The sequence below is a fragment of the Caldibacillus thermoamylovorans genome, from assembly GCF_000751775.1.
In the GTDB taxonomy this organism is placed as follows: domain Bacteria; phylum Bacillota; class Bacilli; order Bacillales; family Caldibacillaceae; genus Caldifermentibacillus; species Caldifermentibacillus hisashii.
In genome coordinates this window covers 1-57671 of the sequence record NZ_CCRF01000065.1, presented here as the reverse complement: position 1 = coordinate 57671, position 57671 = coordinate 1, and the positions used below count along the sequence as shown (strand labels likewise).

General features: G+C 39.1%; 53 protein-coding genes, 1 other RNA gene, 1 pseudogene and 2 other annotated features (1 of these 57 running past the window's edge). Of the genes and pseudogenes, 50 read left to right on the top strand and 5 right to left on the bottom strand.

Annotated features, from left to right (window positions below; translation table 11 throughout):
• The 5 genes from rplU to obgE form a co-directional block, all read left to right on the top strand.
• Positions 1–151, top strand: partial view of a 50S ribosomal protein L21 gene (rplU, locus tag BT1A1_RS11490; protein ID WP_034771382.1) — the 3' end only. The gene continues 158 nt to the left of window position 1, outside the view; only the last 151 of its 309 coding nucleotides appear in the window; its start codon lies beyond the left edge, outside the window; it ends in the stop codon at positions 149–151.
• A 12-nt stretch (positions 152–163) separates the two neighbouring features.
• Positions 164–493 carry a ribosomal-processing cysteine protease Prp gene (locus tag BT1A1_RS11485; protein WP_034771381.1) on the top strand — a complete coding sequence of 110 codons (330 nt, stop codon included), beginning with the start codon at positions 164–166 and terminating at the stop codon, positions 491–493.
• Between the two features lie 15 nt (positions 494–508).
• Complete coding sequence (gene rpmA / locus BT1A1_RS11480) at positions 509–799, top strand: 50S ribosomal protein L27 (protein WP_034771380.1); 291 nt, start codon at positions 509–511, stop codon at positions 797–799.
• A gap of 341 nt (positions 800–1140) precedes the next feature.
• On the top strand, positions 1141–1674 hold the full coding sequence (locus BT1A1_RS11475; protein WP_034771379.1) for a Spo0B C-terminal domain-containing protein: 534 nt from the start codon (positions 1141–1143) through the stop codon (positions 1672–1674).
• A gap of 36 nt (positions 1675–1710) precedes the next feature.
• The gene (obgE, locus tag BT1A1_RS11470) at positions 1711–3000 is read left to right on the top strand and encodes a GTPase ObgE (RefSeq protein ID WP_034771378.1); all 1290 of its coding nucleotides are present in this window, start codon (positions 1711–1713) and stop codon (positions 2998–3000) included.
• Between the two features lie 211 nt (positions 3001–3211).
• Here obgE and BT1A1_RS11465 read toward each other — a convergent pair whose 3' ends face one another.
• A complete protein-coding gene (locus tag BT1A1_RS11465) occupies positions 3212–3742 on the bottom strand; it encodes a hypothetical protein (protein WP_034771375.1) in 531 nt (176 codons plus the stop codon).
• A gap of 331 nt (positions 3743–4073) precedes the next feature.
• On the opposite strand from BT1A1_RS11465, the gene safA reads away from it, so the two are divergent.
• From safA to yajC, 21 genes are all read left to right on the top strand, one after another.
• Positions 4074–5681, top strand: a complete 1608-nt coding sequence (gene safA, locus BT1A1_RS17440) for a SafA/ExsA family spore coat assembly protein (protein WP_051989114.1) — start codon at positions 4074–4076, stop codon at positions 5679–5681.
• Positions 5682–5833: 152 nt separating this feature from the next.
• Entirely contained in the window at positions 5834–6109 is a 276-nt protein-coding gene (locus BT1A1_RS18710) for a hypothetical protein (RefSeq protein ID WP_156103226.1), read from the top strand.
• Positions 6094–6231 carry a hypothetical protein gene (locus tag BT1A1_RS18705; RefSeq protein WP_156103225.1) on the top strand — a complete coding sequence of 46 codons (138 nt, stop codon included), beginning with the start codon at positions 6094–6096 and terminating at the stop codon, positions 6229–6231. The genes BT1A1_RS18710 and BT1A1_RS18705 overlap by 16 nt, the downstream gene beginning before the upstream one ends.
• 18 nt (positions 6232–6249) lie before the next feature.
• Complete coding sequence (locus BT1A1_RS18700) at positions 6250–6387, top strand: hypothetical protein (protein WP_156103224.1); 138 nt, start codon at positions 6250–6252, stop codon at positions 6385–6387.
• An 18-nt stretch (positions 6388–6405) separates the two neighbouring features.
• Entirely contained in the window at positions 6406–6699 is a 294-nt protein-coding gene (locus BT1A1_RS18695) for a hypothetical protein (protein WP_156103223.1), read from the top strand.
• A gap of 18 nt (positions 6700–6717) precedes the next feature.
• A complete protein-coding gene (locus BT1A1_RS18690) occupies positions 6718–6855 on the top strand; it encodes a hypothetical protein (RefSeq protein ID WP_156103222.1) in 138 nt (45 codons plus the stop codon).
• A gap of 18 nt (positions 6856–6873) precedes the next feature.
• On the top strand, positions 6874–7074 hold the full coding sequence (locus BT1A1_RS18685; protein WP_156103221.1) for a hypothetical protein: 201 nt from the start codon (positions 6874–6876) through the stop codon (positions 7072–7074).
• A 113-nt stretch (positions 7075–7187) separates the two neighbouring features.
• The gene (locus BT1A1_RS11450; RefSeq protein ID WP_034771373.1) at positions 7188–8978 is read left to right on the top strand and encodes a S9 family peptidase; all 1791 of its coding nucleotides are present in this window, start codon (positions 7188–7190) and stop codon (positions 8976–8978) included.
• 691 nt (positions 8979–9669) lie between these two features.
• Entirely contained in the window at positions 9670–10410 is a 741-nt protein-coding gene (gene nadE, locus BT1A1_RS11440; RefSeq protein WP_034771366.1) for an NAD(+) synthase, read from the top strand.
• 161 nt (positions 10411–10571) lie between these two features.
• On the top strand, positions 10572–11084 hold the full coding sequence (locus BT1A1_RS11435) for a BofC C-terminal domain-containing protein (protein ID WP_051989113.1): 513 nt from the start codon (positions 10572–10574) through the stop codon (positions 11082–11084).
• 323 nt (positions 11085–11407) lie between these two features.
• Positions 11408–12559 carry an iron-containing alcohol dehydrogenase gene (locus BT1A1_RS11430; RefSeq protein ID WP_034771364.1) on the top strand — a complete coding sequence of 384 codons (1152 nt, stop codon included), beginning with the start codon at positions 11408–11410 and terminating at the stop codon, positions 12557–12559.
• 176 nt (positions 12560–12735) lie between these two features.
• Positions 12736–13482 (top strand): SDR family NAD(P)-dependent oxidoreductase, encoded by a 747-nt coding sequence (locus tag BT1A1_RS11425; protein WP_034771363.1) that lies wholly within the window; start codon positions 12736–12738, stop codon positions 13480–13482.
• Between the two features lie 408 nt (positions 13483–13890).
• Positions 13891–14931: a zinc-dependent alcohol dehydrogenase family protein gene (locus BT1A1_RS11420; RefSeq protein WP_034771354.1), complete on the top strand. Its 1041-nt coding sequence runs from the start codon at positions 13891–13893 to the stop codon at positions 14929–14931.
• 203 nt (positions 14932–15134) lie between these two features.
• Complete coding sequence (gene hprK, locus BT1A1_RS11415; protein WP_034771352.1) at positions 15135–16064, top strand: HPr(Ser) kinase/phosphatase; 930 nt, start codon at positions 15135–15137, stop codon at positions 16062–16064.
• Between the two features lie 899 nt (positions 16065–16963).
• On the top strand, positions 16964–19570 hold the full coding sequence (adhE, locus tag BT1A1_RS11405; protein ID WP_051989112.1) for a bifunctional acetaldehyde-CoA/alcohol dehydrogenase: 2607 nt from the start codon (positions 16964–16966) through the stop codon (positions 19568–19570).
• Between the two features lie 124 nt (positions 19571–19694).
• Complete coding sequence (ruvA, locus tag BT1A1_RS11400) at positions 19695–20297, top strand: Holliday junction branch migration protein RuvA (protein ID WP_034771343.1); 603 nt, start codon at positions 19695–19697, stop codon at positions 20295–20297.
• 273 nt (positions 20298–20570) lie between these two features.
• Positions 20571–21572 carry a Holliday junction branch migration DNA helicase RuvB gene (ruvB, locus tag BT1A1_RS11395; protein ID WP_034771341.1) on the top strand — a complete coding sequence of 334 codons (1002 nt, stop codon included), beginning with the start codon at positions 20571–20573 and terminating at the stop codon, positions 21570–21572.
• Positions 21569–21775, top strand: a complete 207-nt coding sequence (locus tag BT1A1_RS11390; RefSeq protein WP_034771339.1) for a DUF2905 domain-containing protein — start codon at positions 21569–21571, stop codon at positions 21773–21775. The genes ruvB and BT1A1_RS11390 overlap by 4 nt, the downstream gene beginning before the upstream one ends.
• A 16-nt stretch (positions 21776–21791) precedes the next feature.
• Positions 21792–22820 (top strand): tRNA preQ1(34) S-adenosylmethionine ribosyltransferase-isomerase QueA, encoded by a 1029-nt coding sequence (queA, locus tag BT1A1_RS11385; protein ID WP_034771337.1) that lies wholly within the window; start codon positions 21792–21794, stop codon positions 22818–22820.
• Between the two features lie 19 nt (positions 22821–22839).
• Positions 22840–23979: a tRNA guanosine(34) transglycosylase Tgt gene (gene tgt / locus BT1A1_RS11380; RefSeq protein WP_034771336.1), complete on the top strand. Its 1140-nt coding sequence runs from the start codon at positions 22840–22842 to the stop codon at positions 23977–23979.
• A gap of 45 nt (positions 23980–24024) precedes the next feature.
• Positions 24025–24273: a preprotein translocase subunit YajC gene (gene yajC, locus BT1A1_RS11375; protein ID WP_034771409.1), complete on the top strand. Its 249-nt coding sequence runs from the start codon at positions 24025–24027 to the stop codon at positions 24271–24273.
• A 96-nt stretch (positions 24274–24369) separates the two neighbouring features.
• Here the strand turns inward: yajC and BT1A1_RS11370 are convergent, their stop codons facing one another.
• Entirely contained in the window at positions 24370–24759 is a 390-nt protein-coding gene (locus BT1A1_RS11370; RefSeq protein WP_330939316.1) for a TIGR04086 family membrane protein, read from the bottom strand.
• A gap of 163 nt (positions 24760–24922) precedes the next feature.
• Between BT1A1_RS11370 and BT1A1_RS11365 the strand changes: the two genes are divergently transcribed.
• Positions 24923–25561 (top strand): DUF421 domain-containing protein, encoded by a 639-nt coding sequence (locus tag BT1A1_RS11365; RefSeq protein ID WP_034771334.1) that lies wholly within the window; start codon positions 24923–24925, stop codon positions 25559–25561.
• A 71-nt stretch (positions 25562–25632) separates the two neighbouring features.
• On the opposite strand, the gene spoVB is transcribed toward BT1A1_RS11365, so the two are convergent.
• Positions 25633–27183 carry a stage V sporulation protein B gene (gene spoVB, locus BT1A1_RS11360; RefSeq protein ID WP_034771333.1) on the bottom strand — a complete coding sequence of 517 codons (1551 nt, stop codon included), beginning with the start codon at positions 27181–27183 and terminating at the stop codon, positions 25633–25635.
• Positions 27184–27315: 132 nt separating this feature from the next.
• Between spoVB and BT1A1_RS11355 the strand changes: the two genes are divergently transcribed.
• From BT1A1_RS11355 to BT1A1_RS11310, 11 genes are all read left to right on the top strand, one after another.
• Positions 27316–27615 (top strand): post-transcriptional regulator, encoded by a 300-nt coding sequence (locus BT1A1_RS11355; protein WP_034771331.1) that lies wholly within the window; start codon positions 27316–27318, stop codon positions 27613–27615.
• A gap of 126 nt (positions 27616–27741) precedes the next feature.
• Positions 27742–30003, top strand: a complete 2262-nt coding sequence (gene secDF, locus BT1A1_RS11350) for a protein translocase subunit SecDF (protein WP_034771330.1) — start codon at positions 27742–27744, stop codon at positions 30001–30003.
• A gap of 109 nt (positions 30004–30112) precedes the next feature.
• Positions 30113–32473: a single-stranded-DNA-specific exonuclease RecJ gene (gene recJ / locus BT1A1_RS11345; RefSeq protein WP_034771329.1), complete on the top strand. Its 2361-nt coding sequence runs from the start codon at positions 30113–30115 to the stop codon at positions 32471–32473.
• Complete coding sequence (locus BT1A1_RS11340) at positions 32464–32976, top strand: adenine phosphoribosyltransferase (RefSeq protein WP_034771317.1); 513 nt, start codon at positions 32464–32466, stop codon at positions 32974–32976. Before recJ ends, BT1A1_RS11340 begins: the two co-directional genes overlap by 10 nt.
• Before the next feature lie 477 nt (positions 32977–33453).
• Positions 33454–35646, top strand: coding sequence for a RelA/SpoT family protein (locus tag BT1A1_RS11335; RefSeq protein ID WP_034771314.1), 2193 nt, complete (start codon positions 33454–33456; stop codon positions 35644–35646).
• Positions 35647–35659: 13 nt separating this feature from the next.
• Positions 35660–36112: a D-aminoacyl-tRNA deacylase gene (dtd, locus tag BT1A1_RS11330; RefSeq protein WP_034771313.1), complete on the top strand. Its 453-nt coding sequence runs from the start codon at positions 35660–35662 to the stop codon at positions 36110–36112.
• Between the two features lie 298 nt (positions 36113–36410).
• Positions 36411–36587: a hypothetical protein gene (locus BT1A1_RS19090; protein ID WP_034771312.1), complete on the top strand. Its 177-nt coding sequence runs from the start codon at positions 36411–36413 to the stop codon at positions 36585–36587.
• A gap of 61 nt (positions 36588–36648) precedes the next feature.
• Positions 36649–36898, top strand: a binding site (T-box leader).
• A 176-nt stretch (positions 36899–37074) separates the two neighbouring features.
• Positions 37075–38346, top strand: coding sequence for a histidine--tRNA ligase (gene hisS / locus BT1A1_RS11320; protein ID WP_034771311.1), 1272 nt, complete (start codon positions 37075–37077; stop codon positions 38344–38346).
• Between the two features lie 20 nt (positions 38347–38366).
• On the top strand, positions 38367–40142 hold the full coding sequence (aspS, locus tag BT1A1_RS11315) for an aspartate--tRNA ligase (RefSeq protein WP_034771400.1): 1776 nt from the start codon (positions 38367–38369) through the stop codon (positions 40140–40142).
• Positions 40143–40415: 273 nt separating this feature from the next.
• Positions 40416–40600, top strand: a non-coding RNA gene (ssrS, locus tag BT1A1_RS17965) — 6S RNA.
• 215 nt (positions 40601–40815) lie between these two features.
• Positions 40816–41589, top strand: a complete 774-nt coding sequence (locus BT1A1_RS11310) for a tRNA threonylcarbamoyladenosine dehydratase (RefSeq protein ID WP_034771310.1) — start codon at positions 40816–40818, stop codon at positions 41587–41589.
• 124 nt (positions 41590–41713) lie between these two features.
• On the opposite strand, the pseudogene BT1A1_RS19590 reads toward BT1A1_RS11310, so the two are convergent.
• Both BT1A1_RS19590 and BT1A1_RS11300 read right to left on the bottom strand, forming a co-directional pair.
• Positions 41714–41910, bottom strand: a pseudogene (locus BT1A1_RS19590) (DUF4083 domain-containing protein).
• 1031 nt (positions 41911–42941) lie between these two features.
• Positions 42942–44216: a replication-associated recombination protein A gene (locus tag BT1A1_RS11300; RefSeq protein WP_034771304.1), complete on the bottom strand. Its 1275-nt coding sequence runs from the start codon at positions 44214–44216 to the stop codon at positions 42942–42944.
• Positions 44217–44436: 220 nt separating this feature from the next.
• Here BT1A1_RS11300 and BT1A1_RS11295 point away from each other — a divergent pair, with 220 nt between their 5' ends.
• From BT1A1_RS11295 to mltG, 12 genes are all read left to right on the top strand, one after another.
• Entirely contained in the window at positions 44437–45087 is a 651-nt protein-coding gene (locus BT1A1_RS11295) for a YczE/YyaS/YitT family protein (RefSeq protein ID WP_034771299.1), read from the top strand.
• A 138-nt stretch (positions 45088–45225) separates the two neighbouring features.
• Positions 45226–45648 carry a cysteine metabolism transcriptional regulator CymR gene (gene cymR, locus BT1A1_RS11290; RefSeq protein ID WP_034771297.1) on the top strand — a complete coding sequence of 141 codons (423 nt, stop codon included), beginning with the start codon at positions 45226–45228 and terminating at the stop codon, positions 45646–45648.
• A 66-nt stretch (positions 45649–45714) separates the two neighbouring features.
• Positions 45715–46860 carry a cysteine desulfurase family protein gene (locus BT1A1_RS11285; protein ID WP_034771291.1) on the top strand — a complete coding sequence of 382 codons (1146 nt, stop codon included), beginning with the start codon at positions 45715–45717 and terminating at the stop codon, positions 46858–46860.
• Between the two features lie 11 nt (positions 46861–46871).
• Positions 46872–47996, top strand: a complete 1125-nt coding sequence (gene mnmA / locus BT1A1_RS11280) for a tRNA 2-thiouridine(34) synthase MnmA (protein ID WP_269147496.1) — start codon at positions 46872–46874, stop codon at positions 47994–47996.
• Between the two features lie 283 nt (positions 47997–48279).
• Positions 48280–50676, top strand: a complete 2397-nt coding sequence (locus tag BT1A1_RS11275; protein ID WP_034771286.1) for an SF1B family DNA helicase RecD2 — start codon at positions 48280–48282, stop codon at positions 50674–50676.
• Between the two features lie 102 nt (positions 50677–50778).
• Positions 50779–50973: a hypothetical protein gene (locus BT1A1_RS11270; protein ID WP_034771285.1), complete on the top strand. Its 195-nt coding sequence runs from the start codon at positions 50779–50781 to the stop codon at positions 50971–50973.
• Positions 50974–51018: 45 nt separating this feature from the next.
• Positions 51019–52086, top strand: coding sequence for an AI-2E family transporter (locus tag BT1A1_RS11265; protein WP_034771282.1), 1068 nt, complete (start codon positions 51019–51021; stop codon positions 52084–52086).
• Positions 52087–52182: 96 nt separating this feature from the next.
• Positions 52183–52397: a binding site (T-box leader), on the top strand.
• 62 nt (positions 52398–52459) lie between these two features.
• Positions 52460–55090: an alanine--tRNA ligase gene (gene alaS, locus BT1A1_RS11260; protein WP_034771281.1), complete on the top strand. Its 2631-nt coding sequence runs from the start codon at positions 52460–52462 to the stop codon at positions 55088–55090.
• Positions 55091–55313: 223 nt separating this feature from the next.
• Entirely contained in the window at positions 55314–55583 is a 270-nt protein-coding gene (locus BT1A1_RS11255; protein ID WP_034771279.1) for an IreB family regulatory phosphoprotein, read from the top strand.
• On the top strand, positions 55583–56005 hold the full coding sequence (gene ruvX, locus BT1A1_RS11250; RefSeq protein ID WP_034771278.1) for a Holliday junction resolvase RuvX: 423 nt from the start codon (positions 55583–55585) through the stop codon (positions 56003–56005). The genes BT1A1_RS11255 and ruvX overlap by 1 nt, the downstream gene beginning before the upstream one ends.
• Positions 56006–56052: 47 nt before the next feature.
• Positions 56053–56331 carry a DUF1292 domain-containing protein gene (locus BT1A1_RS11245; protein ID WP_034771277.1) on the top strand — a complete coding sequence of 93 codons (279 nt, stop codon included), beginning with the start codon at positions 56053–56055 and terminating at the stop codon, positions 56329–56331.
• Positions 56332–56519: 188 nt separating this feature from the next.
• Positions 56520–57662, top strand: coding sequence for an endolytic transglycosylase MltG (gene mltG / locus BT1A1_RS11240; RefSeq protein ID WP_051989111.1), 1143 nt, complete (start codon positions 56520–56522; stop codon positions 57660–57662).
• Positions 57663–57671 lie beyond the last annotated feature (9 nt).

Genomic DNA, 57671 nt, shown 5'->3' with positions numbered 1-57671 from the left:
CGAAGGTGCTACGGTTACTGGTAAAGTAGAAAAACACGGTCGTCAAAAGAAAATTATTGTTTTCAAATATAAAGCGAAGAAAAACTATCGTAAAAAACAAGGTCATCGTCAACCTTATACAAAAGTTACGATTGAAAAAATTCAAGGCTAGGGCGACTGACAAATGATAAAAGTCACCATCAATCTAACGTCCGATCACAAAATTGCAGCCTTTACTGTTGAAGGTCATGCGAATTTTGATAAATACGGATCAGATGTTGTTTGTGCAGGGGTTTCTGCGGTGACAATCGGTACACTAAATGCAGTGGAATCCTTGGCAGGTGTTGTTCCGGATGTCGAACAAGGCGGTAAAGGAGGCTATCTCCATTGGCAAGTGCCGGAATTACCGAAAGAAACCGATGATAAAGTACAGCTTTTCCTTCAAGGAATGGTTGTCGCTTTACAATCAATTAAGGATAGTTACAGTGATTATATAAAAATTTCTTTCAAATAGTAGGAGGTGGAACAAATGCTAAGAATGGATCTTCAATTTTTTGCGTCTAAAAAAGGGGTAGGTTCGACAAAGAACGGTCGTGACTCCATTGCGAAACGTCTTGGTGCAAAACGTGCGGACGGTCAATTTGTAACGGGCGGTTCTATCCTTTATCGTCAACGCGGAACAAAAATCTATCCGGGTGAAAATGTAGGTCGCGGCGGCGATGATACATTATTTGCAAAAGTTGACGGTGTTGTCCGTTTCGAACGTATGGGACGCGACAAGAAAAAAGTCAGTGTATACCCGGTAGCAAAAGAAGCGTAAGTGGTAGCGGACTTCTAAAAAGGTCAGACAGCTGCAAACAATCTGCCAAGACTGTTTGTTTCGCGTGTCTGGCCTTTTGTATTTTGTCCTTCCTTTAGCATATTCACCGGAAAAATTTGTTTATGTTATACTTATGGTTAGCACCAAAACATATTTTCTAATAAACGCTAATGACCATTAGACTTACATATAGAGGGAAATTTTAGCCAAAACTAGGCGGAAATTTTTGGAGATAGTAACTAGGGACAAAGAAAAGTACAACCGCAAAAGCATCCAACAAGGACGAGCTTAATAGGACCAAACATACATAGAAACAGAGTGAAGGAAGGTTGAGGGGAAGTATGCGGGAATGGAATGTGATAGAGGTTTTACGGCATGCACGACATGATTGGTTGAACAGACTACAATTAATAAAAGGTTATATTGCCCTGGGAAATCTTGAAAAAGTTGATGAAATTATGAATGAAATTATCCATGCAGCCGAGCAGGAATCAAAATTATCCAATTTGACATTATCTAAATTTGTTTCTTTACTACTCACTTTTAATTGGGAACAGCATTCATTTGTTTTACATTATGAAGTATCAAGTCCTCGGAAATTAACCAATTTTAATGATGAAAAAATTTTTCAATGGTTCTCTAACTTGTTTCAGATCATTGACGACTATGCCGATCCAATTGTGCAAAATGATTTATACATAGAAATGAATTTGGAAGAAGATGTACTGTGTTTCTTTATTAAATTCTATGGAATAATAAAAGAGACAGAAGCAATAAAGCAATTTTTACATAAACAAACACCGAGCTTTTCAATAAACAGCGTAAATATCAATCCAGAAGCTTTGTCTTTTGAAATAAAAATTCATGGTGAATAACGTTAAGCATATGTTTTTCATGGAAGGAGATATTCAATGTTTGTCGATCAAGTAAAAATTTATGTTAAAGGTGGCGACGGAGGAAACGGGATGGTTGCTTTCCGTCGCGAAAAATATGTTCCAAAAGGTGGTCCGGCCGGTGGAGATGGCGGGAAAGGCGGCGATGTTATCTTTATTGTTGATGAAGGACTGCGCACATTAATGGATTTTCGTTATCAACGCCATTTCAAAGCGACAAAAGGAGAAAATGGTCGCTCAAAAAGTCAGCACGGAAAAAATGCCGAAGATTTGGTTGTAAAAGTTCCCCCGGGTACTGTTGTAAAAGATGATGATACGGGTGAGGTAATTGCTGACCTCGTTCGTCATGGCGAGCGGGCAGTCATTGCAAAAGGCGGTCGGGGCGGCAGAGGGAATATCCGATTTGCTACGTCAAGAAACCCCGCTCCGGAAATTGCGGAAAATGGAGAACCGGGGCAAGAACGGTATATTGTTTTGGAATTAAAAGTATTAGCAGATGTTGGTCTCGTTGGATTTCCCAGTGTCGGAAAGTCAACGCTTTTATCGATTGTATCTTCGGCAAGACCAAAAATTGCCGAATACCATTTTACGACGATTGTGCCGAATTTAGGTGTCGTTGAAACAGAAGATGGAAGAAGTTTTGTTATGGCTGATTTGCCGGGATTGATTGAAGGGGCGCATCAAGGTGCAGGGCTAGGACTTCAATTTTTACGCCATATTGAACGGACAAGGGTCATTGTCCACGTCATTGATATGGGTGCTGTGGAAGGGCGCGATCCATACCAAGATTTTTTAACGATTAATAAGGAATTAAAGGAATATAATTTGCGTTTAACCGAACGTCCTATGATGATTGCGGCCAATAAAATGGACATGCCCGGTGCGGAAGAAAATCTGGAAAAATTTAAGGAACAATTACAGGAAGATATTCCGATTTTCCCAATTTCGGCAGTTACCCAAAGCGGGATTCGTGATTTGCTTTTTGCGATTGCCGATACGTTGGAGAACACACCTGAATTCCCGCTCCACCATGTAGAAGAAGATGAAACGATAAACCGTGTTGTTTATAAACATGAAAAAGCTGAACAAGATTTTATCATTACCAGGGATCCGGATGGGGTATTTGTTTTAAGTGGAGAAAAAATTGAAAAGTTGTTCAAGATGACTGATTTTACCCATGATGAATCGGTTCGGCGATTTTCCAGACAATTGCGCGGCATGGGTGTAGATGATGCACTTCGGGAGCGCGGGGCAAAGGATGGCGATATCGTCCGTTTGCTTGATTTTGAGTTTGAGTTTATCGAATAGCTGAAAAACTGTCTTCATTTTGGGCAATTAATCCAGATTGAAGGCAGTTTTTTATTTTGGTAAAATCAATGGGACATTTTCGGGCAAAAGTTACTTAGTTTTTGTAAAAACCTCCACAAATTAACGACAACACGTCCTCGCTGTCCGAGTTAGCTTTTGATGAAAATCTGCACAAATCAACAGCAACACGTCTTCGTTGTCCGGGCAATACTTACTTAGCTTTTGATGAAAACCCGGTAAACAGAAAACAGGTAATTGCTGCAACGGTAGTCACCAAAATGGCCATCATTAAACCTAGTGCAGCCATAAACAGATCTTGTCCGGGATAATCAGGTTTCAGCGTGATGAACCAATAAACAAATACGATGGTTAAAAGAATATAAAAACTACTGCCAACAGCTCCCATAATCAACTGATCTCGTTTTGTTCCGCTCCATGCTTTGTTAAATAAAATCCATGCATATAAACTTATTAAGACAGCGGAAACCATCACAAAAAAATGTAAATAGGGAATCAAGAAATACATCAAGAGAAAAAGTATGAAAACGGTTATGGAAAAGAAAACCGCATTGACGGCAAATATAAACAGGCCGGCAAGCCACGGATTTTGATACCAAGCCCAATGGCTAAGAGTCCGGATAATTTTATTCTTATCATTAACCATTGCCAATATCGGTCTTTTTAAAAATTGAACAAGCAGTATCCCTATGAACCCCAATATAAATAGAAAAGTAAAACTCATATTTTAATCCTCCTGACAACCTTAAAATGGGGGGTCAATCTCATTTCCCACCTCTGAAAAATTTTTTCTTAATTATATTATAGATGCCTATTTATTGAATAACAATAAATTTTTATTGAATTGAGTTATATTTTTTCTGTTCCATAGACTTGTTTGATGATAAAGGTATTCAAGAGGTCTTGTAACGTAGAATCATTTTCAAACAATCTTTAAATATCCGCCCTTGCGACATAAATATTTCGGTATATTCATAAGTTTATACGAGAATGAATGGCAATTTGCCTATTGTTTCATACAATATATAGCGAGTTTAGATTAGGAGGGGAAATGAGTGAGGATTCACATTGTCCAAAAAGGAGATACACTGTGGAAGATTGCCCAAAAATATGGCGTCGACTTCAATCAGCTAAAAAGTATGAACACCCATTTATCGAATCCGGACCAAATAATGCCCGGAATGAAAATTAAAGTTCCCACCAATAGTGGAATGGTAAAAAAAGAAATGCCGGTTAAAGAGGTGCCAATTAATAAAGAAGCTCCAATTACTGAACACCCTTTCGCCCAAATTAAACCACCAACAATTCCTGTTGATGAACCGGTGAAAATGTTCGAACAACCAAAGGAAATTATTAAAGAAGTTCCCAAGCCGATTTATATGCCGAAACCGCCACAACCGATTATTCCGGAAATAGATATTAATAATTATTATATGGTCAACATGGCAAAAATGAACATCGAACAGCAACAACCGGTCCAGCAAGTTGAGATTCCTGTTTTTGAAAAAGAAGGACCGATCAAGGAAATGCCGGAACCGCCAAAAATGGAAGAACCGATTAAAGAAGCTCCGGAAATGATTCATCCTAAAATTGCTCAACCACCAATGATGATGCAACCAATGTATCCATGTTCGCCGTGTATACCGATGACACCTGTTTTACCCGGGTCAGGATTGCCATGTATGCCGCTAACTCCGGTTGTTTATTCACCATGCCAACAACCTATTCATCATGGTTTCCCATTTGCTAATCAACCTATGATGCAAGGAAGCGATCCGCAGATGGGGATGGGTGGTTTCGATCCGGGTATGATGCATGGAAGCGATCCTCAAATGATGATGCCTCCCCATGGGATGAGCGGTATCGACCCGAACGTGATGCAAGGGGCGGATTCACAAATGATGATGCCGATGCAGCCAAGTGGCCAGCAAATGATGGGAAGTTTTGACCCATCCACGATGCAACCGATGGCACAAGGGATGGACCAGCAAATGATGATGGACTCAATGAATCAAAGTGGATTCCAACCGATGATGTCACCGGGTATGGGAACTTACCAACATTCAACCGGAATGCCAATGGGAACCGGACAAATAAATTGGGATGATGATGGAATGGACTTGGATGATAATCAAGATGGTTCAACACTTTATCAAACCCCTATGACTGAGCATATGAAAAATCCAATGAGTATTCCTGACCAAGCTCCGTATTCGATGCCATTAACGACAAATCCAATGATGCAACCTTCTTTCACCCCGATGATGCAGCCAGCTTTCCCAATGACACAACAACAAACAAGTCCAATGATGCAACAAACGTATCCTATGGGTCAACAACCATATCCAATGATGCAACCGATGTTTGACATGCCGGGACAGGATGATTGCGGCTGTGGTGCACCACCTTTTGCCTTACCTCAAACCGGACCAATGGCAGGAGCAATGCCTTATCAAGCACCAATCGGATACACAGAACCAATGCAGTCGGGACATCCGTTTGGTCAAGGGTTTGGTAATATGCCCGGAATGGATATGGCAAACATGTATCAAACCATGCCGATGGGAATGGGATTTCCCGCAACTGGTGATATGACAGGTCAAATGTCCTATGATGAAATGGGAACCAATCAAAGAGACGAATTCGATGAAGACGATGAATAAAATTAATGCAAAAATCAGTGAGACCCAAACCCTCACTGATTTTTTACAATTATAAAACTTTCCAATAATAAGCTTAAGTTTTGCACCTTAGAAAACCAATCAATCGGCGAACACCAATTTCGTCACCATTTTGAGGTGAAAAACGCCTTATTTTGACGACGAGACCAATTTTCGTCGTCGTTTTTGGACGGAAAGCTTCATTTTTTGGCGACGAGGCCCGTTCTCGTCGTCGTTTTTGGACGGAAAGCTTCATTTTTTGGCGACGAGGCCCGTTCTCGTCGTCGTTTTTGGACGGAAAGCTTCATTTTTTGGCGACGAGATCCATTCTCGTCACTGTTTTGAGTCGAAAAACACCAACTTTTGGCGACGAAACCAATTCTCGTCGCCGTTTTGAAGTCGAAAACGCCCTTTTTTGGCGACGAGAGTAAATCTCGTCACCATTTGGAGCCGAAAAACTCCCTATTTTGGCGACGAAACCAATTCTCGTCGTCGTTTTGAAGTGAGAAACGCCCTATTTTGGCGACGAGATCGAATCTCGTCACCATTTTGAGGTGAGAAACGCTTCTTTTTGGCGACGAGACCAAATCTCGTCACCGTTTTGAAGTCGAAAACGCCCTTTTTTGGCGACGAGAGTAAATCTCGTCACCATTTGGAGCCGAAAAACGCCCTATTTTGGCGACAAAACCAAATCTCGTCACCATTTTGAGGTGAGAAACGCTTCTTTTTGGCGACGAGACCAAATCTCGTCACCATTTTGAGTCGAAAAACTCCCTATTTTGGCGACGAAACCAAATCTCGTCACCATTTTGAGGTGAGAAACGCTTCTTTTTGGCGACGAGGCCAATTTTCGTCGTCGTTTTTGGACAGAAAGCTTCATTTTTTGGCGACGAGGCCAATTTTCGTCGTCGTTTTTGGACGGAAAGCTTCATTTTTTGGCGACGAGATCCATTCTCGTCACTGTTTTGAGTCGAAAAACACCAACTTTTGGCGACGAAACCAATTCTCGTCGCCGTTTTGAAGTCGAAAACGCCCTTTTTTGGCGACGAGAGTAAATCTCGTCACCATTTGGAGCCGAAAAACGCCCTTTTTTGACGACGAGATCCATTCTCGTCACTGTTTTGAGTCGAAAAACACCAACTTTTGGCGACGAGATCCATTCTCGTCACTGATTTGAGTCGAAAAACATCAACTTTTGGCGACGAAACCAAATCTCGTCGCCGTTTTGAAGTCGAAAACGCCCTTTTTTGGCGACGAGAGTAAATCTCGTCACCATTTGGAGCCGAAAAACTCCCTATTTTGGCGACGAAACCAATTCTCATCACCATTTGTGGCGGAAAACCCTCTTTTTAGCTACGAAACATCCGCCCGTCTTTGGGATACGAAATTCAAATAACAAATCACATATTATCCCAAAATTGTTCAAGCAAAATTTCAAGAATATTTTTAGCAAGTATAACCGAAATTGTGCTATTATACTTATATATTTAAAAAAGGAAGTGTTTTCCAATGATTCAATTTCCAAAACCGGACGTGGAGAAATTTTTCAGGACATTAACAGTACAAAATTTCATTGTCAGCCCTGATGAAAAACAGCTCGTGATCAGTACAAATTTAAATGGTCACTTCAATTTATGGGCAATGGATCTGCCAAACCAGTTTCCTTATCCACTCACTTTCAAAAATCAAAACGTTCAAGATCTTCATTATGCAAAAACTGGTGAATTTATTATTGCCGGGTTTGATAATGATGGCGATGAAAATACACAGCTTTATGCATTGGCTCCAAATGGCGGCGAACTTGTTCCGCTTAGGGTCAGTGATGGCAACCGACACTTTTTCTCTCATTTAACAAAAGACGGTACCCGACTTTACTATGTTACTACCAGAAATAACGCAACCTACTTAAATACGTACCTATATAACATAGTGACAGGTGAGGAAGAACTTCTTCTTGAAGGAAAAGAGGCTCCGACCTTTTTAGAAGCAGTCAGTCCTGAAGAAAAAAGTTATGTTTACTATAGGCAATATGGAAATACATATGTACTGGCTTTTGTTCATATAGATGGTATGGATTTTTCACTAACGCCGAAAACACCGGATCAACATACTGTCTCCGATTTAGTCTACACATCCGAAACTGAAGTTTATTTTTTAACAGATTATAATGCGGACCTTTCCTATTTAGCAAAATTTGATTTAACAACAAAAGAATTTTCAAAGGTTTTACAAATTGAAAATGAAGATTTCTCGTCAGTGAAGTTTTCTAAGAAGGATCATCTTCTCTATTTACTTGGTTCATACGGGGTAGAAGACCGACTTTATGTGTACGACTTGACAAATGGTGAGCTGAAACAAGTCACAATTCCAACTAGTGTGGTTGAAAAAATTGTGGTCATGGATAGCGGCAAAGTTTATGTGCAAGGTCGATCTTCTACACTGCCTACTAATATATTTATATCCACTGATCAAGGGAAAACTTGGAAAGAATTAACGAAATTCCGGGTACCCGGTGTGGCAGAAGAGGATCTTGTTGAACCTGAGGTAATAAAATATCCTTCCTTCGATGGTTTGGAAATTGAAGCATTATTTTTCCGTGTCAAAAATGAAAATAATAACGGTCATGTTATTTTATGGCCACATGGCGGTCCACAATCATTGGAAAGAAAATGGTTCCGTTCGATGTTCCAATTCCTGTTGAACCGTGGTTATTCAATTTTTGCACCAAATTTTCGCGGTTCCTCTAATTACGGTCTGAAATTTATGAAGATGGTTGAAGGCGACTGGGGACACGGACCTCGCCTCGATAATATTGAAGGTTTGGAATGGTTAATAAAAAACGGCTATGCAGAACGGGACAAAATTTTATTATTTGGCGGCAGTTACGGTGGTTATATGTCTCTCCTTTTGCATGGTCGTCATGCAGAATACTTTAAAGCCGTTGTTGAACTGTTCGGACCGTCTAATCTCTTCTCCTTTATTGAATCGGTTCCGAATTTCTGGAAGCCTTTCATGGAACAATGGGTGGGCGATCCGGTTAAGGATAAAGAAAGATTGATTGCCGACTCGCCGATTACTTATTTAGACGGCATGACCAAACCAATGCTTGTCATTCAAGGCGCCAATGATCCGCGGGTTGTCAAGGCGGAATCAGATCAGGTAGTTGAAGCATTGCGCGAAAAAGGTCGTGACGTCGAATACATTGTTATTCCTGATGAAGGTCATGGCTTTTCGAAAAAGGAAAATGAAGTGAAGGTATATGCAAAAATACTTGAGTTCTTTGATCGATTTACAAATTAATCTTCTATAGCTCACGTCTGGCATTTTGCTCAGGCGTTTTTTTATAGCGGTGAAGGACCGAAAATTTCCCCGAGACCGATTCTCGAGACCAAATTTTGGGGTGAAGGACCGAAAATTTCCCCAAGACCGATTCCCGAGACCAAATTTTGGGGTGAAGGACCGAGAATTCCCCCGAGATCGATTCCCGAGACCAAATTTTGCGGTGAAGGAACGGAAATTTCCCTGAGATCGTTTCTCGAGACCAAATTCAGGAGTGAAAAACGTCCCCGAGCCAAGTTCTCGATGCCAAATGAATCCTTGTAATTTTGCATATCAAACGACATTTGTTACATGCTAATACTAACAAATCACTTGAATTGAATGAACATGCACGGTTGTATTTTTTTAAAATTGCTCCACAAATGAAATGATTAATGCTCAAAAAATTTTGCGGTCATATGATGTGCCTCTTTTATCGCCACTCGCTGATAAAATAATTAATGCCTAAAAAATTGCGTATATTCAGATAATATATGCTTGCATCTATATAAGCGCAAAATATTGTACTTTTTGCATTACCTTTTTAGAAATACGGACATATGAAGCGAACCATTAGGTACAAATAATATCATAATCATTTATGTTAGAAAACTTAACACAAGAATGTTTCTATGATAAAATAGAAATAATTTAATGGAAAGGATGACCAAAATTGGAAGAAAAGATTGAAAAACTGATCCTATGGCTGCAAGAACAAGTAAAAAATGCAAATTTGAACGGTTTGGTTGTAGGAATTAGCGGTGGCATCGATTCAGCCGTCGTTGCCCATTTAATCAAACGTGCATTTCCGAATAATTCATTAGGTGTTATTATGCCATGTAAAAGCAATCCAAAAGACGTGGAAGATGCAATGAAAGTTGTAGAAAGCTCCGGTATAAATTATGTAAAAATCGATTTAACCGAAACACATAATGTCTTATTCACTTCAATTGAAAAAGAATTAAAAGATAAGGGTGAGTGGGATAAAGAAAAAGCCCGTTTAGGCGACGCAAATATGAGAGCTCGTTTGCGTATGACTACTTTATACGCGGTCGCCAACAATTTTGGTTACCTCGTTACAGGTACAGATAATGCTGCGGAATGGTATACCGGTTATTTTACAAAATATGGCGATGGTGGCGTTGACCTTGTTCCACTTGTCAACTTTACAAAGGGAGAAGTTCGTGAAATGGCCAAAGTTCTCGGTGTGCCAAAAGAGATTATCGAAAAAGCTCCGAGCGCCGGACTTTGGGAAGGTCAAACAGATGAAAATGAAATGGGAACAACCTACGAAATGATCGATAAATATTTAAAAGGGGAAGCTGTCCCTGATAAGGATAAACAAGTAATTGAAAGAATGCATCGAATTTCTGAACATAAAAGAAATTTAGCAGCAAAACCACCAAAATTTTGATAATTGATCAGGAAAACTCGGTCCTGCCTTCGCTAAAAAGCTTGGTTGCCCGAGTTTTCTTTATTAATCATAATATTTTTCAACTTCCGGGTTATTATTTTTTGTCTATGGTCAAAATAATAATAGTATCCAAAGATTTTATTTGAATCGGAGTGAGGATGTTGGGTATCTATCGTATTTTCTTTGTAGGTATAATTTTAACCGGAATTTTTATGGCCAATTCGTCATTTTTAAAACAGGTCGATGCAGAAGACGGTGCAATTAATCAAGATACAATGGTAGTTGTATTAGAACGTCATTATCTTGATGGCGACAAAAGTGAAGAGATTATCATTGAAAATTTGTCCGCATCTGAGATCCAAGAAAAATACGCGGATTGGGTATTGGTACATGTGGATGGAAATCGAATCGTATTTAAAAAGTATGTTGACGATATTTCTCCATTATTGAAATCGAACGGTTTTTTCGGTGTAACTGACGATGGAACTTTATCGATTTTTAATGGAAAACCCGATGTGAACAATGTCATTCACTCATTCTTTCAAATCGATATGGGAAAACTGGAAACAAAAACACAAAAGGAACTTGTTAAAGGGATACCAGTACGGACAAAAGAAGATTTTCTTCATGTTTTGGAGGCCTTTAAACCTTATAGTGTAACGGTTGAAGAATGAGGGGAAAGGACATTTTTTAAAAAAAGTGCAGGCAGCTAAATAGTTTTTGTGAACTATTTGTGAAATATTTCACAAATGGATTGTTTTCTTCATGAAATTCGATATAATTTATATAGAAACAAGTAAGCAAAACCAAAAAATAAAACGGTTACATATTTAATATATCTCCTTGTTTCATCCTTTTCTTCGCCTCTAAAAAGCGGGGTATGGATAGATAGATTAAGCAGCATGATTACTTTCCTTATCTTTAATTGGGACAAAAAGAGTCCTATATGGACAAAAATTTCACAAAACATTACCAAATTTTAAAGGAGGAATTGCAAATGGCAACAAGTGAATTTTATATGCCCACTGTAAACCTTTTTGGCGTAAATAAAGTGCAGGAAGTGGGATCAAGATTAAAGGGTCTCGGGTGTAAGAAGACTCTAATTGTAACAGATGAAGGAATCAAAAGTTTAGGATATGCCGACCAAGTTGCCGGAATTGTTCGGGAAGCTGGTCTGGAAGTTGTCATATATTCAGAAGTAAAACCAAATCCAACCGATAAAAATGTTGAGGCCGGTTTGAAAATATTCACGGAAGAAAATTGTGATTCAATCATTTCTTTAGGCGGCGGTAGTCCCCATGATTGTGCAAAAGGGATTGGTTTAGTTGCGGCAAATGGTGGCACGATTCATGATTATGAAGGTGTTGATCGTTCAGCAAAACCAATGGTACCACTGGCTGCCATTAACACAACTGCCGGTACTGCAAGTGAAATGACGAAATTCACAATTATTACAGATACAAGTAGAAAAGTAAAAATGGCGATTGTTGATAAACATGTAACTCCGACATTCTCTGTTAATGACCCGATGTTAATGATTGGTATGCCTCCATCCTTAACCGCTGCAACAGGTTTGGATGCGTTAACACATGCGGTAGAAGCATATGTGTCAACGGCTGCTACACCAATTACGGATGCTTGTGCATTAAAAGCAATTGAAATCATTCCTGAATTTTTGCCGCGTGCATTTGCAAATGGTCAAGATTTGGAAGCACGTGAACAAATGATTTATGCTCAATATTTAGCTGGTATGGCTTTCAACAATGCTTCTTTAGGGTATGTTCATGCCATAGCACACCAATTCGGCGGATTCTATGATTTGCCTCATGGTGTATGTAATGCCATACTATTACCACATGTATCCAGATTCAATCTTGTAGCTCGTCCGGATCGTTTCCGTAATATCGCCATTGCACTGGGTGAAAATGTGAAAGGCTTAAGCACATATGAAGCTGCAGAAAAAGCAATTGCCACAATTGAACGACTGGCAAGAGATATGAATATTCCGAATGGATTTAAAGAATTAGGTGCAAAAGAAGAAGATATTCCGGTTTTAGCTGAACATGCGATGGCAGATGCTTGTGCAGCAACAAACCCGCGTAAGGCAAAACTTGAAGAAGTTATGGAAATTATCCGTCAAGCAATGTGATATTAAATTGTGAAAACTCGCGCGCCCGAGCGTTTAGTCGATTCCAATCGGGCGCATGCGGGCTATATATTACTACTTGATTCTTCAATTTTTTGGTGGAAGTCCTAAAGCTCGTTAATAGAGGTTAAATTGTTTTGATTATAAGCAATTACCATTAAAGCAGTGGAGGGATTGTTATGAAGTTAAAAGATAAAGTAGCCATTGTCACAGGCGCAAGTGCCGGCATCGGAAAAGCAACTGCAGAACTTTTTGTAAAAGAAGGCGCGAAAGTTGTTTTAACGGATATTAAGGAAGCTGAAGGTCAAAAAGTCGCTTCTGAAATTGACAGCGAAGCCATTTTTATTAAACATGATGTAGCAAAAGAAGAAGACTGGATTCATGTAGTCAACACAACGATCGACAAGTTTGGCAAAATCGATATTTTAGTCAATAATGCCGGTGTTTACTATATTAGTCCGCTTGCAGAAATCACATTGGAAAAATGGAATTGGCTAATGTCGATTAATGTAACCGGTGTCTTCCTCGGAATGAAACATGTTTTACCTCATATGGCTAAAAATAAAACAGGCTCAGTAATCAATCTTTCTTCTATCGCCGGATTAGGTGGTGCACCGGGACATGCATTGTATGGAGCCAGTAAAGGTGCAGTACGGATCATGACAAAAGATGTGGCAACCGAATATGGTCCATTTAATGTACGTGTAAATTCAGTTCATCCTTCCTATATCAAAACAGCTATGGCTTCGTACGGGGCTGAAACGGCACAAACATCAATTGATGAACTAGGAAAAGACTATCCGTTACGAAGAATCGGTAATCCTGAAGAAGTTGCTGCTACTTGCTTATTCTTAGCTTCAGATGATTCTTCATTTATTACCGGTCAGGAAATTGTCGTTGATGGTGGAGTCACTGCAGCATTGTAAACAGTTTTTGATATAAGAACAAATATGACAACGATCGATTAGACATTACGTCAAAAGTAACATTGGATACAGCTTTTGGTAAAAGAATAAATATCAACGTTTCGCGAATTTCTAACATCCGGGCTACTAGGAATAGATGGAGCTTGCCATCCCTTTCAGCTGGAATAGGTGGGTGGCAAACTTTTCTAATTTCCAATTCATCAAATGTTTCAGTTTTGCATAAATGGCAGACTTTTTCAATACCCCATTGTTTCTATGAAAATATCAGTTATAATATTATAGAAGGCGCTTTCCAGGAGAGCATACAATTGCTATTTGGCAATTTATCTCAAGGGAAGGAGTGGTCATATGACATTCATTAATAAAGTTGTAGAAGTTTAATAAATTAAAAAAAGGAGAGGAACAGAAATGAGAGCGTTAACATACTTTGGACCGGGGAAAAAAGATATAGTGGAAAAACCAATGCCAAAAGTGGAAAATTCAACAGATGCTGTCGTAAAAATCACAAAAACAACCATTTGCGGGACAGATTTACATATATTATCCGGTGATGTTCCGGCAGTAACAGAAGGTAGAATCTTAGGACATGAAGGCGTTGGAATTATTGAAGAAGTCGGTGAAGGTGTAAAGAACTTCAAAAAAGGTGACCGTGTCATTATTTCCTGTATAACGTCATGCGGAAAATGTGAAAACTGTAAAAAAGGATTATACGCCCATTGTGAAGATGGGGGCTGGATTTTAGGTCACCTGATTGATGGTACACAAGCAGAATATGTCCGAATTCCTCATGCCGATAACAGTTTATATCATATACCGGACGGTTCTGATGAAGAAGCACTTGTTATGTTGAGTGATATTTTGCCTACCGGATTTGAAATAGGTGTGTTAAACGGAAATGTACAACCGGGTCAAACTGTAGCGATTATTGGTGCCGGACCAGTTGGAATGGCAGCACTTTTGACCGCACAATTCTATTCACCGGCAGAAATTATTATGGTCGACTTGAACGATAGCCGTTTGGACACAGCACTAAAATTCGGTGCCACAAAAGCTATCAATAGCGGAGACGGTCGGGCGATTGAAAAAATAAAAGAATACACGAATGGGAAAGGTGTCGATGTCGCTATTGAAGCAGTCGGTATTCCGGCAACTTTTGATATTTGTCAGGAGATTGTCAAACCTGGTGGATATATCGCTAACGTAGGAGTACATGGAAAACCGGTTGAATTCCATATAGAAAAACTATGGATTTCTAATATTACATTAACAACCGGACTTGTTAATACATCTACAACACCGATGCTTTTAAAAACAGTTACATCCAAAAAATTACAACCTGAACAATTAATTACCCATCGCTTTACCTTTGACCAATTTTTAGAAGCATATGATGTATTTAAACAAGCTGCTGAAAATGAAGCGATGAAGGTAATCATCTCTAACGAGTAAATAAAAGTGAAAAGACTGTAATGAAACATCAGGATATGATTCTGGCAGGTCATATTCTGATGTTTTTTTCAATTGGTTTTGATAGGAATTCAGTAGACAGAAAATTTTCGTGACGGAGTGTTATTACTGGGCAAAAAGTGATTTCTATTGTAGTATTTTTACAAGATGAATTGGAAATGTATTATGGAAGGAATGCTGAATGAGTGAAAACCATTTCGATTGAAAAATTGGTCCAAGAATTTTCTTTGGAAGTTTTGGAAGGGAAAGATTATTTAAACCGGAAAATATCACAGCCAAGAACCCATCGACCTGGACTGGAGTTTATCGGCTATTTTGATTATTTTCCAATGGAACAAATTCAAATATTAGGCAAAAAGGAGATTACTTATTTACATAAATTAACTGATGAAGAACGGAGATACCATATTGGTAATGTTGTCAAATACCATCCACCTTGCTTTATTGTCACAGCCGGCCAAGAAGGCTTAACGTATTTAAAACAATATTGTAAAGAGGAAAGAATCCCGTTATTAAGAACAAATGAGAAAAGCTCAGAGTTTATTGATAATCTGAACAATTATTTAAAAAATAAATTAGCACCTGAGATTGCCATTCATGGTGTGTGTTTAAATGTTTATGGCGTAGGAATTTTATTACGGGGAAAATCCGGAATCGGAAAAAGTGAAACAGCTCATACTCTTATTGGCCGAGGTCATCGTTTAGTTGCTGATGATATTGTTGTGTTGAAAAAAATAAGTTCCAAAACGCTTCTCGGAACCCATAATCGGACAAACAAAGAATTTTTGGCCCTCCGTAGTATTGGTCTTTTAAATATAGCCAAAATTTATGGAAGAAAAGCATTTCAGGAAGAAACTAGAATCGCTATCGATATTGAATTGTGCCGTTGGGAAGACAATGAATTAAATAATCAACTGGAACCGGAATTGACTTATAAAGACTATTTAGGTGTGAAAATTCCCCATATTGAAATCCAATTGCAACCTGGTCGGGATGTGGCTGGTTTAGTGGAGGCTGCTTGCACGAATTGGTATTTATTTCAGCAAGGGTATAATGCCGCAGAGGAGTTTTTTGAACGAATACAGAACGAATTGAAGGATCAAGAAAACGAATAGGTAATAAATGTAAAGAAAATTATGTGCTAATAAATTTCACTTGAGTTTCGCACCTTGGAAAACCAATAAATTGCCGAAACCCATTGTTATTACCATTTTGAGGCGGGAATGGTCTCGTCGGCAAATTTGAGTGCGGAGATCTTATTTTTGTCGACGATTCCTAATCCCGTCACCGATTTTGTGAGAGCCTTATTTTTGCCTACGAGTCCCAATCTCGTCACCGATTTGAGGGAAGTTCCCTTTTTGCCGACGTTTTTAAGGTTTAGCGAAAGTTCACAACCATCATAGTTGGTATCTTGAAAATAGTCGACAAAGCACTTCACTTTTCAAATAATGAAAAATCTTTAAAAACCCCCTGAAAATGTGTCCGGATTTTTACTGAATCATATTGATTATTAAGAATTTGTGAACGGAGTTGTTTCATAATAGCGCTTTCAACAAGATGTGAACGATTACAATCAATTTTACGAAAAGTCCTTGCGAATAATTTGTGAAAAACTTCACATTGATATTGATTATTATCCTTTTTGTTTATATAATGAACTTAGATAACAAGGATGTCACTAAACTTGTTATCGGTCTTCATCAAAGAAATGATGAAGATTAATTCAACTAAAAAAGTAGGAAAAGATTTTTCAACAAGTGATTTTTTGTAAAATAGGGACAAAAAATGTCTATATGGGACATAATTTGTCCTATAGGTGCACACTTTATCCCGCACAAACGGACACTAAATCTTCCTCAGTGGCTTAAGGAAAATCAAAGATGTAAAGGAGGAAGATAAGTGCCCGTAAGTGCCCGATTGGTTCAACTAACCATCAGTGGGGGGATGTTAACCCCACTGATGGAAGTTTCACTTTATCCCGCACAAAAATAAAAAATGATAGGAGGCCTTTAACATGAGTACAAAAACATTGGTAAAAGAAGAAAAAACGGTGAATCCAACCGGAAATGAAGTGGATGAGTTAGTTGCTAAAGGTCAGAAAGCGCTGGAAGCATTTATGGATTACGATCAAGAAACCATTGATAATATTGTCAAGGAAATGGCTTTGGCAGGATTAAATGAGCATATGCGACTGGCCAAATTAGCTATTGAAGAAACGAAACGCGGTGTTTATGAAGATAAAATCATCAAAAACTTGTTTGCAACGGAATATATTTACCACGGCATCAAATACGATAAAACAGTAGGTGTGATTCGGGAAGATGACAATGAAGGCATTGTAGAAATTGCTGAACCAGTCGGTGTTGTTGCCGGTGTCACTCCGGTTACAAATCCGACATCAACAACGATGTTTAAATCGCTAATTGCCATTAAAACAAGAAACCCGATTATTTTCGCATTCCATCCATCGGCGCAACAATCAAGTAAAGAAGCAGCAAAAGTGTTGTTGGAAGCAGCGATTCGTACCGGTGCACCGGAAAACTGTATTCAATGGATTGAAGCACCGTCTATGGAAAAAACTGATTACTTAATGAAACACCCTGGTATTTCCCTAATTCTTGCCACAGGTGGATCGGGAATGGTAAAAGCCGCTTACAGTTCCGGAAAACCGGCATTAGGCGTTGGACCGGGTAACGTACCTTGTTATATTGAAAAATCAGCGAAGATCAAACGGGCTGTGAACGATTTAATTTTATCAAAAACGTTCGACAACGGGATGATTTGTGCATCTGAACAAGCAGTGATTATCGATGAAGAAGTTTATGATGCCGTTAAACAAGAATTGATTGCCAACAATTGCTATTTTTTAACAGAAGAAGAAAAGAAAAAAGTTGAAAAATATGTGATGCGAGAAACCGGTGGCGTCAATCCGGCCGTCGTGGGACAATCTGCTAATAAAATCGCCGAAGCAGCCGGAGTCAGCGTACCGGAAAACACAAAAATCCTTCTTGCCGAAACGGTGAAAGTAGGACCGGAAGAACCGCTATCCGGTGAAAAATTAAGTCCGGTACTTGCTTGCTTTAAGGTTGAAAATTCAAAAGAGGGCATTCAACGGGCCTTAGAAATGTTGCATTACAACGGTATGGGTCATTCAGCGGTCATTCATTCCCAAAATGAAGAGGTTATTCGTGAATACGGCAGAAAGATGAAAGCCGGTCGTGTGATTGTGAACCAGCCATCATCCCAAGGTGCAATTGGTGATATTTATAATGCCTATATTCCATCTTTAACATTAGGTTGCGGAACATATGGCGGGAACTCCGTATCAACCAACGTTGGTACATTTCACCTAGTTAATAAAAAAATCATGGCAAAAAGGCGTGTTAACATGCAATGGTTTAAAATTCCACCAAAAATTTACTTTGAAAAAAATTCAACTCAATATTTATCGAAAATGCCGGATATTTCAAGAGCATTTATCGTGGCTGATAAAGATATGGTCCGGCTCGGTTACGTCGATAAAGTATTGTATTATTTAAGAAAAAGACCGGATTATGTCCACAGTGAAATTTTCTCGGATGTAAAAACCGAACCTTCCGTTGAAGTGGTGATGAAAGGTGTCGAAGCGATGGCTAATTTCCATCCGGATGTTATTATCGCGGTTGGTGGAGGATCTGTTCTCGATGCAGCGAAAGGGATGTGGCTATTCTATGAACATCCGGAAATTGAATTCAATGGCGCAAAACAAAAATTCATGGATATCCGGAAACGCGTTTACAAATTCCCTGAATTAGGTAAGAAATCTAAACTCGTTTGTATCCCGACAACTTCCGGTACCGGTTCTGAAGTTACTTCATTTTCGGTTATCACGGATGAAGATCTCGATATAAAATATCCGTTGGCAGACTATGAATTAACACCGGATGTGGCTATTATTGACCCGAGTTTTGTGATGACGATGCCAAAATCAATTACGGCTGACACAGGTATGGATGTTTTGACCCATGCGATTGAAGCCTATGTATCAAATATGGCCAATGATTATACAGACGGCTTAGCCATTAAAGCTATTCAACTCGTTTTTGAATATTTACCAAAAGCTTATCATAACGGGAACGATGAACTGGCAAGGGAAAAAATGCATAATGCATCGACAATTGCAGGGATGGCATTCTCAAACGCATTCCTCGGTTTAAATCATAGTATTGCCCATAAACTTGGCGGAGCGTTCGGGATTCCACACGGACGGATGAATGCGATTCTCCTGCCGCATGTCATTCGTTACAATGCACAAAAACCAACGAAATTTGCCACATTCCCGAAATATGAACATTTCATTGCCGATGAGCGTTATGCGGAAATTGCAAAGGCTCTTGGATTACCGGCTCGCACCACTGAAGAAGGGGTCGAAAGTTTAGTCAATGAAATTATTAAATTAGCAAAAGGAATCAATATCCCGATGAGTATGAAAGAAAACGGGGTAAAAGAAGAAGAATTAGAGGCACAAATTACGGAACTTGCCGACAAAGCATTTGAAGATCAATGTACAAATGCTAATCCGAAATTACCGCTAATTACAGAAATTGAAGAAATCATCCGCAAAGCCTATCAAGGGATTTAATTAAATCGCCATCTTGTAAGAGGGACATCTCTTTTGGATTCATTTTCGAAAGAGGCTGTCCCTCTTCTCTTTACTGTTATAATTGTGGTAAAATGTATGACAGTTAGGCAAGGGAGAGGATTAAGTGTACGCATATATTGTTGGAACCGTAGAATATATTAGTCCGCAATACATTGTTGTTGAAAATCATGGAATCGGTTATCAAATTTTTACACCGAATCCGTATATTTTTCGTCAAGATCAAACAAAACAGAAAATATATACATATTTTCATGTACGGGACGATGCACATATTTTATACGGTTTTCGAACATTAGAGGAAAAACAGTTCTTTACAAAATTGATTAATGTTTCCGGTATTGGACCTAAAGGGGCACTTGCCATCCTTGCAGCAGGAGAGCCGAAGCAGATTGCCCATGCTATCGAGCAAGAAAACGAGAAGTTCTTGACCACTTTTCCCGGTGTCGGTAAAAAGACGGCAAGACAAATAATATTAGATCTGAAAGGGAAACTGCAGGAATTTTTAGATGACCTTCCCGATCATACTGGAGGAGGTAGCGAGGTTATGGATGAGGAAAATCATGAACTCAAGGAGGCATTGTTGGCTCTTGAAGCGCTCGGCTATTCGAACAAGGAAATCAGGAAGGTCGCCGGAATGTTAAATACGGAAAAATTATCTACGGATCAATATATAAAATTAGCTTTGAAGAAACTGTCCCATTTATAAAAACGGACCCGTATACGAAAAGTTTCGTTACCACCTTAACGGGTAGTAGGACCTTCACCTCAAGTTTTTCGAGTTTACATAAAAGATAGGTGGGGAATGAACTAAGTCCCAAGTAGGAAGTAGTTTTTCATCACCATTTAGAGGAGTACGAATGGGTTGCCGCCATTCTACAAAAGGAAATAGTTTTCACCATATATATAGTTGAGTACGAATGAATCGCCGCCACTCCGCAAAAGGAAGTAGTTTTTCATCACCATATAGAGGGGGATTGTCATGACAGAACGAATTATATCCGATCAAGCCGATTTTGAGGATCTATCTTTGGAACAAAATTTGCGCCCCCATTCGTTTGACCAATATATCGGACAAGATCAGGTGAAAAATAACTTAAAAATTTTTATCGAAGCAGCGAAAATGAGAATGGAAACTTTAGACCATGTCCTGTTATATGGTCCCCCGGGATTAGGGAAAACAACATTGGCAGCAATCATTGCCAATGAAATGGGGGGGAACTTACGGACAACATCAGGTCCCGCCATTGAACGGCCCGGTGATCTTGCTGCCGTATTAACCGCCATTGAACCCGGCGATGTATTATTTATTGATGAAATTCACCGTCTTAATCGTGCAATAGAAGAAGTCCTTTATCCGGCAATGGAAGATTTTTGCTTGGATATTGTGATTGGGAAAGGTGCCGGTGCTCGCTCGATTCGAATCGATTTGCCTCCCTTCACTTTAGTCGGAGCAACAACCCGGGCCGGGGCATTGTCTGCACCGCTAAGGGATCGATTTGGAGTTTTAAGCAGATTAGAGTATTATAAACCTGACCAGTTAATCGAAATCGTCTTTCGAACCGCCTCAATATTGGATGCTGAAATTGATGAAGGGGCAGCGAACGAAATTGCATTACGTTCCCGGGGGACACCTCGAATAGCAAACCGGTTACTCCGCAGGGTTCGTGATTTTGCCCAAGTGAAAGGTGACGGTACGATTACACGAGCACTGGCCAATGAAGCACTTGACCTGTTGCAAGTTGACCGATTGGGTTTGGATCATATTGACCATAAATTATTGCGAGGAATCATAGAAAAATTTAACGGCGGACCGGTCGGATTGGATACAATTGCGGCAACAATCGGCGAAGAAGCTGAAACGATCGAGGATGTCTATGAGCCTTATTTATTACAAATCGGCTTCTTACAAAGGACACCGAGAGGAAGAGTCGTAACTGGAGCTGTATATGAACATTTTCACATGGAGGTTCCGAAAAAATGACAGGACTGGCAAAAATGTTGATGACCATCGGAGGCATTATCTTTCTTGTTGGTTTCTTGATGCAGTTTATTAAAATTGGTAGGCTGCCCGGTGATATTATCATTCAAAAAGGTAACACAACCTTTTATTTTCCAATTATGACCTCGATATTATTAAGTATCGTCCTTTCGCTTATCTTTTTTATTATAAACAGATTTAGATAGAAGTTGGTGGGAAACAATGAAATTAGAAGACTTTGATTATTATTTACCGGATGAATTAATTGCCCAAACACCTTTACAAGATCGGGCCGCAAGCCGTTTAATGGTATTGAATAAACAAACGGGTGAAATTGAACATAAAATTTTTTCCGACATTATTCATTATTTGAACCCGGGAGATTGTCTCGTATTAAATGATACAAAAGTGATGCCGGCACGACTTTTTGGAATGAAAGAAGACACAAATGCCCATGTAGAAGTATTGCTTCTGAAACAAATTGAAGGGGACAAATGGGAAACGCTTGTAAAGCCGGCCAAACGGATTAAACCGGGAACAGTCATCAGTTTTGGCGGGGGTAAATTACATGCCAAATGTATAGATACATTAGAATATGGGGGCAGAATATTCGAATTTCAGTATGACGGTATTTTTTACGAGATTCTTGATGAATTAGGGGAAATGCCGTTGCCTCCATATATTAAAAAACGGCTGGATGATGCCGATCGCTATCAAACCGTCTATGCCCGGGAAATCGGTTCTGCGGCAGCACCAACCGCGGGACTTCACTTTACTGAAAAATTGTTAGCGGACATTAAAAACAAAGGGGTCCATATTGCGTTTATTACGCTACATGTCGGTCTCGGGACATTTCGTCCGGTCAATGTTGAGTCTATAGAAGAACATGAAATGCATGCGGAATTTTATCATATGACTGAGGAAACAGCGAACTTGTTGAATGAAGTGAAGAAAAACGGCAGACGGATTATTTCTGTTGGTACAACGTCAACAAGAACTCTGGAAACCATTGCTGCACGCCATAATGGTTCATTTGTTGCCGAAAGTGGTTGGACGGATATTTTTATTTATCCAGGGTTTCAGTTTAAGGCAATTGATTGTTTAATTACCAATTTCCATTTACCAAAATCAACGCTCATTATGCTTGTCAGTGCGTTGGCCGGCAGAGAACATATCTTGCATGCCTACGAAACTGCGGTAAAGGAACGTTATCGTTTTTTCAGCTTTGGCGATGCGATGTTTATTCATTAAAAGAAAGGAGCAGCATGATTTGACTGCCATAAGTTATGAATTAATAAAAACCGATAAACAAACAGGTGCAAGACTTGGTATTTTGCATACACCACATGGTTCATATGAAACACCGATGTTTATGCCGGTTGGAACATTGGCCACGGTAAAAACAATGTCGCCTGAAGAATTAAAGGAAATCGGTGCCGGGGTTATTTTAAGTAATACGTATCATTTATGGTTACGGCCGGGGCATGATATTGTGAAAGAAGCGGGTGGACTTCATCAATTCATGAACTGGGATCAGGCTATTTTAACTGATTCCGGCGGTTTTCAAGTTTTTAGTTTAAGTGAATTTCGAAAAATTGAAGAAGAAGGTGTCCATTTCCGTAATCATTTGAACGGGGACAAGCTGTTTTTATCTCCGGAAATATCGATGGAAGTTCAAAATGCGCTCGGTTCCGATATTATGATGGCTTTTGACGAATGCCCACCTTATCCGGCAGAATATGATTATATGAAAAAATCGGTGGAGCGGACTTCACGATGGGCTGAGCGCTGTTTGAAAGCACATAAACGCTCGAAAGATCAAGGACTGTTTGGGATCGTTCAAGGCGGTGAGTATGAAGACCTACGAAAACAAAGTGCCGAAGATCTCGTATCCCTTGATTTCCCGGGCTATGCAGTTGGCGGGCTGTCGGTCGGGGAACCAAAAGAGACGATGAACCGGATGTTAGAATTTACGACACCGCTTTTGCCGGCTGATAAACCGCGCTATTTAATGGGTGTCGGTTCACCGGATTCCTTAATTGATGGTGCCATTCGCGGGATTGATATGTTTGACTGTGTATTGCCAACAAGGATTGCCCGTAACGGTACTGTTATGACATCAACCGGCCGACTTGTTGTGAAAAATGCCAAATATGCCCGTGACTTCGGTCCGCTTGATGATCATTGTGATTGTTATGCTTGTCGAAATTACAGTCGTGCCTATATCCGCCACTTAATTCATACAAATGAAATATTAGGATTTCGACTTTGTACTTATCATAACCTCTATTTTCTGATAAAATTAATGGAGCAAGTCCGTCAAGCAATTCGTGAAGATCGTCTTATGGACTTTCGTGAACAGTTTTTTGAACAATATGGGTTTAATAAACCTAATGCAAAAAATTTCTAATAGAGAGGAGGTAACAAATTGAGTCAAGGAACATACAGTATTCTCATGTTAGTTTTGATGTTGGTCATTTTTTATTTCCTGTTAATCAGACCTCAACAAAAGCGTCAAAAAGCAGTACAGCAAATGCAAGCAAGTCTGGAAAAAGGGGATAAAATAGTAACTATTGGCGGTCTCCATGGCTTTATCGACTCCATTGATGAAAGTACAGTCGTTATTAAATGTGGAGATGGCAGTCGTCTTACATACGAGCGTAGTGCTATTCGTGATGTGTTAGAAAAAGCAAATAAATCGTAAGAAATGTTTTCCGTGATGATTGAATACCCAGCCCGATAAAAAGAGCTGGGTTTTTTTCAAAGATAAAAAGAACGGAATTTTATTTAATCCTCAAAATCAAGCTTGACGTGAACGGTTTCCCATCATATTTACTCCGAGAATGCCCCCCATAACAGCAGTAAGCGTAAAGCAAATATAATAGATTGTTTGTTCCATATTAAATACGGAATCATATCCAAAAAAATGAAACAAGAAATTAATCACTGTATATAATATTCCTGTTAACCCTCCCAGTAGCCATCCTTTTTCCTTTCCACGGCCGCCTGCAACAAAACCCCCAATAAATAAGGAAATAAACGATATGACTGTAATTATTAAACTAAGTTGTCCCTCTTGAACCGATGAAAACTTAAGAATTAATGAGAATATCAAGCTAAATAGTGCGGCAACCACATAAACAACACCTAAACCAATAAATACAGAACTGCTTAATCTTCTTGTATCCACATATAGTCCCCCCATAGTCATGGCATTAAAACTGATATTGGTACAAGCATATTCAGAGCTTGGCAAAAATAGAATCTCTTTTATTAAATTTTCAACTCAATTAATAATGAATAAGGAATGAAAACAAAGGAAAACTAATTTGAAGAGAAACGGGGGATATGATATGGAAATATATGGAATTATCTCTTTACGAGTAGTTGTTGTTTATCTGTTAATTATCCTCATTTTTCGTTTGATGGGGAAAAGGGAAATTGGTGAGCTGGGTGTTATCGATTTAGTTGTGTTTATTATGATTGCTGATATTGCCGTCATTGCCATTGAAAGATACAATGAATCTTTTTTCAAACCAATTTTACCAATGGGAATTTTAGTTCTCATTCAAATTATTTTTTCTCATCTTTCATTAAGAAGTCGAAATTTCCGAAAGCTAGTCGATGGTGAACCTTCAATTATAATAAAAGACGGAAAAATACTCGAAAAACAAATGAAAAAACAAAGATACAATTTCGACGATCTGCTCATGCAATTGAGAGAAAATAATATTCGTTATATTTCCGATGTTGAATATGCAATTTTGGAACCAACCGGGAAACTATCTGTCATAAAAAAGGAAAAAAATAAAACCTGCTACACGGTTGGACTGATTATCGATGGAGAACTGCAAGAAGAAAAATTATCAGAGTTAAATTTGAATAAGGAATGGTTATACGATGAATTAAATAAAAGAGGAATTAAAAATCTAAAAGAAATATCTTTTTGCAGTTACGAAAACGGCAAACTTTATATTGATAAATATAACTAATAATACAAAGGTCCCTTTCGTAAAAGGACCTTACACTTTTTTAACTCTTTCTGAATGAATTGCTAAAAACATTATTTTCTGTTTGGGATGATTAAAGAGATTGCTTTTTGAATGTCTCCTTTATTAATTACTTTTAAAAATAACAAGAAGAGGAAATAAATTCCGCACATTACGATAACCGTTGCAAAAATTGCAAATAGTAAGGGCAGTTGTACGGAAAAAATAGGATATAGATACTTTCCGGCAAAACCGGTAAGTATAGTTGTAATCAAAATTTTTGCATAGTAACCGGCATAAAAAGTAAGTGGGATCACCTTTAAAATCGTTGCATAATGAAGTAAGGTTACCAGTATAAAGCCAACAACAATGCCAATAGCAACCCCATTAATACCAAAGCTTGGATTGGAAGCAAGAGTAAAAATGAGCATTAACTTTACTACAGCACCAATTAAACTGTTAATCATGGCTGCCCGAGCCAAATCTAATGCTTGAAGTGCTGATTGTAAAGGGGATTGTAAATATTGCAATATGATGAACGGAGCAATTAATTTAATAAAATATGCGCCGCTTAAAGAATTATATAACAGTTCCATTAACGGACCGGCAAGAACAAGTAAAATGATGACCGGCAACGCGCCTGTTAACACACAAAATTTCAATGCCTGTTGGATCCGCTTCTCCACCATTGCATATTGTTTTAATGAATGCGCTTCACTAATGGCAGGGACAAGGGAAGTACTTAAGGCAATCGTTACAAAAGAAGGCAGTAATAATAACGGCATGGCAAATCCGGTCAAAGCACCGTATTGTTTTGTCGCCATCACGGCACTTACACCGGCAATGGCTAACGCTTGGGTAACAACAATCGGTTCTAAAAACCAGGAAACAGAACCAATCATTCTGCTGCCGGTCGTTGGTATGCCGATACTCATTAATTCTTTAAAAATCGTTTTTGTTTTGCCCAAGCTTTTAAAAAAGTTCTTTCGTAATGGAAACGGTTTTCGAATTTTGAACATCGTTAATAAATAAAGTAAAGAAACTAGTTCTCCGATTACCGTAGCGATCATAACTGCTGATGCTGCATACTCAATTCCATAAGGTAAGAACATTTTTGCTAAAATCATAATAAATATGATTCGTACCGTTTGTTCAATCAATAGCGAATAAGCGGAAGGTTTCATATTTTGCTTCCCTTGAAAATATCCGGCAATTACCGAGCTAACGGCTATAATCGGGATGACCGGACTAATGGCAAGGATAGGATAAATAATTCTTGCATCGGTAAAAACAGTTTTCGCTAAAATAGGTGCACCAAAAAAGAGTACCGGTGTAAAAATTACCGATAAAGTCAATGTTGTCATTAACGAAACAACCAGTATTTTCTTTACCTTTGCCGAATCTCCCTTTGCGTCCGCCTCTGCAACCCGTTTGGAAATGGCAACCGGTAAGCCCACTTGTGTTAATGTTACAACCAAAGAAAATGTAGGGTAAGCCATCATATATAAACCTACACCCTCTTCACCAATCAATCTTGCTATTAAAATCCGATTAAGGAATCCGAGCATTCGGGTGATAAGACCGGCAACTAAGAGGATGATTGTTCCTTTTAGAAATTTAGACATTTTTGTTCCCTGCCTTCTCAAATGGGATTTTTTTTTATACAATGATATATATGCAAATTTGTGGACAACCTTGCTAACAATTTTAATCATTGCTTGTCAAATCGTTATATTTGGAAGAAGGTGGGGATTACTTTGACTGTTCATCTCTATGAAAAATATCGAGAAGATGTTGCAGTTGTCTTGAGTTCGAAGCTGGATGAATTTAAAGTTTTTGACTATGATCAAGTTTCTGAAGATGATTTATGGAATTTTTTACTTACAAAAAAATGGAGAAAGCCGCGGGAAGATGTACATATTTATGAAATCGTCCGCGATATTTTGAGTGTGAAGGTTAGCGATTTTATTTCCTTTCAAACCGTTGAACATTTAAAGGGAACTGATTGGTTCTCGGATGCGGGAGCGAGTGAACTAGAAGAATTATTGAAAAAATAGGAAAAATTGACAGCTTGTAACGGATGTAACATAATGTACATGGTAATAAATGATATTGAAACCTCATATAAAAACGTTTTTCATAGCTAATATGGGTGTTCTCTTTAAGGGAGGATTTTTAAACAAATGATTAAACGTAGCAGAATTATTGCTTTTTTTCTTCTTCTTATTTTATTTGCTAGCTTGCTTGGTACAACGACAAATCCCATTCTTAACCGAATCAAGCTTGGACTTGACTTGCAAGGTGGATTTGAAGTACTCTACCAGGTCAAACCTGTAAATGATGGGGATAAAATTACTCAGGCTACATTAGCCAGCACAGCAGAAGCACTGAGTAAACGGATTAATGCTTTAGGTGTCAGTGAGCCGAGAATCGATGTAGAAGAAGGAAATCGTATCAGGGTTCAACTGGCAGGGATAAAGGATCAAAAACAAGCAAGGGAAATGTTATCCACAACGGCAGAGTTATCTTTCCGTGACTCTGAAGATAATAAATTACTTGATGGTACGGATCTTGTCCAAGGAGGCGCAAAACAATCCTATGACCAAAACGGCAAGCCGAACGTCACCTTAAAATTGAAAGATGCTTCACGATTTGCCAAGGCGACAGAAAAAGCTATGGAAAAGACCCCTTCCGTTATGGTTATTTGGCTTGATTTTGATGAAGATAAAGACTCCTATGCAAAAGAGGCCGGAAAGAAAAATCCAAAATATATTTCTGCACCGATGGTTTCAAAGGTTATCAATAGTCGCGATGTGGAAATTACAGGGAATTTCACTGTAGAAGAGGCAAAAACATTGGCTGAACTATTAAATGCCGGTGCTTTACCTGTTAAGTTGAAGGAAATTTATTCTACGTCGGTCGGTGCCCAATTTGGTTCTGATGCTTTACAATCTACCGTATTAGCCGGAATTATTGGAATAGCTGCTATCTACCTCTTCTTAATTGTCTATTACCGCTTGCCGGGTCTGGTTGCTTGTATTGCCTTATCGGTTTATATTTGGCTGCTTTTAGCTGTTTATGATGGACTTAATGCGGTTTTGACATTACCGGGTATTGCAGCATTTGTATTAGGTGTTGGGATGGCGGTCGATGCAAATATTATCGCATACGAGCGACTTAAAGAGGAGATTAAAGTAGGACGCTCCCTTCAAGCTGCTTTTAAAGAATCAAATAAAACATCATTTGTCACGATCTTTGACGCCCAAATTACGACACTGATAGCAGCCGTTGTTCTATATATTTATGGACAAAGTTCTGTCAAAGGCTTCGCAACAATGCTCATTATCAGCTTGTTAATCAGCTTCATCACAGCTGTATATTTATCCCGTTTCTTATTGGGTTTGCTTGTTCACAGCAATTGGTTTAACCATAAATTAGGTTGGTTTGGTGTAAAAAAACAAGATGTTCATGATATCAAACAGGGTGTCGAAACAGTCGATCTTCCTACTCGCTTTGATAAAATTGATTTTGTAAAACGAAAAAATGTATTTTTTACGTTATCCGGTGTTTTACTTGCACTAGGTATCGTTATGTTGCTTATCTTCCGGTTAAACTTGTCCATTGACTTTACCAGTGGTACCCGGATTGAAGTATCCTCGGATAAACCTTTAACGACAGAAACAGTAAAAAGTGAATTAGCAAAATTTGATATTGAAACGGATGATATTGTTTTATCCGGTGATAATAACAACAGTGCCGTCGCTCGTTATAAAGGCAGTTTATCTCAAAATGAAATCAATGAATTAAAAGATTACTTCCATGAGAAATATGGTGCCGATCCGAATGTTAGTGTCGTTACTCCGACAGTTGGCCGGGAATTGGTAAAAAATGCCATTTATGCTGTGCTGATTTCATTAGCCGGAATCATCATTTATACTGCATTCCGCTTTGAATGGAAAATGGGGACAGCGGCGATCTTAGCATTAATCCATGACTCGTTCTTTATGGTAGCAGTCTTTAGTATTTCGAGACTTGAAGTTGATCTCAATTTCGTAGCGGCCGTTTTAACCATTATCGGGTTTTCCATTAATGATACGATTGTTACATTTGACAGGATTCGCGATCATATGAAGAAAAAGAAGAGAATCCGTACTTATCAAGAATTGGAAGAGATTGTTAATAAAAGCTTGCGTCAAGTGTTGACACGTTCCATTAATACTTCACTTTCGACATTATTGCCGATCATTTTCTTATTATTAATGGGTAGTCAAGCAATTTGGAACTTCTCCCTTGCCATGCTAGTCGGCTTAATTGTCGGGGTTTATTCCTCGGTCTTTATTGCCGCTCAATTATGGCTCGTATGGAAAGGCAAAGAATTGAAGAAAAAAGGTGTATTGATTACGTATAAAGAAAAGAAAAAATACTCCGATCAACCGGTTGTGTAAATAATGAATTTTACTCGCTCCTATCTTAGGGGCGTTTTTTTTCTAATCCTCTCATTGATTCACTTCTATTCCTCTAGTATAATAGATGAGTTGAGAGGTGAAAGGAAATATGTTGCAAGCAAAGACGCGTTGGATGGTTCGAGAAGGGAATCGTCAAAAAGCGGAACAATTAATGAATGAACTGCAGTTGACACCTCTAGTAGCAAATTTATTAGTCAATCGAGGTTTAGATACGGCTGAAAGTGTAAAGAAATTTTTAAATCCGGATGAAGAATTTCACCATCCTTTTTTGCTCAATGATATGGATATATGTGTTGAACGAATTTTTCAGGCAATTCGAAACCGCGAGCGAATGGTCGTGTACGGTGACTATGATGCGGATGGAGTAACAAGTACTTATGTATTATTGAAAACATTACGTGAACTCGGTGCCGATGCCGATTTTTATATACCAAATCGCTTCACGGAAGGATATGGTCCAAATGAACAGGCCTTTCGAACACTGAAAGAATCCGGTTACCATTTAATTATCACGGTTGATAACGGGATTGCCGGGATTCATGAAGCAAAAGTGGCAAAAGAAATTGGTATTGATTTAATCATCACCGATCATCACGAACCCGGTCCGGAACTCCCGGATTGTTTGGCTATTATTCATCCGAAGAGGGCGGATTCCAATTACCCGTTTAAAGATTTAGCCGGTGTCGGTGTCGCGTTTAAATTGGCGACGGCTCTTTTAGGGAAAGTTCCGGAAGAATTGCTTCCTTTTGCCGCAATCGGAACAATCGCTGATTTAGTACCTCTCAAAGATGAAAATCGCTTGATTGTTAAAAAAGCATTACCTCTTTTACAATCGTCGGATCATACTGGTTTAAAGGCTTTAATGCGGGTGGCCGGAATCAATCAGCAAGAATTAAATGAAGAATCCATTAGTTTTGGACTAGCCCCGCGGATAAACGCTCCCGGAAGATTATACCATGCCGGTATGGTCGTTGATTTATTCTTGGCAAATGATAAAGATGAGGCTGAACAATTGGCCTATGAAATTAATGAAATCAATAAAGAAAGACAAGAAATCGTCGATAAAATAACTGTAGAAGCGATTGAGGAAATATCCCAATCATCGAATTACATAAACGATCAGGTCATCGTGGTTGGTAAGGAAGGCTGGCATGCAGGGGTCATTGGCATTGTTGCTTCTAGATTAGTAGAAAAATTTTATCGGCCGGTTATTGTTTTTTCATTTGATCAAGCAACCGGGTTGGCTAAGGGGTCAGCAAGAAGTATTCCAAAATTTAATATGTATCAAAATTTGTTCCAATGTAAAGAACTTTTACCGCATTTTGGCGGACACCCGATGGCTGCCGGCCTGACCATGAGAACTTCAGATGTTCCGGAATTACGGGAACAGTTGAACCGGTTGGCTAGAGAACAATTAGATGAAGATGATTTTATCCCGGTTACTGAAGTCGATGGTGTAATCCCATTAGAGGATATCCATTTACAGTCTGTTAAAGAATTGCTTCAGTTTGCGCCTTTTGGAACAGAAAATCCAAAACCATTGCTTTTAATAAATGATATTCAATTGCCACAAATCAAAAAAGTCGGTGCAGAGAAAAATCATCTGAAAGCAATTATTGAAAACGACTCGGCTCAACTTGATTGTATCGGTTTTCATATGGGGGATCTTGCCGATGAAATATCACCATTATCGAAAGCTTCAGTTATTGGAGAGTTAGCGATTAATGAATGGAATCATGTTAGTAAGCCCCAGTTTATATTGAAAGATATTTGTATCGATGAATGGCAGTTGTTTGATTATCGTGGAAACCGAAGAATCGACCAGTGGATTCATCAAGTACCGGAAAAAAGCAGTAAACTAATTGTGTTTCGGGAATCAACCGTCAATCAAATGAATTTATCCGAGTTCGCTGCCGGTCTTGAAATCATCCATTCTGAAGCCTCAGCAAAAAATTGCGATATTGACGGAATGAACATTGTTCTAATTGATTTACCCCAAACAAAAAAACAATTAGAGTCATTATTGGCAGGAAAGCAGGTTGCAAGAATTTATGCTCATTTTTATCAAGACGATATCGAACTTTTAAATACGATGCCGACAAGAGAACATTTCAAATGGATGTATGCATTCTTGCGTAAAAAAGGTGTGTTTGATTTCCGGCGTTATGGCGCTGATTTGGCGAAATATAAAGGATGGTCACTTCATACACTAAAATTTATGCTGACGGTGTTTTTTGAACTGAATTTTGTTACAATGGATAATGGGATTCTTTCAGTTATAAAAGATCCGTCAAAACGAGATTTATCAGAATCGAAAACTTACCAATTAAGGCAAGAAATTATTCAATTGGAAAAAGAGTTGCTCTTTTCATCCTATAAACAATTAAAAATTAGTCTCGATAGATTTATCGGTACCGCAAATATGAAGGAGGCAAAGGCATGGATTTAGAAAAATATATTGCGATAGTTGAAGATTGGCCAAGTAAAGGAATTAGTTTTAAAGACATTACGCCGTTAATGGCCGATGGAGCTGCGTTTAAATACGCAACGGATCAAATTGTTGAGTATGCGAAAGAAAAACAAATTGACATTGTCGTCGGTCCGGAAGCTCGCGGATTCATCATTGGTTGTCCAGTTGCTTATGCTTTAGGCGTTGGGTTTGCACCGGTACGTAAAGAAGGGAAACTTCCTCGGGAAACCATTAAAGTAGAATATGGCTTGGAATATGGTAAGGATGTCCTGACCATTCATAAAGATGCGGTAAAACCCGGACAACGGGTGTTGATTATTGATGATTTATTGGCAACTGGCGGGACGATAGAAGCAACCAAAAAATTGGTTGAACAATTAGGCGGAATCGTAGTTGGTGCGGCATTTCTTATTGAATTAACGTATTTAAACGGTCGGGAAAAATTATCAGGTATCGATTTAAAAACTTTGATTCAATACTAGTTTTGTTTTTTTTTTTGAGGGGCTTGGCTTTTTCGCCAAGCTATTTTTTAACAAAATAAGAAATTATAAAATTCCTCGGTGCATCGAATTCACTTCTTTGTTGGAAAATTAAATATTAACCTACACAAAAATAAAAATGCTTTACTTTTTCGCCATAATTATCAATAATAATAACAATCAATATGAATGTGCAAACTTTCATTTGGATGAATATACCCTATTTCATCAGTCAAGGAACCCAACAAGATTTGTTTCGACACAAAAGTTAAGAGGTAGAGGGGATATGCTTCTTTAGCCGAGTGGTTTGGGTGGTACATGTTGATTAGACAAGCCCTATGCATATTCACTTTAAGTTCCTTTTACAATCCAGCGTGGGTTAGCAATTTCTGTCACTGGTTGAAGGTCCACTTTATTTGGACAGGCAATCATGACTTATTTTGATACAAATATTGATGCATTTCTATAAAGGTGATTATCATGAGTTCCGATCAAACAATGACAATTGAAGAGTGTATGGAAAAAGTAAGTAGTTATTTAAATGAAGAACATACGGAATTGGTTCGCCATGCATACGAATTTGCAGAACAGGCACACCATAATCAAATTCGAAAATCCGGTGAGCCCTATATCATCCATCCGATTCAGGTTGTCGGGATTTTGGCTGATTTAAAAATGGATCCGGCAACACTTGCGGCGGGGTTTCTTCACGATGTTGTTGAAGATACGGATATAACATTGGCGCAAATTGAAGAAGAATTTGGTCAAGAAATTGCTATGCTCGTTGATGGTGTAACGAAATTAGGGAAAATCAAGTATAAATCCCATCAGGAACAACAAGCGGAAAATCATCGGAAAATGTTTGTGGCAATGGCAAAGGATATGCGTGTTATCATCATTAAGTTTTCCGACCGATTGCATAATATGCGGACATTGAAACATCTGCCGGAAGAAAAACAACGCCGAATCGCCAATGAAACATTAGAAATTTTTGCACCGCTTGCTCACCGCCTTGGAATATCAAAAATAAAATGGGAATTGGAAGATACGGCTCTTCGCTATTTAAATCCTCAACAATATTATCGCATTGTCAATTTAATGAAAAGAAAACGTGCTGAGCGGGAAGAGTATATTCAAGAAGTGATCAATGAAGTTCAAAAGCGGGTAGATGAAGTTTCGATTAAAGCTGAAATTACCGGTCGTCCCAAACATATCTACAGCATCTACCGGAAAATGGTCCTCCAAAACAAACAATTTAATGAAATTTATGATCTGCTGGCTGTCCGAATTATTGTAAACAGTATTAAGGACTGTTATGCCGTTCTTGGAATTATTCATACATGCTGGAAACCGATGCCGGGAAGATTTAAAGATTATATTGCAATGCCGAAACAAAATTTATATCAATCCTTGCATACAACGGTTATCGGTCCAAAAGGGGATCCATTGGAAGTACAAATCCGTACGTTTGAAATGCATCAAATTGCAGAATACGGGATTGCTGCACATTGGGCCTATAAAGAAGGGAAAAAGTTTAACACACCCGATCAATTTGAAAAGAAACTAACCTGGTTTAGAGAAATTCTTGAATTTCAAAATGAATCTTCAAATGCCGAAGAATTTATGGCTTCATTAAAAGTTGACCTGTTTTCTGACATGGTGTATGTTTTTACCCCTAAAGGTGATGTCATTGAATTGCCGGCCGGGTCTGTACCAATTGATTTTGCTTATCGAATTCATTCAGAAATAGGTAATAAGACGATTGGGGCTAAAGTAAATAATAAAATGGTACCTCTTGATTACCGCCTAAAAACCGGTGATATTATCGAAATCCTTACGTCAAAACATTCATATGGACCAAGCCGAGACTGGATTAAACTCGCCCAAACATCACAGGCAAAAAACAAAATTAAACAATTCTTTAAACGCCAACTTAAGGAAGAAAATGTCAATAAAGGCAGAGAACTTGTTGAAAAAGAAATTCGAAATATGGAATTTGATATAAAAGAAGTTATGACAAGCGAGAACCTGAAACGAGTAGCGGATAAGTTTAATTTTGCCAATGAAGAAGATATGTTTGCGGCAGTCGGTTACAATGGCATTACAGCGGCTCAGATAGCCAACCGCTTAACCGAAAAATTACGGAAAAAGAAAGATATGGATGAAACACTCCTCTTTAAAGATATTTCCGAGTTAAAACCTGTTAATCACCCGAAACGCCGGGATGCAGGAGTCCGTGTCAAAGGCATCGATAATTTACTGATTCGCTTGTCTAAATGTTGCAGTCCGATTCCGGGTGATGAAATTGTCGGCTATATAACGAAGGGACGCGGTGTTTCGGTTCACAGAACGGATTGTCCGAATGTAAAGGGCGATGATGTAAAAGATCGGCTTATCCCGGTTGAGTGGGAAGGATATGCCTCGACAAATAAAGAATACAATGTTGATTTGGAAATTAACGGTTATGATCGGAGAGGGTTATTGAATGAAGTATTACAAGCAATTGCTGAGACAAAAACAAATATTACCCAGGTAACAGGAAAAACCGATCGGAACAAAATCGTTACAATCCATTTATCAATATCGATTCAAAATGTTGCCCATCTAAAAAAAGTTGTTGATCGAATTAAACAAATCCATGATATTTATACGGTCCGCCGAGTAATGAATTAAAGGGGGGTACGAAATGCGAGCTGTATTACAGCGGGCAAAAAATGCAAGTGTAACGGTGAATGGAGAAATCGTAGGGAAAATTGCAAAAGGATTTGTTTTACTCATCGGTGTGACCCATTCAGATACTGAAAAAGACGCAGAATACCTTGCTGAAAAAATTTCCGGTCTTCGCGTTTTTGAAGATGAGAACGGGAAAATGAACCTTTCCCTGTCAGACGTTGAAGGAGAGATTCTTTCCATCTCACAATTTACGTTATACGGGGATATCCGGAAAGGGAGAAGACCTAATTTTATGGAAGCGGCCAAACCGGATCAAGCCAATCGATTATATGAATATTTTAATACGCGATTACGGGAAAAAGGCTTTGTCGTTGAGACAGGTAAATTTGGTGAAATGATGGATGTAACCTTTACGAATGACGGACCGGTTACATTGATTATTGACAGTCAGTCACTGAATCACTGATAGATAAACCACAGCAGTTCTAATTAAAAGTAAGCTTGATAATTAACAGGTAAACTAATGATAGGAGCCACCTGTTCTCGTCAAAAGTACTATATTGATTATTGGCAGGCAAATCATTACATCATTGGTAGACAAGCCAGAGCTGCCTAATCATAAGTACAAATTAATTATTGACCGGACGATCATTACATCACTCGCATCGTTGGACAAACTTAACCGGAGTTTGTCTTTTTTTATGAAAAAGCAACGTTAGAATAGGACATACTATTATCGACAAAACTTTTTTAGGAGGAAAATGATGCGTGCAAGTGATAAAAATGATCAGGTAAACCTGACAGGGAAACAAGTTTTTGGCGTAGACTTCCATGACTTTATTGAAAAACAAGAAAATGCATCTTTGTTTGAACTGGCGTCTGAGTACGGACTTTCAATAGGAGAAGTAAGAAAGCTGAAAAAACATCTTTTTCGCTCATAGATACTTGACTTTTAATTAAGCTTCCCGTATGATAAAGTATCAATAACAATATTTTTAATATAATAAACTGATGACGGAGAAAAGTAGTTTCGCCCCAAATGGAAAGAGAGGGAATGTCGCGGCTGAAAGCATTCCTCCATAATGACGAAATGAAAGACACTCCTGAAGTGATTCCTGAACGATCGTTGCCGGTTTCATGGGCGGTTTAGTAAGGGCAATACGTAGGCAGGCGTTAACTGTTTAAGTGGAAGAATAATAGGTATTATTCTTCAATTAGGGTGGCACCGCGAGATCAAGCTCTCGTCCCTTGTTAATGACAAGGAACGGGGGCTTTTTTATTTTTCCCTATTTATTTTCCTTTTTAAAAGATAAGAAATTATAAAAATGCAGGCGAAAAGCTTTGGATTAGTTTTATTGTCTAACTCCGGTCGCCCAGCGCTTTTCTTATTAAAAACTAAATCGTAATACATTAAAGGAGGCTTTACATTTGAAAGTTCAAATTCCAAGAGGAACCCAGGATATTCTTCCCGGTCAGGCAAAAATTTGGCAATGGTTGGAAGAAAAAATGCGCGAGGTTACAAATAAATATCATTTTGAAGAAATAAGAACACCTATTTTTGAACATACGGAAATTTTTGCACGAGGAGTCGGTGATACGACCGATATCGTTCAAAAAGAAATGTATTCCTTCCAAGATCGTAGCGGTCGTGACTTGACACTCAGACCTGAAGGAACAGCAGCGGTTGTCCGATCCTTTGTCGAAAATAAAATGTATGGTGACCCGAATCAACCGGTAAAGCTTTTCTATATTGGTCCGATGTTTCGTTATGAACGTCCACAATCCGGGAGATACCGTCAATTTGTTCAATTTGGTGTTGAAGCATTGGGAAGTCAAGATCCGGCCATTGATGCCGAAGTAATCAGTCTTGCCATGAATATTTACAGAGAGGCCGGATTAAAAAATGTTCATTTAGTCATCAATAGTTTAGGCGATAAAGAAAGCCGGGCAAAACACCGGGAAGCGCTAATCAACCATTTTCGGCCTCGAATCGGCGAGTTTTGTGAAGATTGTCAAAACCGGTTAGAAAAAAATCCGTTGCGAATTTTGGATTGCAAGGTTGACCGGGAACATGAACTGATGAAAACCGCGCCGTCAATTTTAGAATATTTGAACGACGAATCAAAAGTTTATTTTGATAAAGTTTGTCAATATTTAACCGATTTAGGTATCGAATATACAATTGATTCGACATTGGTTCGCGGTCTTGACTATTATAATGCGACAACGTTTGAGATTATGAGTTCTGCACCGGGTTTTGGTGCCATTACAACATTATGTGGCGGCGGTCGCTATAATGGGCTTGTTGAGGAATTCGGCGGACCGGAAACACCGGGAATTGGCTTTGCATTAAGTATAGAGAGGCTGATTGCTGCATTGGAAGCAGAGCAAGTTCAACCGGATATACATAACGGTCTTGATTTTTATGTTGTTGCTTTAGGTGAACGGGCAAAAGATTACTCAGTAAAATTACTAAGTGAACTGCGGAATAACGGTTTTTCAGCTGACCGCGACTATACGGGTCGGAAGATGAAAGCTCAATTAAAATCGGCAGACAGGCTACATGCAAAGTTCGTGGTAATTATTGGTGAGGATGAACTGGATGCCGGTATTGTCCAATTGAAAAATATGGAGACCGGTGAACAAAAAGAAATTAAATTAGCAACATTTATTGAAGAGATTAAACAATTTGCTGTTTGATGGAGGATGGAAAAATGTCAATGTTTGGTAGAACCTATTATTGTGGAGAAATTTCCGAAAAAAATGAAGGGGAAACCGTTGTGTTAAAAGGATGGGTCCAAAAAAGGAGAGACCTCGGCGGACTTATTTTTATTGATTTAAGGGATCGAACCGGCATCGTTCAGGTCGTTTTCAATCCGGATGTTTCAAAAGAAGCTTTGGCCATTGCTGATGGAGTTCGCAGTGAATATGTTCTGGATGTACAAGGAAAAGTTGTTTTACGGGAAAAAGGTACAGAAAATCCAAAGTTAAAAACAGGAAAAATTGAAATTCATTGTGAAAAAGTTTCTGTTTTAAATGAATCGAAAACACCGCCGTTTATGATTGATAACAATGCCGAAATCACGGAGGAAATGCGGTTGAAATATCGCTACTTAGATTTACGTCGTCCGGTGATGTATGAGACATTAAAATTACGGCATAAAACGGTAAGAGCGATTCGTGACTTTTTAGACAGTGAAGCCTTTATAGAAGTGGAAACCCCGATATTGACAAAAAGTACGCCTGAGGGAGCGCGGGACTATCTTGTTCCCAGCCGCGTCCATCCGGGAGAATTTTATGCGTTGCCGCAGAGCCCGCAACTTTTTAAACAGTTGCTGATGGTTGGTGGCTTTGACCGTTATTACCAAGTGGCCCGTTGTTTTCGTGATGAAGATTTACGTGCAGATCGTCAGCCGGAATTTACCCAAATTGATATTGAGACAAGTTTCTTAAGTCAGGAAGATATTATTGACATTGTTGAACGGATGATGAAAAAGGTAATGAAAGATGTAAAAGGTATTGATATTACGATACCGTTTCCGCGCCTTACCTATCAGGAGGCAATGGACCGATTCGGGTCGGATAAACCGGATACTCGTTTTGGCCTTGAACTTGTTGATCTTTCTGAAGCTGTTAAAGATTCCGGTTTCAAAGTTTTTGCCGATACGGTTGCTTCCGGCGGACAAGTGAAAGGAATCAATGTAAAAAAAGCGGCTGACAAGTATTCACGTAAAGATATTGATGGATTAACGGAATTTGTGAAACGTTACGGTGCAAAAGGACTGGCGTGGGTCAAGGTTACCGATCAAGGTTTCAACGGTCCAATCGCGAAATTTTTTGATGAAGCGACCCGAAGTCAATTAACATCAATTTTGGAAGCAGAAACCGGTGACTTATTATTGTTTGTAGCCGATAAACAATCAGTTGTAGCTGACAGCCTTGGTGCCCTTCGCTTGAAATTGGGAAAAGATTTGCAACTGATTGATGAGAAAAAATTTAATTTCCTTTGGGTAACGGACTGGCCGTTATTGGAATATGACGATGAAGATGGTCGCTATTATGCTGCCCACCATCCGTTTACGATGCCGTTCAGGGAAGATATCGAGCTTTTGGATACTGACCCCGGAAAGGTTCGCGCACAAGCCTATGATATTGTATTAAACGGGTATGAGTTGGGCGGCGGTTCACTCCGTATTTTTGAACGGGATATTCAAGAAAAAATGTTTCGCGCTCTTGGCTTTTCCGAAGAGCAGGCCCGAAGTCAATTTGGATTTTTAATGGATGCTTTTGAATATGGGACACCGCCACATGGAGGGATTGCCCTTGGTTTAGACCGCTTTGTTATGATTCTTGCTGAAAGAACAAACTTGCGTGATACCATTGCATTTCCGAAAACAGCCAGTGCAAGTGATCCGTTGACAAACGCACCGAGTGGAGTCAGTCAGGCGCAATTGGATGAGCTTCAACTTTCGGTCATTAACAAAGAGAAAGAGTAAAGGAAGGTATTTCCTGTTCCGCTTGTTTGAAATTTTTAATGGCAGGCAGTCAATGAGGAATACAGGTGGGAGTGGGGTTAGCCAAGGTCTGATTTCGTAATCAACATTGAGTGGGATATGGATTTCCACTGGTTGAAGTTTCACTGTATCCTACACGGACCCTCTTAAAAGATTAGGTAGTATAAGAGGCTAAACCGGAAGATTGGTACAACTTACACATCATACGACGGATTGAAGTTTCACTGAATTTATGTTATTATAAAAACAACGAAGAGAGTCCTGATGTGACCGTAAGTTTGCTAACGTTTTGACCGAACATTTTTGCCTTAGGGAGTCTGAAGTTTCTAAGTGGCGCAAATGCCTCGTAACAGTGGACTTGTAAAGCTTAGAACAGGACACCCACCTGCTGAGAGCGGGTTCAAAACAGGCATCCAAACGACGGCACGATTGGGACATCTCTTTTTGTTTGTTAAAAATGCGAAATTAGAAATGAAATAAATTTTGGACCCACTACCTTTTGATTTTCAAAGGGTATTTCTTTTGCCGATTTAAAGGGATTCCTCCACTTATAGAGGGAAATTTTATATTGAAAAATTGTTTTTAAGCGCCTGTAGTAAAAGATGGGAAAATGTAAAATTACTTCAATGATTCTATTTACAGAGGATGTGGATCAATGTTACATCAGTTTTCAAGGAATGAATTAGCCATTGGAAAAGAAGGTTTAGAAAAGCTGAAAAATACAACCGCCCTTGTTCTCGGGATTGGCGGTGTCGGATCTTTTGCAGCTGAAGCATTAGCGAGAAGCGGTGTTGGCCGGTTAATTTTAATTGATAAAGATGATGTTGATATTACGAATGTGAATCGTCAAATCATTGCCTTGCTGTCAACTATCGGTCGATCGAAAGTAGAATTGATGAAGGAACGGATTGCCGATATCAATCCGGATTGTGAAGTAATTGCACTAAAAATGTTTTACACGGAAGAAACATATGAGGAAATTTTTCATTACGGTATTGATTTTGTTGTCGATGCATCTGACACGATCATTTACAAAGTTCATATTATGAAAGAATGCTTGAAACGAAATATTCCGATTATCTCCAGTATGGGGGCGGCAAATAAAATGGATCCGACCCGCTTCCAAATTGCCGATATTTCGCAAACTCATACCGACCCGATTGCCCGGGCTATTCGCGGCCATTTGAAAAAAGCGGGGATTAAAAAAGGTATTCCGGTTGTGTTTTCTGATGAAAGCCCGATTGTCATTCGTGAAGATGTCCGCCAATATGTTGGGAATGATGAAGCACCGACCCGCAAAGGGCAAATGCCTCCTTCATCCAATGCATTTGTCCCATCGGTGGTCGGCTTGATTATGGCAAGTTATGTAGTAAGGAAAATTTTAGAAGGTGTTAAAATCAACCGTGTGAAAGATGAGATGCTAGTTTAAAAGGCTCATAGAAAAATCAGTAGAGAGAGAATTCTTTACTGATTTTTCTATGACAAAAACAAGTGGGATAACTACTAATGCTAGTATGTCAATCATCTGCCGAAATGGTACAATTGTGCTAATGCTAATCGGCATTTTTATCCTTTTCAAGTAATTCTGTAATTTTTTCAGACTCTTTTCAATTTCTTCTAAATGCTGATTTTTCTTAGAAGAATTGATAAGAATTCTACGGATAAAAAGGGTGAAGGAAACGATAAGTAAGACGATAAGACCAAAATAAATAAACGCAAAAATTGTTGAAGCAAAATTAACCACGTCCATAGTATATCACCTCCCATTTACTAATTTTAACATACGAATGTATTTTCTGAAATCTTAACAAGAGTGTTCTTTGTCACAAAAATAGGTCTCGTCGCCAAAAAAGAGTATTTCACGGCTCAAAATGGTGACGAGAATAAGTCTCGTCGTCAAAAAAAGGAGTTTTTCGGCTCAAAATGGTGACGAGAATAGGTCTCGTCGTCAAAATATGGAGTTTTTCGGCTCAAAATGGTGACGAGAATAAGTTTCGTCGTCAAAATATGGAGTTTTTCGCCTCAAAAAGGTGACGAGAAAGGGTCTCGTCGTCAAAAATGAGCATTTCACGGCTCAAAATGGTGACTAGAACGAGTCTCGTCGCCGAAAAAGAGCGTTTTCTGCTTCAAAATGGTGACGAGAACGGGTCTCGTCGTCAAAAATGAGCATTTCACGGCTCAAAATGGTGACGAGAATAAGTCTCGTCGTCGAAAAAGAGCGTTTTCGGTTTCAAAATGGTGACGAGAACGGGTCTCGTCGTCAAAAAATAGAGTTTCCGGCCACAAAAAGGTGACGAGAAAGGGTCTCGTCTTCAAAAAAGGGTGATTTTCAGCTCAAAGTGGTGACGAGAAAGGGTCTCGTCGCCGAAAAAGAGCGTTTTCGGCTTCAAAAAGGTGACGAGAACGGGTCTCGCCGTCAAAAAAGGGTGTTTTTCAGCTCAAAGTGGTGACGAGAATAGGTCTCGTCGCCAAAAAAAGGAGTTTCACGCCACAAAAAGGTGATGAGAAAGGGTCTCGTCGTCAAAAATGAGCATTTCACGGCTCAAAATGGTGACGAGAACGAGTCTCGTCGTCGAAAAAGATCGTTTTCTGCTTCAAAATGGTGACGAGAAAGGGTCTCGTCGTCAAAAAATGGAGTTTCACGCCACAAAAAGGTGACGAGAATAAGTCTCGTCGCCAAAAAATGGAGTTTCACGCCACAAAATGGTGACGAAAACAAGTCTCGTCGTCAAAAAAGCCTTCATCCATTTTAGAAACCACTCACAATCTAGACCAAACTGTTCACTTCATCAAATCGTTAATTTTCTCGTATACTTGTGCAAGGGCTGACTCATATTTCCCGGTCTTTTTCGGCTGATAATATTTTTTCCCCGCAATTAAATCAGGTAAATATTGTTGTTTTACCCAGCCCGATTCGTAATCATGGGGATATTTATAGTCGATTCCTCGGCCTAGTTTTTTTGCTCCAAGATAATGAGCATCTTTCAAATGGTCTGGAACTTCCCCGCTCCGGCCATTCTCAATATCAGCAATTGCGGCATCAATGGCCATAATGGCTGAATTCGATTTTGGCGATAAACATAGGTCAATGACAGCATTTGCCAGAGGGATTCGCGCTTCCGGAAAACCGATTTTTTCAGCGGTTGTAACGGCGGCAACCGTTCTTGCTGCTGCCTGCGGGTTAGCCAGACCAACATCTTCATAAGCAATAACTAGGAGACGGCGGACGATGCTTGGGAGATCACCAGCAACAATCAATCTACCTAAATAGTGGAGGGCTGCATTGACATCACTGCCACGAATCGATTTTTGAAATCCGGATAAAACGTCATAATGGGCATCGCCATCACGCTCGTGGGAAAAGCCTTTTTTCTGGATACATTCCCCGGCAATCTCCACATTAATGTGAATAATGCCGTCATCATTCGGTTCGGTTGAGAGTACAGCCAATTCCAGACCGTTTAGGGCGCTTCTGAGATCCCCGTTTGTCGCATTTGCTAAAAACTCAAGAGCGTCATCGGTTACTTCAACCTGAAATTTCCCTAATCCCCGTTCACTGTCTGCCAATGCCCGATGCAAAACTTCCTTTATATCTTCCGGTTGTAACGGTTTTAATTCGAAAATTTGACAGCGACTGCGAATTGCCGGATTAATGACATGATATGGATTTCCAGTTGTTGCCCCAATTAAAACAACCATCCCGTTTTCCAAATAGGGGAGTAAAAAGTCTTGTTTTGCTTTATCTAAACGATGGACCTCATCTAATAAAAGAATCACTTTGCCGCTCATTTTTGCCTCTTCAACGACAATTTCCATATCTTTTTTATTATTTGTAACGGCGTTCAACATCCGAAAAGCGTAATCCGTACTTCCGGCAATCGCACTGGCAATGGATGTTTTTCCGACACCGGGCGGACCAAACAGAATCATCGAAGACAATTGCCTGGCCTTCACCATCCGATAAATAATTTTTCCTTCCCCGACAAGATGTTTTTGTCCGGCCACTTCTTCTAAAACTCTGGGACGCATGCGATAAGCTAATGGTTGTGTGTTCATATGTCTTCCCCTCATATCTGGTTATACAACTAATCTAACATAAAGATTTTTTCGGGGAAAGATATAAGAAGCTACTCATGCCGTAATAGAAAATTATTTCAGGCAAAAATTTTACCTTTCATTTAATGAGCGATTTTATCACACGTGCCGCCAATGTAGTTAATAAAAGAAAAATATGTTATAATTTCAAAATGGTCATGAATTAAAAAGGGGACGGGAAATGACAAAGGAAGAACGATTTGTCCAATTTTTTATATTTTTTATCGGTATTATCATTATGGCTTTCGGAATAGCCTTAACGATCAAAGCCAACATTGGGGTGGCATCATGGGATGTCTTGCATATCGGTTTGTATAAACAAATGGGTTTAACAATTGGCACTTGGAATATCATCGTTGGTCTCATCATCTTGTCTATTTCCAGTATTATCATGAAAAAATTACCGCAACCCGGGGCTTATATAAATATGTTGTTAGTCGGTATTTTTATCGATTTATTTTTATTGCTTCCTATTCATTCAAATTGGATCAGTATGAAGTTATTTATTTTATTTGTCGGAATTCTCATCTATGCGATCGGAATGGGAATTTATATATCGGCGGGTTTCGGTACAGGACCACGGGATAGTTTGATGATGGCTTTGCATTTAAAAAAAGGATGGAAAATTCAAAACGTCCGCCTCATCATGGAAGTATCGGTAGTAATCATCGGCTGGATTCTTGGCGGACCTGTCCATATTGGTACAATTATTATCAGTTTACTCATCGGACATGTTTCCGGTGTAACTATACCTTATTTTTATAAAAAGACGAAGAAAATAATGGAAATGATTCGCTTAAAAAATGAGAAAAAGAAGACAATGGTTATTTAATAATTAGCATCAAAAAAGTTTTACGGAAAATTCAACACAAGCAATAGTGTTATATTTGTTATGACACAATATTTACGTTGATTTTTTAGAAAAATCGGCTGTTTGGATTTTACCATTTATATAGGAGTGAGTAATTGAATGAAGATTTCAACAAAAGGCCGTTACGGTTTGACAATTATGATTGAGTTAGCGAAAAAATATGGCGAGGGTCCGGTGGCTTTAAAAACAATTGCGAAAGCGAACAATCTGTCGGAACATTATTTGGAGCAAATCGTATCTCCGTTAAGGAATGCGAGATTAGTAAAGAGTATCCGAGGAGCATATGGAGGGTATACTTTAGCTAATGAACCAACAGAGATTACCGCCGGAGATGTTATCCGTGTTTTAGAAGGTCCTATTCAGCTTGTCGAAGGTATTGAAGATGAAGAACCGGCTAAAAGAGAATTATGGATCCGTATTAGCGATGCGATTAAAAATGTATTAGATAATACAACATTAGATGACTTGGCAAAACATTCCAAAGATGAATCTAGTAAGGAAGGCTATATGTTTTACATTTAAGGTTAGTCGCATGTATATTAAAGAGGTTGAAAATTATTTAAAGTTATTTTAAAAGCGGGTGTAAAGATGGAAAGATATTATGTCGATCATGCTGCTACTTCACCGCTCCATCCTGACGTGATTGAAGTAATGACCGAAACAATGAAAAATACATTTGGAAATCCTTCAAGTATCCATTCGTTTGGACGAGAAGCCAGGAAGATTATTGATGAAGCAAGAGGCTCCATTGCCGACTCGATTCATGCTGATTTTCAAGAAATTGTTTTCACGAGCGGCGGTACCGAGGCGGATAATTTGGCATTAATGGGTGTCGCCTTTGCAAACCGGGGAAGGGGAAAGCATATCATCACCAGTCAAATAGAACATCATGCCGTCCTCCATACCTGTGAGGCATTGGAAAAGCAGGGTTTTGAGGTTACTTATCTTCCTGTTGACAGTCAAGGCTTTGTTTCTGTTCAAGATGTAAAAGCGGCATTGCGTGATGATACCATTCTCGTTTCCATTATGTTTGCCAATAATGAAGTCGGGACGGTTCAACCGATCAAAGCGATTGGCGACTTATTAGCCGGTCACCCTGCTTACTTCCATACCGATGCCGTTCAAGCGTATGGACTTTTGCCAATTGATGTACGTGAAATGGGCATCGATTTATTGTCAGTTTCCGCACATAAATTAAACGGTCCAAAAGGGATCGGATTTCTATATGCGAAAACGGGTGTCAGATTCATTCCTGCCCTGTATGGTGGTGAGCAAGAACGGAAACGCCGGGCGGGAACTGAAAATGTGCCTGCGATTGCCGGTTTTAAAAAAGCGGTCGACATCAGTCAGGCGGAACTAGGGGAAAAAACCGCCTTTTATGAACAATTACGGACAAGCTTTCTTGAAACATTACAAACATCAGGCATTGATTTTAAAATAAACGGGGCAGAAGAAAATCGCCTGCCTCATATTGTTAACATCAGCTTTCCGGGTACAAATGTTGAACAAATGCTTGTCAATCTTGACTTGGAAGGTATTGCAGCATCGAGCGGATCGGCGTGTACAGCCGGATCATTGGAACCAAGTCATGTGTTAAGTGCAATGTATGGGCATCAGGCAGATGAATTAACCAATTCAATCCGATTCAGCTTCGGTTATGGAATAACATTAGGGCAAACAATTACGATTGCCGAAAAAACAGTGAAGGTTGTTAAACGGCTAACCGGAAAATAGAAAGTGATTTGGTGGTGAATAACTTGAAAAAACCCGAAGATACACGCGTCGTTGTCGGGATGAGCGGCGGTGTCGATTCGTCGGTAGCCGCTTATCTTTTGAAACAACAAGGCTACGATGTGATTGGTGTGTTTATGAAAAACTGGGATGATACCGATGAATTTGGTGTTTGTACGGCAACGGAAGATTATGAAGATGTGATTCGTGTTTGTAATCAAATCGGTATTCCTTATTATGCTGTCAATTTTGAAAAGGAATATTGGGATAAAGTGTTTACCTATTTCCTGGATGAATATAAAGCCGGTCGGACACCGAATCCGGATGTCATGTGTAATAAGGAAATTAAATTTAAGGCATTTCTTGAACATGCGTTGAAATTAGGTGCTGATTACTTGGCAACCGGTCACTATGCCCAAGTGAAAATTATTGACGGTGAATACAAAATGTTGCGCGGCAAAGATGTCAACAAGGATCAAACGTATTTCTTGAATCAACTATCACAAGAACAAATTTCCAAAGTGATGTTTCCAATCGGTCACATGGATAAAAAACGGGTTCGGGAAATTGCTAAAGAAGCCGGACTTGCGACAGCAACGAAAAAAGACAGTACCGGGATTTGTTTTATCGGTGAACGGAACTTCAAAGAATTTTTAAGTAAATACTTACCGGCTCAACCGGGCAGAATGGAAACTTTGACCGGTGAAATAAAAGGTTTTCATGAAGGCCTCATGTATTATACGATCGGTCAGAGACACGGGCTCGGTATCGGCGGTTCCGGTGATCCGTGGTTTGTTGTTGGTAAAGACTTGGAACGAAATGTCCTGTTGGTTGGTCAAGGCTATGATAATGATGCGTTATATTCGGATGCAATCATTGCGACCAATGTAAGTTGGGTCTCTGACAAAGAAAAACCTGCTCAATTTTCATGTACGGCCAAGTTCCGCTACCGCCAACCGGATCATGGTGTTACGGTTACACTTTTAGGGAATAACACAGCAAGAGTTGAATTTGATGAACCGATACGTGCGGTCACACCGGGGCAAGCCGTTGTCTTCTATAACGGTGAAGAATGCCTTGGTGGAGGTACCATCGATCAAATATTTAAAGACAATGAACGATTAAAGTATGTGGGGTAAAAATCGGAGGATCAGCTGAAATGTTATGCTGGTCCTCTGTCCTTTTTATAATAAATTCTATATAATTATTTTTGGATAGTCCCTTTTGTTTGTTTTATATAATTTGTCAATGAAACCTTTTTCGTCATCATCTTGGGGAGAAACGAAGGAAATCCTTAATTTGTCGACAAGACCCGATCTTGAAAAAAATCTTTGACAAAACGTCGATAGGCTCTATGCTCGTTTCTTATAAAAATGCTTATAGTACCATTTTTCAACATATCTTTGGAGGGGGAAATCGGAAATGCAACAAGAAGAACGTTATATTAAGGGCAGACCGATCGTCACCATTTTTCACAATGAACAAAATTTATATACCGTTCTTCGGATTCGTGTCGATGAATCAAATGAGGCTGGTGTGAACAAAGATGCGGTTGTCACCGGCTATTTCCCCCGTCTGTATGAAGAGGAAACTTATATTTTTTACGGAAAGTTTACGGATCATCCAAAATATGGTCCACAATTTCAAGTTGACCATTTTCGAAAAGATCTGCCAAAGACAAAACAAGGTGTTGTTCAATATTTATCAAGTGAACTTTTTAAAGGAATTGGAAAGAAAACGGCTGAAAATATTGTGGACGTTCTGGGTGAAAATGCTATCGAACGCATCATGAAACAGCCGTCTTTATTGGACACGGTACCGAAATTGGCTGCTGATAAAGCAAAATTGTTACATGAAAAATTAATAGAGTATCAAGGGTTAGAAAATATTATGGTCGGGTTGAATCAATACGGGTTCGGTCCGCAGCTGTCTATGCGAATCTATCAAACATATAAAGAGCATACACTGGAAATCGTCGAAAATAACCCGTATAAACTTGTGGAAGATATTGAAGGAATTGGCTTTGGTCGGGCAGATGAATTAGGCTTTAAACTCGGCATGAAAGGAAATCATCCGGATCGGGTTAAGGCCGGTTGTTTATACACATTAGAAACAGATTGTATTCAAGAAGGTCATTGTTATTTGGAAAAGAAAACTTTCATTCCGACTGTTAAAAAGTTGCTGGAATCTAACCAGCCGGTGGAAATTTTTCCGGAAGAAATTGAGCATGAACTTTTGAAACTGGAGGAAGAAGGAAAGATCGTCATCGATGAGGAACGTGTATTTCTACCTTCCATTTTTTATTCGGAAAAAGGTTTGGTAACGAATATAAAAAGAATCTTGGCTCAAAAAGAATTTGAAGACGGCTTTCCGGAATCAGAATTTCTACTTGCATTAGGTAGTTTAGAGGAACGGCTTGGTATTCAATATGCTCCATCACAAAGGGAAGCAATTCAAACCGCACTCTCCAGTCCAATGTTAATTTTAACCGGCGGACCGGGAACGGGAAAAACGACGGTAATTAAAGGAATCGTTGAACTGTATGGAGAATTGCACGGTTGCAGTTTGGATCCAAAAGACTATAAAAAGGATGAAGTGTTTCCGTTTGTGTTGGCTGCTCCAACCGGTCGGGCCGCAAAACGGATGGCGGAATCAACCGGTTTACCGGCAGTAACGATTCATCGATTACTCGGATGGAATGGAACAGAAACCTTTGATTATAACGAAGATAATCCGATTGAAGGGAAGATTGTTATCATTGATGAGATGTCGATGGTTGACATTTGGCTTGCCCATCATTTATTTAAAGCTTTGCCTGCGCATGTGCAAGTAATTTTGGTCGGTGATGAAGATCAATTACCTTCCGTTGGCCCGGGGCAAGTTTTGAAAGATTTATTAGCCTCAGAACGAATTCCGACCGTTCGTTTGACGGATATTTATCGACAAGAAAGCGGCTCATCCATTATTCAGCTTGCTCATGCCATAAAAAACGGGACGATACCGGAAGATTTAAGAAACCAACAAAAGGATCGTTCATTCATTTCTTGCCGTACGACACAAGTTGCTGATGTCGTAAAGCAGGTCGTCGGACATGCAATCAATAAAGGTTATACACCTAAAGATATTCAAGTTTTGGCACCGATGTATCGGGGGCCGGCCGGAATTGATGAGCTGAATATACTTCTCCAAGAAATATTGAATGGAACGAACAAGGAAAAGCGAAGGGAATTAAACTTTGGCGACCATACTTACCGGGTTGGCGATAAAGTTTTGCAATTAATCAATCAACCGGATAAAAATATTTTTAACGGTGATATCGGTGAAATTGTAGCTATCTTTTATGCAAAAGAGACAGAGGAAAAAGTTGATCAACTGGTCGTTTCGTTTGACGGTAATGAGGTTACTTACCCGAGACAGGATTTACATCAAATTACCCTTGCCTATTGCTGCAGTATTCACAAATCGCAAGGGAGCGAATTTCCGATTGTCATTCTACCGATTGTCAGAGGCTATCACCGGATGTTACGGAGAAATCTTATTTATACGGCCATCACGCGGAGTAAAGAAAAATTAATTTTATGCGGGGAAGAGGATGCCTTTCGAACCGCCGTTTATCGTACGGATGATAATATGAGGAACACGACGTTAAAGAAACGATTATTGCAAGAAATAAACGGAAATCACACTCCGGATATCGGGGTAGTGAAAGAAGATATGTCTTATGAAGAACGATTAATGAATACGGATCCGATGGTTGGCATGGAGAATATTAGCCCGTATGATTTCATGATTGAAGATAGAGCGGAATATTTAAGTTGACCTGATATCCAGAGAGAAAGTTTTGTAAAAATGATTATTTTCCCAACAATTTGGGCAGAATGGTATCAAATAATATTTATAAATTTGATTTGAGGTGGAAAAGTGGAACTAATTTGCCCAAATTGTCACAGTAAAGATATTGGGAAGATCGGGATCAATCAATATTATTGCTGGAACTGTTTTATTGAGCTATCGGTTTCAAATGGGATGATTCACACACATCAGGTGGAAGAAGACGGATCCCTTTCCTCCCTGGATGATTTATTCCCGGAAGAAGAACGTCGCTATCATGCATAATATCGCTCCATCCTCTCAAACTATAACGAGGGGGGAGTGTTGTCGATGGATATTAAAGTGAAGTGGTATTACCGATTAGGATTTTTATTATTACTATTTGTTGTTCTTTATGTGTTTATCAGACTTTCACCGATGTGGAAACCGGTTATTCAGATTTTTTTGAAGGTACTGTTACCTTTTCTGATTGCCGGATTTATCGCTTACTTATTATATCCGCTTGTGGAGAAACTCCATCAAAACGGGTTACAGAGATGGCTTTCCGTCTTATTAATCTATATTTTATTTTTTGGGGGAGTCGGTTTTGCCATCTATAAAGGAATACCTGTCTTTATTAAACAATTAAAGGATCTTTCCGAAAACATCCCCGGTTTCATACACCAGTATGAAATGTGGGGAGATTTTATTGAAAGAAAAACAAAAACTTGGCCGCTCGGAATTCACGAACAAATTGATGTCGGTTATCAAGCGATTGAGGAAGGACTTAAGCGGCTGATTGAACGAATTTTAAAGTTTTTTATATGGTTAGTGGACAATTTTTTTCTGTTAATCCTGGTTCCATTTATTGCATTTTATATTTTAAAAGATATTGATTACTTAAAAAAAACATTTTGGTCCTTTGTGCCTAAAAAATGGCGGGAACAAACGAGAGATTTTCTTTTCAACGTCGAGCAATCGCTTGGAAATTATATCCGCGGGCAACTGACTGTCTGTGCCTTAGTTGGCATTATATCGATGATCTTTTTCTGGCTGATCAAAATAGATTACCCGCTTTTACTTGGCTCGATCATTGGGATTACGAATGTGATTCCGTATTTTGGTCCGATTATCGGTGTCGTTCCAGCCGCAATTATTGCATCTCAAACATCCGTAAAAATGATTATTTTTGTTGTTTTGTTTGTCTTTTTCCTTCAGTTTCTTGAGGGAAATATTTTATCACCTTACATAGTCGGGAAATCTTTACAGATGCATCCTTTATTAATTATATTTTCCATCTTAATTGGTGGTGAAATCGGCGGGGTACTGGGACTTATCATGGCGGTTCCGTTAATTGCGGTCATTAAAACTACTATTTTGCAAGCTTTGGATCAGTTTAAAAGGCGGGATTATGGTTAATTTTTTTCGCTTAATTTCCGGATACAATCATTTTCGATAATTGACAAGGAGACGGTCAAATACTAGAATAAAAAATATGACTGGAGATTTAAAAATATCAACACATTGACGGAGCGAGTATGTATCAATGAGTCTAAAAAAGAGAGAAATTTCCGTGGCTGAAAGAAATTTCCAGACAGTTGTTACAGAAGGCTACTCCCGAGTGCAGCTAATCCCTGCCGTTACTTCGCGTTAAGAAGGCTAAAGTGATGAGAGTGATTAAGACTTTCATAACTAGGGTGGTACCACGGAACAGACTCTTCGTCCCTAATTTTAGGGGAGGAGTTTTTTTATTGGAACAAAATGGAAATAAATAAATTAGGGAGGAATTCGCTTGAAAAAATTGACAAGTGCTGAAATTCGTCGTATGTATCTTGAGTTTTTTCAGGAAAAAGGACATAAGATTGAACCGAGTGCATCGCTCATCCCGCATGATGATCCGTCATTACTTTGGATTAACAGCGGTGTTGCCACATTAAAAAAATATTTTGACGGCCGGGTAAAGCCGGATAACCCGCGGATTACGAATGCCCAAAAATCGATTCGGACCAATGATATTGAAAACGTCGGGAAAACAGCACGCCACCATACTTTTTTTGAAATGCTCGGTAATTTCTCAATCGGTGATTATTTTAAAGAAGAAGCCATTATTTGGGCATGGGAATTTTTAACAAGCCCGAAATGGATTGGCTTTGAGCCGGAAAAATTATCCGTAACAATACATCCCGAAGATGAGGAAGCGTACAAAATTTGGCATGAAAAAGTCGGGATACCGGAAGAGAGAATTATTCGGTTAGAAGGCAATTTCTGGGATATCGGTGAAGGACCAAGTGGCCCAAATTCGGAAATTTTCTATGACCGCGGACCGGAATTTGGCAATGATGATAATGATCCGGAATTATATCCGGGTGGAGAAAATGACCGGTATTTAGAAGTTTGGAACTTAGTCTTTTCTCAATTTAATCATAATCCCGACGGTTCATATACGCCACTGCCGAAGAAAAACATTGATACCGGGATGGGGCTGGAACGAATGGCCTCTGTTATTCAAAATACAAAGACAAACTTTGAAACAGATCTGTTCATTCCTATTATCAAAAAGACGGAAGAAATATCCGGTGTGAAATATGGTGAAAATGAAGAATTTGATGTGGCTTTTAAAGTGATTGCTGATCATATTCGTACCGTTACTTTTGCTGTTGGTGATGGGGCATTGCCGTCTAATGAAGGTCGAGGCTATGTGTTAAGGAGACTTTTGAGACGTGCCGTTCGTTATGCAAAACAAATTCAAATCGAACGCCCGTTTATGTTCGAATTAGTTCCGGTTGTCGGGAAAATTATGGAAGACTATTATCCGGAAGTGAAAAACAAGGCGGAATTCATTGGAAAAGTGATCAAAAATGAAGAAGAACGATTCCATGAAACATTAAATGAAGGAATCGCAATTTTAACCGATATCATTGAAAAAGCAAAAAGTACCGGTAAGAAAACAATAGCTGGGGTCGATGTTTTCCGCCTTTATGACACGTATGGATTTCCGGTTGAGCTAACGGAAGAATACGCACAAGATGCCGGGCTTGCAATCGATCATCACGGTTTTGAAAAAGAAATGGAATTACAAAGGGAACGGGCCCGAAAAGCACGGCAAGAAACAGGTTCGATGCAAGTTCAAGGCGGTGACTTGGGAGAATTCACTGTTTCCAGCACATTTGTTGGATATGATACACTTGAAACGAATGCAAAAATTATCGGTATATTTAAAGATGGAAAACTCATTTCTTCGGCCAATCAAGGGGAAGAAATTCAGCTTATCTTGGACCAAACGCCTTTTTATGCGGAAAGCGGCGGGCAAATTGCGGACCGTGGTACGATTACGGCTGAAGGTCTCGTAATAGAAGTCCTTGATGTCCAAAAAGCGCCAAACCGGCAAAACCTTCACCGGGCTGTTGTCAAGCAGGGGCTAGCAGAAACCGGCCAAACGGTCTTTGCCAAAATTGACAGCAAAAATCGTTTGCAAATTACGAAAAACCATTCAGCAACCCATCTTTTACATCGAGCTTTGAAGGATGTCCTTGGTGAGCATGTCAATCAGGCGGGCTCGCTTGTTGAACCGGATCGGCTCCGTTTTGACTTTTCTCATTTCGGACAAGTAACCGAAGAAGAGTTGAGCAAAATTGAAAAAATTGTCAATGAAAAAATTTGGGAAAGCTTACCGGTAGAAATTATGGAAAAACCGCTCGCCGAAGCTAAAGCAATGGGTGCGATGGCATTGTTTGGTGAAAAGTACGGCGAAATCGTCCGTGTGGTCAAAATGGGTGAATACTCCATCGAGCTTTGCGGCGGATGCCATGTTCCGAACACTTCCGCCATCGGTCTATTTAAACTTGTTACCGAAACCGGAATTGGAGCCGGGACCAGACGGATTGAAGCAGTAACGGGTGAAAAAGCTTACCAATATATGTCAGATCAAATTCAAATATTAAATGATGCCGCACATAAATTAAAGGCGAACGTGAAAGATGTTCCGGAAAAAATTGCGGCCTTGCAAAAAGAATTACGAGAAGCCCATAAAGAAATTGAATCATTAACTGCCAAATTAGGCAATATAGAAGCAAAAAGCTTAATAAATAAAGTAAAAGAAGTAAATGGCATTCAGTTGCTGGTCAGTCGCGTCGAAATTAATGAATCCAATCAATTGCGAACTATGTTGGATGAGTTAAAGCAAAAAATCAAGTCCGGTGTCATTGTTCTTGGTGCAGTATTGGATGGAAAGGTACAACTGATTGCGGGGGTAACGAAAGACCTAACCGGAACTTATCACGCCGGTAAATTAATCAAAGAAGTTGCCGGTATTTGTGACGGTGGCGGCGGTGGTCGTCCGGACATGGCCCAAGCCGGTGGAAAAGATCCAAATCGTTTATCTGAAGCACTTCAATATGTAGAAGAATGGATAAAGAATACTTGATGATCGGTACCTTTAGAAAAAATCGGAACGCATCGTAAATCGAAGAACATGCACGATTTCGGTTGTTGCGTATTTCGATGAAGCTCCCGGTGCAATGAAGAGATGGGAAAGTATAAGTTGAAAATTATACTTTCCTTCTGCAAAAAAGATTTCATTAATTAGACAAGTAGTGTAAAATAAAGACAAATAACCGCAACCTGAGTTTGATCGGAGGTGCATGACCATGAGTTCACTTGATCGGACGATGCAATTTCATTTTCCGGAAGAACCAATCAATCAAGAAGTACAAAAAGTTCTTCAGGAAGTTTTTTTAGCATTGGAGGAAAAGGGATATAATCCTATTAATCAAATCGTTGGCTATTTATTATCAGGTGATCCTGCTTATATTCCCCGTCATAAAGATGCAAGGAATATTATTCGAAAGCTGGAGCGGGATGAGATTATTGAAGAATTGGTAAAGTTTTATATTCAAGAGCATCGTGAGGAAAAATAATGCGAATTTTAGGACTGGATGTTGGCTCAAAAACGATTGGGGTGGCGGTTAGCGATGAACTGGGCTGGACTGCCCAAGGACTGAAAACCATCCAAATTCAGGAAGACGAGCAAAAATCCGGAATACCGGAACTTGAAGAAATCATTCGAGAATACGGAATAGAAAAGATAATTGTCGGCTTACCCAAAAATATGAATGGAACAATCGGCCCACGTGGTGAAATTAGTTTGCAATTTGCCAAACTGTTAAAAAACAGGTTTAGTTTACCCGTGGAGTTATGGGATGAACGATTAACGACCATGGCTGCAGAACGAATTTTGTTGACAGCCGATGTAAGCAGGAAAAAACGTAAAAAGGTAATTGATAAAATGGCGGCCAGTCTCATTTTACAAAGTTATTTAGATAGTTTAGGAAGCCATTGAAATTTATACATGAAAGCCCTTTAAATGAAGGGGTAAGGAGGAAAATAATGGAACACGGTGAAAACCATATTATGATTATTGATGAAGATGGTAATGAAGAACTATGTGAAATATTGTTTACTTTCGAATCTGAAGAATTTGGTAAGGCGTATGTTTTATACTACCCGATAGGAGCAGAAGAAGACGATGAGGGAGAAATTGAAATTCATGCCTCAAGCTTTCTTCCCGGAAAAGAACAAGGAGATTTATTACCTATCGAATCCGAAGCGGAATGGGATTTAATTGAGGAAATGCTTGAAACTTTTTTAGGTGAAGATGAAGAGTAAAATATAAAGCTTTTACATGTCCCAAAACAGCGGATCATTTAATTTAGATGGTGGTTCCTGTTTTTGGGACATTCTTTTTTAAAATGAATTTTGCTGACAAAATTAAAAGTTATAGTATAATAATTCAAGATGAGAAAAAATTTTCGAGTATATTCTACATTATTTGCACTCTCACAAGGAGGGTTTGGATGGATAACAATAAGGACAAGGAAAAAATCATGGAGATCGTTAACAAAGAGAAATATAAAGAAGCAAAAACAGTGAGAAAAATAGTTTTTATTACAACGGCAATCATCTTTTTATTATTAGCCGGTATTTTAACCGGTGGCTATCTGTATATTCACTCTGCATTAAAGCCGGTTGATCCCGACAGTAAACAAGAAGTTCAAGTGGAAATTCCAATGGGTTCCGGAACATCAGCCATTGCGTCAATTTTAGAGAAAAACCGGGTTATTAAGGATGCGCTGGTTTTCAAATATTATGTAAAATTTAAGAATGAAACCGATTTTCAAGCCGGCACATACTTACTTTCACCGTCAATGACGATGAATGAAATTATTACAAGTTTAAAAACCGGCAGTGTATATAAAAAGGCCGCCTTATCCATTCCTGTTCCGGAAGGGTTAAGATTGACAGAAATCGCTGGGATTATCGCCAAAAAGACTGATTACAGTACGGAAGAAATCGTAAATACAGTAAATAGTCCGGAGTTTATCAAAAAAGCGATGGAAACTTATCCTGAGCTTATAACGGAAGATGTTTTAAATGAAAACATTAAATTCCCACTGGAAGGTTATTTGTTTCCGGCTACATATAGCTTTGAGGAGAAGAAGCCGCCGCTTGAAGAGATCCTTCTGGCGATGATTAAAAAAACAAATGATGTCGTTGAAAAGTATCGAATTGATCTTGAAAGTAAAGGAATCACTGTCCATCAATTATTAACATTGGCATCCCTGGTAGAGGAAGAAGCAACAAATGAGGCAGATAGAAAAACAATTGCCAGCGTGTTCTATAATCGTATGGAAACCGGTATGCCTCTGCAAACAGATCCGACTGTCATTTATGCAATCGGGGAACATCGTGATCGGCTTACCTTTAAGGATTATTATGAAGTAGTGGATCCTTACAACACCTATTTAAATAGCGGCTATCCGCCGGGACCGATTGCCGGTAGCAGTGAAATGTCAATCGAAGCTGCTTTATATCCGGCTAGCTCGGATTACTATTACTTTTTAGCAACGCCTAAAGGTGAAGTACTGTTTTCAAAGACATTAGAAGAACATAATGAAAAATATGCTCAATATATTCAGTCGAATCAATCGAATAAATAATTGTTTTGA

Bases quoted from the DNA above. Each gene is read 5' to 3' on its own strand.
- BT1A1_RS11485 (WP_034771381.1), top strand. From the start codon at position 164: ATGATAAAAGTCACCATCAATCTAACGTCCGATCACAAAATTGCAGCC.
- rpmA (WP_034771380.1), top strand. From the start codon at position 509: ATGCTAAGAATGGATCTTCAATTTTTTGCGTCTAAAAAAGGGGTAGGT.
- BT1A1_RS11475 (WP_034771379.1), top strand. From the start codon at position 1,141: ATGCGGGAATGGAATGTGATAGAGGTTTTACGGCATGCACGACATGAT.
- obgE (WP_034771378.1), top strand. From the start codon at position 1,711: ATGTTTGTCGATCAAGTAAAAATTTATGTTAAAGGTGGCGACGGAGGA.
- BT1A1_RS11465 (WP_034771375.1), bottom strand. From the start codon at position 3,742: ATGAGTTTTACTTTTCTATTTATATTGGGGTTCATAGGGATACTGCTT.
- BT1A1_RS11450 (WP_034771373.1), top strand. From the start codon at position 7,188: ATGATTCAATTTCCAAAACCGGACGTGGAGAAATTTTTCAGGACATTA.
- BT1A1_RS11430 (WP_034771364.1), top strand. From the start codon at position 11,408: ATGGCAACAAGTGAATTTTATATGCCCACTGTAAACCTTTTTGGCGTA.
- BT1A1_RS11425 (WP_034771363.1), top strand. From the start codon at position 12,736: ATGAAGTTAAAAGATAAAGTAGCCATTGTCACAGGCGCAAGTGCCGGC.
- BT1A1_RS11420 (WP_034771354.1), top strand. From the start codon at position 13,891: ATGAGAGCGTTAACATACTTTGGACCGGGGAAAAAAGATATAGTGGAA.
- adhE (WP_051989112.1), top strand. From the start codon at position 16,964: ATGAGTACAAAAACATTGGTAAAAGAAGAAAAAACGGTGAATCCAACC.
- ruvB (WP_034771341.1), top strand. From the start codon at position 20,571: ATGACAGAACGAATTATATCCGATCAAGCCGATTTTGAGGATCTATCT.
- BT1A1_RS11390 (WP_034771339.1), top strand. From the start codon at position 21,569: ATGACAGGACTGGCAAAAATGTTGATGACCATCGGAGGCATTATCTTT.
- queA (WP_034771337.1), top strand. From the start codon at position 21,792: ATGAAATTAGAAGACTTTGATTATTATTTACCGGATGAATTAATTGCC.
- yajC (WP_034771409.1), top strand. From the start codon at position 24,025: ATGTTAGTTTTGATGTTGGTCATTTTTTATTTCCTGTTAATCAGACCT.
- BT1A1_RS11365 (WP_034771334.1), top strand. From the start codon at position 24,923: ATGGAAATATATGGAATTATCTCTTTACGAGTAGTTGTTGTTTATCTG.
- spoVB (WP_034771333.1), bottom strand. From the start codon at position 27,183: ATGTCTAAATTTCTAAAAGGAACAATCATCCTCTTAGTTGCCGGTCTT.
- secDF (WP_034771330.1), top strand. From the start codon at position 27,742: ATGATTAAACGTAGCAGAATTATTGCTTTTTTTCTTCTTCTTATTTTA.
- recJ (WP_034771329.1), top strand. From the start codon at position 30,113: ATGTTGCAAGCAAAGACGCGTTGGATGGTTCGAGAAGGGAATCGTCAA.
- BT1A1_RS11340 (WP_034771317.1), top strand. From the start codon at position 32,464: ATGGATTTAGAAAAATATATTGCGATAGTTGAAGATTGGCCAAGTAAA.
- BT1A1_RS11335 (WP_034771314.1), top strand. From the start codon at position 33,454: ATGAGTTCCGATCAAACAATGACAATTGAAGAGTGTATGGAAAAAGTA.
- dtd (WP_034771313.1), top strand. From the start codon at position 35,660: ATGCGAGCTGTATTACAGCGGGCAAAAAATGCAAGTGTAACGGTGAAT.
- BT1A1_RS19090 (WP_034771312.1), top strand. From the start codon at position 36,411: ATGCGTGCAAGTGATAAAAATGATCAGGTAAACCTGACAGGGAAACAA.
- aspS (WP_034771400.1), top strand. From the start codon at position 38,367: ATGTTTGGTAGAACCTATTATTGTGGAGAAATTTCCGAAAAAAATGAA.
- BT1A1_RS11310 (WP_034771310.1), top strand. From the start codon at position 40,816: ATGTTACATCAGTTTTCAAGGAATGAATTAGCCATTGGAAAAGAAGGT.
- BT1A1_RS11300 (WP_034771304.1), bottom strand. From the start codon at position 44,216: ATGAACACACAACCATTAGCTTATCGCATGCGTCCCAGAGTTTTAGAA.
- BT1A1_RS11295 (WP_034771299.1), top strand. From the start codon at position 44,437: ATGACAAAGGAAGAACGATTTGTCCAATTTTTTATATTTTTTATCGGT.
- cymR (WP_034771297.1), top strand. From the start codon at position 45,226: ATGAAGATTTCAACAAAAGGCCGTTACGGTTTGACAATTATGATTGAG.
- BT1A1_RS11285 (WP_034771291.1), top strand. From the start codon at position 45,715: ATGGAAAGATATTATGTCGATCATGCTGCTACTTCACCGCTCCATCCT.
- BT1A1_RS11275 (WP_034771286.1), top strand. From the start codon at position 48,280: ATGCAACAAGAAGAACGTTATATTAAGGGCAGACCGATCGTCACCATT.
- BT1A1_RS11265 (WP_034771282.1), top strand. From the start codon at position 51,019: ATGGATATTAAAGTGAAGTGGTATTACCGATTAGGATTTTTATTATTA.
- BT1A1_RS11255 (WP_034771279.1), top strand. From the start codon at position 55,314: ATGAGTTCACTTGATCGGACGATGCAATTTCATTTTCCGGAAGAACCA.
- ruvX (WP_034771278.1), top strand. From the start codon at position 55,583: ATGCGAATTTTAGGACTGGATGTTGGCTCAAAAACGATTGGGGTGGCG.
- BT1A1_RS11245 (WP_034771277.1), top strand. From the start codon at position 56,053: ATGGAACACGGTGAAAACCATATTATGATTATTGATGAAGATGGTAAT.
- mltG (WP_051989111.1), top strand. From the start codon at position 56,520: ATGGATAACAATAAGGACAAGGAAAAAATCATGGAGATCGTTAACAAA.